The 55,091-nt window shown below is 42.1% G+C and carries 54 protein-coding genes, 1 tRNA gene, 1 rRNA gene and 3 pseudogenes (1 of these 59 only partly in view); 4 read left to right on the forward strand and 55 right to left on the reverse strand.

Annotated features, from left to right (window positions below; translation table 11 throughout):
- The 9 genes from D8793_RS06660 to D8793_RS06700 form a co-directional block, all read right to left on the reverse strand.
- Window positions 1-1,089 carry the 5' portion of a T7SS effector LXG polymorphic toxin gene (locus tag D8793_RS06660; protein WP_125371241.1) on the reverse strand. The gene continues 231 nt to the left of window position 1, outside the view, so 1,089 of the gene's 1,320 nt are visible here — the first part of the coding sequence; it begins with the start codon at window positions 1,087-1,089; its stop codon lies off the left edge, out of view.
- The gene (locus tag D8793_RS06665) at window positions 1,086-1,745 is read right to left on the reverse strand and encodes a DUF4176 domain-containing protein (protein ID WP_125371242.1); all 660 of its coding nucleotides are present in this window, start codon (window positions 1,743-1,745) and stop codon (window positions 1,086-1,088) included. The genes D8793_RS06660 and D8793_RS06665 overlap by 4 nt, the downstream gene beginning before the upstream one ends.
- A 23-nt stretch (window positions 1,746-1,768) precedes the next feature.
- Window positions 1,769-2,032: a hypothetical protein gene (locus D8793_RS06670; RefSeq protein WP_125371243.1), complete on the reverse strand. Its 264-nt coding sequence runs from the start codon at window positions 2,030-2,032 to the stop codon at window positions 1,769-1,771.
- A gap of 14 nt (window positions 2,033-2,046) precedes the next feature.
- Window positions 2,047-2,466: a DUF5082 family protein gene (locus D8793_RS06675; protein WP_125371244.1), complete on the reverse strand. Its 420-nt coding sequence runs from the start codon at window positions 2,464-2,466 to the stop codon at window positions 2,047-2,049.
- 79 nt (window positions 2,467-2,545) lie between these two features.
- A complete protein-coding gene (locus D8793_RS06680) occupies window positions 2,546-2,842 on the reverse strand; it encodes a WXG100 family type VII secretion target (protein ID WP_015604292.1) in 297 nt (98 codons plus the stop codon).
- A 260-nt stretch (window positions 2,843-3,102) separates the two neighbouring features.
- Complete coding sequence (locus tag D8793_RS06685; RefSeq protein WP_125371245.1) at window positions 3,103-3,498, reverse strand: single-stranded DNA-binding protein; 396 nt, start codon at window positions 3,496-3,498, stop codon at window positions 3,103-3,105.
- Window positions 3,499-3,578: 80 nt separating this feature from the next.
- Window positions 3,579-4,205 (reverse strand): YtpR family tRNA-binding protein, encoded by a 627-nt coding sequence (gene ytpR, locus D8793_RS06690; protein WP_125371246.1) that lies wholly within the window; start codon window positions 4,203-4,205, stop codon window positions 3,579-3,581.
- Window positions 4,206-4,235: 30 nt separating this feature from the next.
- Window positions 4,236-4,550, reverse strand: a complete 315-nt coding sequence (locus D8793_RS06695) for a thioredoxin family protein (protein WP_125371247.1) — start codon at window positions 4,548-4,550, stop codon at window positions 4,236-4,238.
- Entirely contained in the window at window positions 4,550-4,834 is a 285-nt protein-coding gene (locus tag D8793_RS06700; protein WP_125371248.1) for a DUF4651 domain-containing protein, read from the reverse strand. The genes D8793_RS06695 and D8793_RS06700 overlap by 1 nt, the downstream gene beginning before the upstream one ends.
- A 126-nt stretch (window positions 4,835-4,960) precedes the next feature.
- Here D8793_RS06700 and pepA point away from each other — a divergent pair, with 126 nt between their 5' ends.
- Window positions 4,961-6,025 carry a glutamyl aminopeptidase gene (gene pepA, locus D8793_RS06705; protein WP_125371249.1) on the forward strand — a complete coding sequence of 355 codons (1,065 nt, stop codon included), beginning with the start codon at window positions 4,961-4,963 and terminating at the stop codon, window positions 6,023-6,025.
- A gap of 119 nt (window positions 6,026-6,144) precedes the next feature.
- Window positions 6,145-7,629: a DUF1846 domain-containing protein gene (locus D8793_RS06710; protein WP_125371250.1), complete on the forward strand. Its 1,485-nt coding sequence runs from the start codon at window positions 6,145-6,147 to the stop codon at window positions 7,627-7,629.
- A gap of 54 nt (window positions 7,630-7,683) precedes the next feature.
- On the opposite strand, the gene D8793_RS06715 is transcribed toward D8793_RS06710, so the two are convergent.
- The 33 genes and pseudogenes from D8793_RS06715 to pbp1b all read right to left on the reverse strand — a co-directional run bounded on the left by D8793_RS06715 (window position 7,684) and on the right by pbp1b (window position 41,144).
- Window positions 7,684-8,118, reverse strand: a complete 435-nt coding sequence (locus tag D8793_RS06715) for a DUF2178 domain-containing protein (RefSeq protein ID WP_125371251.1) — start codon at window positions 8,116-8,118, stop codon at window positions 7,684-7,686.
- The gene (locus tag D8793_RS06720) at window positions 8,109-8,291 is read right to left on the reverse strand and encodes a hypothetical protein (protein WP_125371252.1); all 183 of its coding nucleotides are present in this window, start codon (window positions 8,289-8,291) and stop codon (window positions 8,109-8,111) included. The genes D8793_RS06715 and D8793_RS06720 overlap by 10 nt, the downstream gene beginning before the upstream one ends.
- Window positions 8,288-8,491 carry a type II toxin-antitoxin system RelB family anti-toxin gene (gene relB / locus D8793_RS06725; protein WP_002896748.1) on the reverse strand — a complete coding sequence of 68 codons (204 nt, stop codon included), beginning with the start codon at window positions 8,489-8,491 and terminating at the stop codon, window positions 8,288-8,290. Before relB ends, D8793_RS06720 begins: the two co-directional genes overlap by 4 nt.
- A 296-nt stretch (window positions 8,492-8,787) precedes the next feature.
- Window positions 8,788-9,825 (reverse strand): sensor histidine kinase, encoded by a 1,038-nt coding sequence (locus tag D8793_RS06735; RefSeq protein WP_125371253.1) that lies wholly within the window; start codon window positions 9,823-9,825, stop codon window positions 8,788-8,790.
- Window positions 9,792-10,490, reverse strand: a complete 699-nt coding sequence (locus D8793_RS06740; RefSeq protein ID WP_125371254.1) for a response regulator transcription factor — start codon at window positions 10,488-10,490, stop codon at window positions 9,792-9,794. Before D8793_RS06740 ends, D8793_RS06735 begins: the two co-directional genes overlap by 34 nt.
- 12 nt (window positions 10,491-10,502) lie before the next feature.
- Complete coding sequence (locus tag D8793_RS06745) at window positions 10,503-11,225, reverse strand: lantibiotic ABC transporter permease (protein ID WP_125371255.1); 723 nt, start codon at window positions 11,223-11,225, stop codon at window positions 10,503-10,505.
- Window positions 11,225-12,013 carry a lantibiotic ABC transporter permease gene (locus D8793_RS06750; protein ID WP_125371256.1) on the reverse strand — a complete coding sequence of 263 codons (789 nt, stop codon included), beginning with the start codon at window positions 12,011-12,013 and terminating at the stop codon, window positions 11,225-11,227. Before D8793_RS06750 ends, D8793_RS06745 begins: the two co-directional genes overlap by 1 nt.
- A gap of 1 nt (window position 12,014) precedes the next feature.
- Window positions 12,015-12,722, reverse strand: a complete 708-nt coding sequence (locus D8793_RS06755; RefSeq protein WP_125371257.1) for an ABC transporter ATP-binding protein — start codon at window positions 12,720-12,722, stop codon at window positions 12,015-12,017.
- A 134-nt stretch (window positions 12,723-12,856) separates the two neighbouring features.
- Entirely contained in the window at window positions 12,857-13,777 is a 921-nt protein-coding gene (locus D8793_RS06760; RefSeq protein WP_125371258.1) for a hypothetical protein, read from the reverse strand.
- A gap of 246 nt (window positions 13,778-14,023) precedes the next feature.
- The gene (gene folK / locus D8793_RS06765) at window positions 14,024-14,836 is read right to left on the reverse strand and encodes a 2-amino-4-hydroxy-6-hydroxymethyldihydropteridine diphosphokinase (protein ID WP_125371259.1); all 813 of its coding nucleotides are present in this window, start codon (window positions 14,834-14,836) and stop codon (window positions 14,024-14,026) included.
- Between the two features lie 84 nt (window positions 14,837-14,920).
- Complete coding sequence (gene folE / locus D8793_RS06770) at window positions 14,921-15,475, reverse strand: GTP cyclohydrolase I FolE (RefSeq protein WP_125371260.1); 555 nt, start codon at window positions 15,473-15,475, stop codon at window positions 14,921-14,923.
- Window positions 15,456-16,799 carry a bifunctional folylpolyglutamate synthase/dihydrofolate synthase gene (locus D8793_RS06775; RefSeq protein WP_125371261.1) on the reverse strand — a complete coding sequence of 448 codons (1,344 nt, stop codon included), beginning with the start codon at window positions 16,797-16,799 and terminating at the stop codon, window positions 15,456-15,458. The genes folE and D8793_RS06775 overlap by 20 nt, the downstream gene beginning before the upstream one ends.
- A gap of 2 nt (window positions 16,800-16,801) precedes the next feature.
- Window positions 16,802-17,752, reverse strand: coding sequence for a dihydropteroate synthase (gene folP / locus D8793_RS06780; protein ID WP_185761030.1), 951 nt, complete (start codon window positions 17,750-17,752; stop codon window positions 16,802-16,804).
- A gap of 964 nt (window positions 17,753-18,716) precedes the next feature.
- The gene (locus D8793_RS06790; protein ID WP_125371264.1) at window positions 18,717-19,388 is read right to left on the reverse strand and encodes a CPBP family intramembrane glutamic endopeptidase; all 672 of its coding nucleotides are present in this window, start codon (window positions 19,386-19,388) and stop codon (window positions 18,717-18,719) included.
- 543 nt (window positions 19,389-19,931) lie between these two features.
- Window positions 19,932-23,576, reverse strand: coding sequence for a DNA-directed RNA polymerase subunit beta' (gene rpoC / locus D8793_RS06800; RefSeq protein ID WP_125371265.1), 3,645 nt, complete (start codon window positions 23,574-23,576; stop codon window positions 19,932-19,934).
- A 38-nt stretch (window positions 23,577-23,614) separates the two neighbouring features.
- Window positions 23,615-27,187, reverse strand: coding sequence for a DNA-directed RNA polymerase subunit beta (gene rpoB / locus D8793_RS06805; protein ID WP_045498139.1), 3,573 nt, complete (start codon window positions 27,185-27,187; stop codon window positions 23,615-23,617).
- A gap of 576 nt (window positions 27,188-27,763) precedes the next feature.
- Window positions 27,764-28,279, reverse strand: coding sequence for a hypothetical protein (locus D8793_RS06810; RefSeq protein WP_125371266.1), 516 nt, complete (start codon window positions 28,277-28,279; stop codon window positions 27,764-27,766).
- Window positions 28,280-28,520: 241 nt separating this feature from the next.
- Window positions 28,521-29,039 (reverse strand): hypothetical protein, encoded by a 519-nt coding sequence (locus D8793_RS06815; protein ID WP_125371267.1) that lies wholly within the window; start codon window positions 29,037-29,039, stop codon window positions 28,521-28,523.
- 39 nt (window positions 29,040-29,078) lie between these two features.
- Window positions 29,079-29,699, reverse strand: coding sequence for a hypothetical protein (locus D8793_RS06820; RefSeq protein ID WP_125371268.1), 621 nt, complete (start codon window positions 29,697-29,699; stop codon window positions 29,079-29,081).
- Between the two features lie 12 nt (window positions 29,700-29,711).
- The gene (locus D8793_RS06825; protein WP_260471094.1) at window positions 29,712-30,701 is read right to left on the reverse strand and encodes a hypothetical protein; all 990 of its coding nucleotides are present in this window, start codon (window positions 30,699-30,701) and stop codon (window positions 29,712-29,714) included.
- A gap of 249 nt (window positions 30,702-30,950) precedes the next feature.
- Entirely contained in the window at window positions 30,951-31,457 is a 507-nt protein-coding gene (locus D8793_RS06830; protein ID WP_125371269.1) for a hypothetical protein, read from the reverse strand.
- Entirely contained in the window at window positions 31,454-32,422 is a 969-nt protein-coding gene (locus D8793_RS12330; protein ID WP_312023597.1) for a polymorphic toxin type 44 domain-containing protein, read from the reverse strand. The genes D8793_RS06830 and D8793_RS12330 overlap by 4 nt, the downstream gene beginning before the upstream one ends.
- Window positions 32,398-32,954 (reverse strand): annotated as a pseudogene (locus tag D8793_RS12180) (virulence protein); the annotation flags it as partial. The gene D8793_RS12330 and the pseudogene D8793_RS12180, both read right to left, overlap by 25 nt.
- A gap of 9 nt (window positions 32,955-32,963) precedes the next feature.
- Entirely contained in the window at window positions 32,964-33,491 is a 528-nt protein-coding gene (locus D8793_RS06845; RefSeq protein WP_125371271.1) for an adaptor complexes medium subunit family protein, read from the reverse strand.
- 51 nt (window positions 33,492-33,542) lie between these two features.
- On the reverse strand, window positions 33,543-34,172 hold the full coding sequence (locus D8793_RS06850) for a hypothetical protein (protein ID WP_125371272.1): 630 nt from the start codon (window positions 34,170-34,172) through the stop codon (window positions 33,543-33,545).
- 9 nt (window positions 34,173-34,181) lie between these two features.
- Window positions 34,182-34,796, reverse strand: a complete 615-nt coding sequence (locus tag D8793_RS06855; protein ID WP_260471095.1) for a hypothetical protein — start codon at window positions 34,794-34,796, stop codon at window positions 34,182-34,184.
- The gene (locus tag D8793_RS12185) at window positions 34,769-35,005 is read right to left on the reverse strand and encodes a hypothetical protein (RefSeq protein WP_260471096.1); all 237 of its coding nucleotides are present in this window, start codon (window positions 35,003-35,005) and stop codon (window positions 34,769-34,771) included. Before D8793_RS12185 ends, D8793_RS06855 begins: the two co-directional genes overlap by 28 nt.
- A 41-nt stretch (window positions 35,006-35,046) precedes the next feature.
- Window positions 35,047-35,652: a hypothetical protein gene (locus D8793_RS06860; RefSeq protein ID WP_125383820.1), complete on the reverse strand. Its 606-nt coding sequence runs from the start codon at window positions 35,650-35,652 to the stop codon at window positions 35,047-35,049.
- A 98-nt stretch (window positions 35,653-35,750) separates the two neighbouring features.
- A complete protein-coding gene (locus tag D8793_RS06865) occupies window positions 35,751-36,377 on the reverse strand; it encodes a TipC family immunity protein (RefSeq protein WP_125371274.1) in 627 nt (208 codons plus the stop codon).
- 4 nt (window positions 36,378-36,381) lie between these two features.
- Window positions 36,382-38,111: pseudogene (locus tag D8793_RS12465) on the reverse strand (ATP-binding protein).
- On the reverse strand, window positions 38,102-38,461 hold the full coding sequence (locus D8793_RS06875; protein WP_125371275.1) for a hypothetical protein: 360 nt from the start codon (window positions 38,459-38,461) through the stop codon (window positions 38,102-38,104). The pseudogene D8793_RS12465 and the gene D8793_RS06875 overlap by 10 nt, the downstream one beginning before the upstream one ends.
- The gene (locus D8793_RS06880) at window positions 38,461-38,736 is read right to left on the reverse strand and encodes a TIGR04197 family type VII secretion effector (protein WP_125371276.1); all 276 of its coding nucleotides are present in this window, start codon (window positions 38,734-38,736) and stop codon (window positions 38,461-38,463) included. Before D8793_RS06880 ends, D8793_RS06875 begins: the two co-directional genes overlap by 1 nt.
- 41 nt (window positions 38,737-38,777) lie before the next feature.
- The gene (gene pbp1b, locus D8793_RS06885) at window positions 38,778-41,144 is read right to left on the reverse strand and encodes a penicillin-binding protein PBP1B (RefSeq protein WP_376739345.1); all 2,367 of its coding nucleotides are present in this window, start codon (window positions 41,142-41,144) and stop codon (window positions 38,778-38,780) included.
- A 196-nt stretch (window positions 41,145-41,340) separates the two neighbouring features.
- Here pbp1b and tyrS point away from each other — a divergent pair, with 196 nt between their 5' ends.
- Window positions 41,341-42,597 (forward strand): tyrosine--tRNA ligase, encoded by a 1,257-nt coding sequence (gene tyrS / locus D8793_RS06890; RefSeq protein WP_005591274.1) that lies wholly within the window; start codon window positions 41,341-41,343, stop codon window positions 42,595-42,597.
- Between the two features lie 73 nt (window positions 42,598-42,670).
- Here the strand turns inward: tyrS and D8793_RS06895 are convergent, their stop codons facing one another.
- Entirely contained in the window at window positions 42,671-44,749 is a 2,079-nt protein-coding gene (locus D8793_RS06895) for a heavy metal translocating P-type ATPase (RefSeq protein ID WP_045498148.1), read from the reverse strand.
- 1 nt (window position 44,750) lies between these two features.
- Window positions 44,751-45,029: a DUF6110 family protein gene (locus D8793_RS06900; protein ID WP_000910910.1), complete on the reverse strand. Its 279-nt coding sequence runs from the start codon at window positions 45,027-45,029 to the stop codon at window positions 44,751-44,753.
- Between the two features lie 151 nt (window positions 45,030-45,180).
- Here D8793_RS06900 and D8793_RS06905 point away from each other — a divergent pair, with 151 nt between their 5' ends.
- The gene (locus tag D8793_RS06905; protein ID WP_125371278.1) at window positions 45,181-46,029 is read left to right on the forward strand and encodes a methyltransferase domain-containing protein; all 849 of its coding nucleotides are present in this window, start codon (window positions 45,181-45,183) and stop codon (window positions 46,027-46,029) included.
- Between the two features lie 69 nt (window positions 46,030-46,098).
- On the opposite strand, the gene D8793_RS06910 is transcribed toward D8793_RS06905, so the two are convergent.
- From D8793_RS06910 to rrf, 11 genes and pseudogenes are all read right to left on the reverse strand, one after another.
- Window positions 46,099-47,229, reverse strand: coding sequence for an ABC transporter ATP-binding protein (locus tag D8793_RS06910; protein WP_125371279.1), 1,131 nt, complete (start codon window positions 47,227-47,229; stop codon window positions 46,099-46,101).
- A 197-nt stretch (window positions 47,230-47,426) separates the two neighbouring features.
- Entirely contained in the window at window positions 47,427-47,990 is a 564-nt protein-coding gene (locus tag D8793_RS06915) for a DUF6287 domain-containing protein (RefSeq protein ID WP_062005686.1), read from the reverse strand.
- A 68-nt stretch (window positions 47,991-48,058) separates the two neighbouring features.
- Window positions 48,059-48,274, reverse strand: a complete 216-nt coding sequence (locus tag D8793_RS06920) for a heavy-metal-associated domain-containing protein (RefSeq protein WP_125371280.1) — start codon at window positions 48,272-48,274, stop codon at window positions 48,059-48,061.
- A gap of 4 nt (window positions 48,275-48,278) precedes the next feature.
- Window positions 48,279-50,546, reverse strand: a pseudogene (locus D8793_RS06925) (heavy metal translocating P-type ATPase).
- On the reverse strand, window positions 50,546-50,989 hold the full coding sequence (locus tag D8793_RS06930) for a CopY/TcrY family copper transport repressor (protein ID WP_125371281.1): 444 nt from the start codon (window positions 50,987-50,989) through the stop codon (window positions 50,546-50,548). Before D8793_RS06930 ends, D8793_RS06925 begins: the two are co-directional and overlap by 1 nt.
- Window positions 50,990-51,135: 146 nt before the next feature.
- Window positions 51,136-52,638 (reverse strand): zinc ABC transporter substrate-binding protein AdcA, encoded by a 1,503-nt coding sequence (locus D8793_RS06935; protein ID WP_125371282.1) that lies wholly within the window; start codon window positions 52,636-52,638, stop codon window positions 51,136-51,138.
- A 9-nt stretch (window positions 52,639-52,647) separates the two neighbouring features.
- A complete protein-coding gene (locus D8793_RS06940) occupies window positions 52,648-53,454 on the reverse strand; it encodes a metal ABC transporter permease (protein WP_125371283.1) in 807 nt (268 codons plus the stop codon).
- Complete coding sequence (locus tag D8793_RS06945) at window positions 53,447-54,157, reverse strand: metal ABC transporter ATP-binding protein (protein WP_125371284.1); 711 nt, start codon at window positions 54,155-54,157, stop codon at window positions 53,447-53,449. Before D8793_RS06945 ends, D8793_RS06940 begins: the two co-directional genes overlap by 8 nt.
- Window positions 54,154-54,597: a zinc-dependent MarR family transcriptional regulator gene (locus D8793_RS06950; protein ID WP_125371285.1), complete on the reverse strand. Its 444-nt coding sequence runs from the start codon at window positions 54,595-54,597 to the stop codon at window positions 54,154-54,156. The genes D8793_RS06945 and D8793_RS06950 overlap by 4 nt, the downstream gene beginning before the upstream one ends.
- A gap of 166 nt (window positions 54,598-54,763) precedes the next feature.
- Window positions 54,764-54,837, reverse strand: a tRNA-Asn gene (locus tag D8793_RS06955).
- A gap of 5 nt (window positions 54,838-54,842) precedes the next feature.
- Window positions 54,843-54,958 (reverse strand): 5S ribosomal RNA (gene rrf, locus D8793_RS06960).
- Window positions 54,959-55,091 lie beyond the last annotated feature (133 nt).

A 55,091-nucleotide genomic window follows, 5' to 3' on the forward strand; every position in this document is an offset into this window, starting at 1 on the left:
TTCTAAATAGGTAATACCTCCATCAAGCACTGCAAGGGTACCTCCAACAGCACCAACACTCTTTAAAAAGCCTTTGAAGCCTGTTCCTCGCACCAACTTCCCAGTACCATTAATAATTTCATCCGTATGCTTAGCACTTTTTACAATATCAAACCTGCTGACATCACCACTAACCTGTCTCCAAGTCTTATACCCTGTTCTAGTGCTCGCTACAGGCTTTCCATACCATGTTCCATTCTTAATTTTTCGATAGCTTGCTATCCCCTCTGCTATAGCCAAATTAACAGTTGAAGAATAGCTTATAACAGTCAATATTTTCTTCATCAAGTTTAATGCATTAAGAAGCGTCTCATCTTTTTTAATTTTACCCAAATCTTTATTAACAGTCTTAGAAACTAACCCTAACAGTTCCACTGGTGTCGAGTCGGTTGCTTTAGTGGAAATTTTCTCAACTGCCTTTAAGAAATCTTGGCTACTATAGAATGCCTTGGCTTCCGCATCAGTAAATGAAAGACCCGCCATAGTAGAAAGACTTTCTAAAGTTTGGGTTTGCGACTGCAATACCTTACTATACTCATCTCCTCGCTTCCAACCATTGAAGCTCGCCATATTCGTCTTGGTATCTGTTAAAATCTTCTTACCTTCTGACAAAGGAGTAGTTATTGTACTAGCATCTGGATTTGTCAGACTGATAATGTCAGAGATAGAGCTATAAATCCTTTCTGTCTCGCGATTCACAACACTAATGTTCATAGACAAACCAGAAAAACCATCCAAAAGCCCCTGCAGATATTCCGTATCAATAATCGCATCCACCGCATTCTCTGATACCGTTGATTGAAATTGCTTAATAGTCTTCTCGTACTGAGCTAAGATAACCGCTAAGGCATTTGAAAAATTTGTCAATAGTGGGACTTGGTGATTAGTGATTTTTGCATTGATTGCTCCCTTTACATCTCCTTTGAGGCTTTCTGAATGTACCAAATTCACAAAAGAGGTCTTAGCCGTCTTGAGCTGAGCATCAATCGAGGTTTTTGAATTAGACAAGGCTGTCTTTTGTTCATAAACCTCTTTCATATCGATTTTCATCTGTCTCCTCCTTCGATACTATGGGTCATAGAAAGGATATTATGCTGAAAGTAATCTCTACGATACTGCTGGTCCACATAGGTTTGATCCAAAGTATCGCTGTAACCTTCTTGAATAACCCGTGAAATCAAATAACTCGGTATAAACAAAGGGTCTACATCTAACCTTAGACCATAGGGATAGATGCTGGCTAGATAATCAATATATTCCCGATCATCTGGATCAGAAAGCAGTCTGCGTCCCATAATCATCGCCATAAAAGGGACTTTAGCTTTCTCCATCTCAGACACCAGCTCTTCTGGAAGCAACTCGCGATCTAACTCTACCAAGGTACCTAAAGGAAGAATGGGAGACAAGAGCAAATCGGTGTAGGCTAGCCAAATCCGAAAGTCTTCCATTGACAAAATGAGCTCTGAATCTAAGTAAGTTAGAGTCACTTCCTCTTTTTCCCAATCAAGCTTCATCGTCACAGATGTACCAAGCAGACTATTATAACTATAAAAAGACTCGTTCTTGAGAAGCACCAACTGAAGTCTACGGAAAGCATCACCTTGACTGACCAAGGAATGACCAACTTGCTCCAAGATAGATCCTTTATCCTCTTCTACTCCTACTCGAGCTAAAGAAGTTTGGTATAAAGTACTTATTTCATTCATTTACATAGCTCCTTTCTAACGCTTTATTTGGCATTCGCCTGATTTCGGTCATCCGTCACCTTGTTCTCAGCCGCCTGATTCATACGCGTTACATCGGTTGTCGTGAAAGTCTTGAGACTGCTAATTGCTGTATTAAATGACTTAATATCATTATTGAAGGATGTAAAAGGTGTCATTGTCGTTGCTGAAAAAGTTAACTCTGCCATATCTGAAATGCCAGAGATGCTTGTACTAACTGTAGAAGTAAGCCCTGTCCAAACTCCATAATCCGTTCCTGTATTCGCCATTATCTTCCCACCCTCTATTCTGAACTAGCTGAATTTGCCATAGACTGATAATAATTCATATTTTCATAAGCCGTTTTTACATCTATTGCTAAACGATCCGATTCAGCTTGAAGATTAGCAATTTCAGTATTTATACTATCTAAATTTGCTTCATGGCTTGCTTTATTGGTTGTAGCAGCAGTATTAGCAGAATCATACTTTTCTACGTACTTAGTTTTTCGATCCCCTTTAAACTGGGATTCATCTTCTACTTTAACTTTCTCTAAAGCATCTATAATACCTGTTTGAAAATTATTTATCTGTGTTGACAAGGATGTTTTGGCTTCCTCTAGCCTATCAATCTTTTTATCTACGGCTGCTTTTTGAGAAATTGTATTGTTGTAATTTTGAGATTCCTGATTAGCTAGTTCTTGGTAATAAGATGCATCTGACATGTTCATTCTCCTCTATTTACTTTTGACTAAAATAAAAGAGGGGTAGGAAGCAATCCTATCCCTCCATTTCAGAGCGCCCTTATCCTTTGAAACCAAAACTATTTGCATCCGCTGTATCACGTTCTGATACAGTGTTTGCATAACTAACCAATTGTTGATTAATAGAAGTCAACAACTCTTGGAACTTAACCACATCTCCGTGCAATTGTTGATATTGCTCAAGATAAGAATTAAAGGCACTACCTTGCCAGTGTGCTTGCATTTCGCCATTAGCGCTATTTACCGCTTGAATAGCTGCTTCAATTTGATCGCGAGCATTAGAATAAACCGAAGCTTGCGAGGTGAGTTCTTCTGGGGATAATGAAATTTCTGCCATAATTGGACTCCTTTTTACATTTTTTGTTCCTAATAGAACAGTGTACAAGGGTATTTTACTTCTTTTATTAATAATTGTCAAGTTTTTCCTAATCAAATTTACTTTCCGTATGTATAATGATAATGCTTCAATCTTCAAAATTAAAAACAACTAGCGTTCCTCTCAGAAGAATCGCTAGTTGCCGTATTAGCTTATTTACCTAATTCTTTATTTGTTACTTTCTCTTCTATCATGAACACTCGAGACCAGAAAAATCACTTTTAAAAAGGGAGTTCCTCCTCTTCCAGCACCAAATCTGCTAGATCTGCTCCAGTATTATTCTCACGGAGTGCTCTCTGAGCCCGGCTTTCTAAAAGCTGAAAGCCACTGCAAAGAACTTCTGTCACATAATGAGTGGTTCCATCCTTTTCATAGCGGCGACTCCGCAATTCTCCGTCCAGAGAAATCAAACTCCCCTTACTAGCGTAACTTGCCAAGGTTTCAGCCAAGCGCCCCCAGATAACAAGGTTGATAAAATCCGCTTCACGCTCTCCATTTTGACTCTTATAGCGGCGATTCACCGCCACTGTCGCACGCGCGACCGACTTGTCATTTGCTGTCTTGTGTAGCTCTGGTGTAGCCGTCAATCGGCCAATGATAATGACTTTATTATACATATTCTTTCCTCCTATCTATTTATTCGCGAGAAAAGACAAAAAAATCGTGAAAATCACGATTTCCATTTCTATACTAAGTCTTAAGACTGCCAGTGTTTAGCTGGGTCAAAGGCCGTTCCGACCGTTTCACTATCGGCCAATTCAATGATACCACGTTTTTGTGGTGCATTTGGCAACTGAAGCTCCCGTGGGCTGCACATCATACCAAAACTCTTTTCGCCACGGAGTTCTCCTGGGAAGATGAGATTGCCCTTCGGCATCATAGCACCAGGCAAAGCTACAATCGTCTTGAGACCGACACGAGCATTCGGAGCGCCAGCCACGATTTGAACCGTCTGATCAGCTGCCACCTGCACTTGACAAATATTGAGGTGGTCACTGTCAGGGTGGGCTACCATCTCAAGGATTTCCCCCACAACAAACTTAGGCTCTTGGTCGTTAACCAGCTCCGCTTGGAAGCCTTCTTTGGTCAATTCTTGATTGAGAGTCGCAACCTGCTCATCCGTCAGCTGAACTTGTCCGCGCTCTGCAATTTCAAAAAGATTTGACAGTTCAAAAATATTCCAAGCTACTGTCTGTCCATTATCTTCGCGGTAAACACGCGCAACATTTCCTTTGCGCTCAGCGCTTAGTTTAGCTCCCTGATCATCAGCAGCGATGACCATGAGAACATCTCCAACATGCTCTTTGTTGTATGTAAAAATCATTTCTTCCTCCAAAAATACTTTTAAAACTTCTTATAAACTCGCTAAAAAATCATTGATTTGACTCTTGGTCTTGCGGTCGCGATTGACATAGCGACCAATCTCTCGTCCATCTTCCACAACAACCAGACTAGGTATCCCATAAACATCCCATTTTTGGGCCACAGCCATATACTGATCCCGATCCACCTCGACAAAGGTAAAGTCAGGATTTTCAGCTTCTATCTCTGGCATAAAAGGCTTGATGAAGCGACAATCTCCACACCAATCTGCTGTGAAAAAGAAGACAGTCTTCCCCTTATGATCCACATAAGAAGCCAGCTCCTCCATACTTTGCGGCCGAATCATCACTCTTCCTCGTAGGTCAGCTGACCATTCTCATAGACGAAGGTGAAATGGCGGTCGTCTTCTAGGACAACCCCTCCAACTGTGCGGCTGTCAGTTGATTCATAAAGTTCCACATAGACCGTTGCAATCGGTCCTCGGCTGGCAAAAAATTCCCGCACGACCTGAACAATTTCTTCTCTATTACGCAGTCTTTTCTGCTCCTGCACAAGCTTGGCAGCTCCAAAGACCACGGCTCCCGCTCCCAAGAGAGCGGTTGTCGTTAAAATGATTTTTTTAGCTTTCATGTAGAATATTTTAACACAAAAGCGCAGAGGCGACAAACAATATTACAGATTTCTCAGCTTCTTTTAGTTCATCCTGTTCTTCCCTCTAAAAAAGTGATAAAATAGAATCAGAAAGAAGGTAAACTTATGTCTGATTTATTTTCAAAAATCAAGGAAGTGACTGAGCTCTCAGCAATCTCCGGTCACGAGGCACCTGTCCGCAGCTATCTGCGCGAAAAAATCACTCCTCACGTTGATGAGGTCGTTACCGACGGTCTAGGCGGCATCTTCGGGGTTCGGCATTCTCAAGCAGAAAATGCTCCCCGCGTTCTGGTTGCGGCTCACATGGACGAGGTTGGCTTCATGGTCAGCGAGATCAAGCCCGACGGGACTTTCCGTGTAGTAGAAATCGGTGGCTGGAATCCGCTAGTCGTGAGCAGCCAACGCTTCAAACTCTTTACCCGCGAAGGCCGAGAAATCCCTGTCATCTCAGGCTCTGTCCCTCCTCATCTGACACGTGGTTCTGGCGGACCAGTTATACCACAGGTTGCGGACATTGTCTTTGACGGCGGCTTTGCAGATAAGGCAGAAGCTGAAAGCTACGGCATCCGTCCAGGAGACACGATCGTGCCAGACAGTTCTGCCATTCTCACAGCTAACGGTAAAAATGTCATCTCTAAAGCCTGGGACAACCGCTACGGCGTCCTTATGGTCAGCGAATTGGCTCAAGCCTTGTCTGGTCAAGCACTAGGAAACCAACTCTATGTCGGCGCCAATGTTCAAGAAGAGGTTGGCCTGCGTGGTGCCCATGCTTCAACGACAAAATTTGCTCCTGAGGTCTTCCTGGCTGTGGACTGCTCCCCAGCGGGCGACATCTACGGCGGTCAAGGAGCCATTGGCGACGGAACGTTGATTCGCTTCTTTGATCCTGGTCATCTCATGCTGCCAGCTATGAAGGACTTCCTCTTGACAACCGCAGAAGAAGCTGGCATCAAGTATCAATACTACTGCGGCAAGGGCGGAACGGATGCTGGTGCTGCCCATCTCCAAAGCGGTGGCGTACCATCTACCACCATTGGTGTCTGCGCCCGCTACATTCATTCTCATCAAACCCTCTATGCCATGGACGATTTCCTGCAGGCCCAAGCCTTCCTGCAAGCGCTGGTCAAAAAGCTGGATCGCTCAACCGTGGACACGATTACCAACTACTAATTTCGAGAAGCAGCCCGTTCTTCATTCGGGCTGCTATCTATTTTATCTAATATAATCTCTTTTAATTTTCCAATTTGAAGAAAATTTTGTTATAATGCTTAGCAGAGGTGAAACTATACATGAAAAAAATTGCTTTTGATTCAGAAAAATACTTAAACCTGCAGCGCGACCATATCTTGGAGCGCATTAATCAATTTGAGGGCAAATTGTACATGGAATTCGGCGGTAAAATGCTGGAAGACTTCCATGCTGCCCGTGTCTTGCCAGGTTATGAGCCGGACAATAAAATTAGACTGCTCAAAGAGCTCAAGGACCAAGTGGAGATTGTCATTGCTATCAATGCCAACAATATTGAGCACTCTAAAGCACGTGGGGACTTGGGTATTTCCTATGACCAAGAAGTTCTGCGCCTAATCGATACCTTTAATGAGCTGGATATTTATGTGGGCTCAGTGGTCATTACTCAGTATTCTGGCCAGCCAGCAGCTGATCTCTTCCGCGCTCAGCTAGAAAAGAACGGAATTGACTCCTACATCCACTATCCAATCAAGGGCTATCCTACTGATATGGACCACATCATCTCACCTGAGGGAATGGGCAAGAACGACTATATTAAGACCAGTCGAAATCTGGTCGTAGTGACTGCGCCTGGTCCTGGTTCTGGTAAATTAGCTACTTGCTTGTCCAATATGTACCACGACCAAATCAATGGCATCAAATCAGGCTACGCTAAATTTGAAACCTTCCCAGTTTGGAATCTGCCCCTGCACCATCCGGTCAATCTAGCTTATGAGGCAGCGACGGCAGACCTGGACGATGTCAACATGATTGACCCTTTCCACCTGCAAACCTACGGCGAAACCACTGTCAACTACAACCGTGATATCGAAATTTTCCCAGTCCTCAAGCGTATGCTGGAGCGCATCCTAGGCAAATCACCTTATGCTTCTCCAACAGACATGGGCGTCAACATGGTCGGCTTTGCCATTGTAGATAATGATGCGGCTATCGAGGCCTCTCAGCAGGAAATCATCCGCCGCTACTACCAGACGATTCTAGACTTCAAGGCAGAGCGCGTTTCTGAATCTGCTATCAAGAAAATCCAACTCTTGATGAATGACTTGGGCATCACACCGCTGGACCGTAAGGTAACCGTCGCTGCGCGTGCCAAGGCTGAAAGCACTGGCGAACCAGCTCTAGCTCTGGAATTGCCAAATGGCGAAATCGTAACCGGTAAGACCTCTGAGCTCTTTGGCCCTACGGCTGCTGTATTGATTAATGCCATTAAGAAGTTAGCCAATATTGCTAAAGAAACCAAGCTGATTGAGCCTGAGTACGTTAAACCAATCCAAGGCCTGAAAATTAATCATTTGGGCAGCCGTAATCCGCGCCTTCACTCAAATGAAATCTTGATGGCTCTGGCAATCACAGCCATGGAAAATCAAGACGCTGCACAAGCCATGCAAGAGCTTGGAAATCTCAAGGGCAGCGAAGCTCATTCAACCGTAATGCTGACAGATGAAGACAAAAATGTCCTGCGCAAACTAGGCATCCATGTAACCATGGATCCTGTTCATCAGTATGATCGACTTTATAGAAAATAAAAACAAGCTCTGTTAAAAGCTTGTTGAGAAAGCTGGCTCTGCCAGCTTTTTTTCTTAATAACGCTTGGACAGGAGAAAACGCAAGAGATAGTAAAGGGCCAAAACCAGGATAATAGTCAAGGTCAGAAACTGATTGAGATTTAAAACGATAGGAAAAATCATAGACAGAAGGCTTAGCCCTGCTACCAGCAGCAAAAGGATATCAAAGAGCAGAGTGCGAGTCTTTTCGTCAATCATCCGATTGCGCTCATCCGTCACCTGAATGTAGAGCCTATTAAAAGCTTCCTCCCGTTTCAAGGCAAGGTTATAACGTAGAACCATCAAGGAAAGCCCCAGAAGCAGACCAACCATAATGCCTTCCTGTAAATCATCCAGAGAATGAATGTAGCTCCATCCCAACCCCAGCCAGAGGACTAGGATTAGGATGCGGCCTATGATAACCTTCCTTTGAAGTTTTTTCCGAAATTCTTGTTTAGTTATTATTTCCATGTCAGTCTCCTATTTTTCATACGCTTGGGAAATTTCAACATCGCCACAATCAAGAACATTCCCACAAAAAGCAGGATTTCCTTAGGTATAAAATTGGCTTGCAAATGGAGGTAAGACAAGCCAACAACCACCAAAATAGCCAATATCCATTTACACAAATAAGTCCATTTCATGATTCATCCTCCTCAAAGAGAAACACTTCTTCAATCCTTAAATTGAAAAAGGATGCAATTTTATGAGCCAAAAGGAGCGAAGCATTGTAGCGGCCTTTTTCCAAAGAAATAATCGTTTGTCTCGTGACCTCTAGCTTCTCAGCCAGCTCCTCCTGGCTGAGCTTTTTTCTTTTTCGCAATTCTTGAATTCGATTTTCCAAGGCTTCCCCCTTTTTATGATGTAAAACGACCTTTACTTTTTAAATAGAGTATAGTCTCCTTTACATATTTTGTCAAGAAGAAAGCGGCAAAAAAAGGGCTGGGACAAAAGTCCTAGCCTCTCAATTGTCTTTGGATCGTCGAGCAAGACGCAGTGGTTGAGTGGGCTCTATTACGCTGATTTCATCAGCTTTTACAGCCCTACTCAACTGTGCGGAGGTGGGACGACGAAATCGAATTCTAACGAATTACCGATTTCTGTCCCACTCTCTTTTATCATCTTTATTGACTTCCTTTGTTATTTGCTTTTTAAAGCCACAGTCAACTCGACACAAGCTCCTCCTTGGTCTGGATTGAGCAGGGTCAGACGACCACCGTGCAAGAGAGCGACCTGCTTAGAAAAGGCTAAGCCGATTCCATGATGGGGATTAGCTGAATTGCGGCTTTGGTCACTCTGGTAAAAGAGCTGTTCTGCTCCCAGCAACATCTCCTCTGAAAATACAGGGCCATTGTTCCAGATAGCAAAAACCAACTGGTCCTGCTGCACTGATACCGTTAGCTTGACTTCCTTTTGATTCTGGTCTGCATGTTCAAGCGCATTCAGTAAAATATTGAGCAAAGCTCGCTTGAGATAATCCAAATGAATGGACAAAATCAGACTAAGATCACAATCTTCTTGGAGAGAAAAACGATAGCTTTCCTGTTTGCTGAACAGTGCCCAGTCGTCCCGTAGATCAGCCAAAAAATCCTCCAAGGAAAGCTGACTGAACTGATTAGCATCAATCTGAAAAGTCTTAGCATAATCAATCAAAGAGCCACAATACTCTTCCATCTTGTGACTAGCCTGCAAAATCTCAGCAGCATAGTCTGCCTGTGGATAACCCAACTGTGCCAATTCCAAGAGCTCAGCATTCCCCTTAATCACAGTTAGGGGCGTCTTCAAATCGTGCGATGTCGCTGATAGCTGTAAAATCAACTCCTGATTATGCTGCTGCTCTCTTTCTAGAAGACGAGCATTTTCTTGGTGGCTGCTCCGTAAATCCCTATAGACTTCTAGCATTTCCTCAATCCGAAAAAGCTGGCTTTGATTTTCTTCTAAAAGCTTCTCGCTCTTTAGCATTTTTATTTCCCTGTCGATTTTTCGGAGCAATTTCAAAATATGATAAAAAGTAATCAGCAGCAAGCTCCCTGCCCAAAAGAACAAGATGAAAAGGGCATAATCGCTGCCTTGCGTAAATTCATAGCCTATAAGAACAAAAATCAAAACATGGAAAAAGACGATTTTTAAACTGGTTGTCCAGACTAGGCTTTTGAAATTACGGGTTCTAATTGCCATCTATAGCCTACTCCTCTCACTGTTGCGATTGCTTGCAGCCCTTCTTGTTTGCATTTTTGACGAATCTGATACACGTATTCTGAGATGGAGCGAAGCTGTGTTTCTGAGCTTTCTGGGTAGAGTAAGGTATGCAGGCGTTCAGCTGAGAAGGTCTGCTTGGGATTGCTAGCTAGTAAATGCAGCAACTTAAACTCTCGCTCTGAAAATTTCAAGACTTTACCAAAACAGGCAACTTCATAGCGCTCTGGATAAAATTGACAAGAAGCAATCTCAGAATAGCGCTCCTCCCGTCTTTCCTCCCGCCGAAGATGAGCCCTAACACGCGCCAGCAATTCTTTGGTCCCAAAAGGTTTGACAATATAGTCATCCGCTCCGCGAAAGAGCCCTTCCACCTTGTCCGCCTCCAATTCCTTAGCAGTCAAAAAGATGATTGGGCACGAAAGATGAGGACGAATGTAGGAACATAACTCAAAACCATTAACAGGCTCCATCATCACATCCAGCAGAATCAAATCATATCCGACAAAATGCGTCAGCTCCAGCTCTTCTATCCGATCAAGCGTCGTTACATCATAAGCGTCGAGCTCTAGGACGTTTTTCACCAGCTTCAAAATGCTCTGGTCGTCATCAACCACTAAAATACGATACTGTCTCATGATTTCCATTATAGCATACCTCTAGCGAACATCTCGTTTCAAGGTTAAGAATATAGCAGAACCCCAAACCAAAGCTAACCATAACAGCTGTATTCCCAGCCCTGATAGATCTATTGAATGCTGAAGCCTTTCATACTCAAAAAGATTGAGCGTAGCCAGATCAGGCAAATACTTTGCTTCCTTGATGAAAGTTGCCAATAAACGGCTGAGACCAATCAAGAGAGGAAAGAGCACCGACACCGGCACAACCCAAGATTGAAATAGCAAAGCGAGGCCGGCAGTTAAAAAAGCCAGAAAAAGATTGCTGAGAAGACCAAAAGAGCTGTAATAGAGGAATTCCCCCAGTAAGGACCAGCTAAAGTCTAGGTCAAATCGAGCCAGCATAACAAAGAAACAGCTACTTATAATGACACTATAGAGAACCAAGAGCAGCAAGAACAGAAAAAGGATTTTCCCAGACAACCAAGCCTTTCTATTTGATACAGTTAGAAAATTCGTTCGCATCCCAGACTTGACAAACTCTTGGGCAAAATAGAGCGAAGTAAAGATGACGATGACAGGCTGCGCCAGATAGAGGGCATGCAAAGCCTCGCTCAGAGCCTTTGTCTGTCCAACTGCTGTTTGACTGTAGTCAAGATTCATCAGAAAAAATGGAACGATTACCAGAGCCACCAAGGCTGCACCAAGAGCGAGATAGTAAGAACGGAACTTAATCCATTCGCTTCTAAGTAGAGCTTTTATCATCAGTATCGCCCTCCTAAATCCGTCTTCAAAAAGCGCAGAGAGGTCATACCGCCGATGACTAGTAACCATGCACCAAGTATCAACAGCCCTTGCAAGGGATTGTTGGCATATTGGGAAGTTGGCGTTGCAGCAAACAACTCTCCTGCTGGCTGTGGCAGATAAGCTCCCCAACTCGTGTGAGCTGCCAGGTAGTTTCCCAGATTATAGATCTGGGGTACGAGAAAAAGCAGAGGAACCAGCATGGTCCGAGCCAATAAACCTAACAAAAATGAAAGGATTCCCAATAGGGTTAGAGATAAGGTTTTCCACAAAATCAAACTCCAAGCTGCCTGATTGAGCAGAATCGGATCAAGCCCTTCCTTTCCTAAAGCCAGGTGCATGACCATATAACTAAAGTAAATTGATAAAAAGCTACTGGCAAGAGAAAAGCAAGCAAAGGTCATGAGTTTCCCCACAAGCAACTTCAGGCGGTTATTACAGGTCAAAAGACTGGTTCTCAAGCTATGAGACTGAAATTCCATAGCTCCCAAAATTCCAGCTAAGATGACCAAAACCATGCCTGCCATAGAAGCCCCATTGAGGCCTAGATATTCCAGCGGGTCAATGGCTTCTGCGAGACCGGGAACCGTCTCAGGTGTGGCATCCAAGCCGACAGATAAATACTGTCGGCCCTCCAGCCAGGATACGGCAGGCACCAATAGCAGCATGAAGGCCATACTCACTCTGAAAGCCTTGGTTGAGCGAATTTTCAACCATTCTGAATGCAATAAAGACATCGTTTCTTTCATCTTAAACCTCCTCTGTCAAATCAAAGAAGAGATCTTCTAGACTGTCTGAATCTTGCAACACCTCTTCCAATTGTCCCTGCTCAATAATGCGCCCATGATGAATCAAGACTACATCATCTGTCACCATTTGCACCTCTGATAGGATATGGGAAGATAGAAGTACCGTTTTTCCTAAGTCAGCCTGCTGACGGATGAACTTTCTAAACCACTTGATCCCACTTGGATCCAGTCCATTGGTCGGCTCATCTAATATAAGAAACTGAGGATCACCCAGCAAAGCTGCTGCCAGACCCAGCCGCTGACCTTCCCCCAGAGACAGGCTTGATAAGAGGTCCTTCCTCTTATGAACGATTCCAGTCATCTCTAAAACCTCATCGATCCGAGACTTGGGAATAGCATTACTCGCCGCAATAATCCGCAGGTGGTCATAGACCTTTCGATTTGGCAGACCGCCAATGCCATCAAAGGCTGCGCCTACCGTTCTGAGCGGATAGGTCATTGACTGATAGGTTTGCCCATCAAAAGTTGCAGTCCCTGCTGTCGCCCGATCAAGCCCCAAGAGAATCCTCAAGGTCGAACTTTTACCAGCACCATTCGGGCCTAGAAAAGCTGTAATCCGCCCGCTTCTAGCTGTAAAAGAAATATCTTTTAAAATCTGCTTACTGCCATGTTTTTTGCAGACTCCTTCTATTTTCACTACATGTTCCATACTGAACTCCTTTTGTTTTTTCTTTAGTATACAGGGGCAAGTTCAGAGAAAGTTCAGACAATAAAAAAACTTGCCTTGCGACAAGTTTCTTTTCTATAATTCCAGTTTTCTCAACATGAATTTCTTTTCTTGACTTACTCACTTAGTTCACCTCTTTTACCATTATAGTAATTTTTTAATTCATCATAGGAGTGAATCTCATGTTCTTGACCATCTACAGAATAGTCAGCTTTGATTTTTACTCCAGACAAAGTTTCCTCTCCCTTAGGCGCAAACCAATGAAGGAGTGTATCGAAGATCTCGGCATTCCCCATTCGATCATAACGCATGGATAACTTTTCATCTCCCTTAATTATCCCCTTCTCTATATTAGGGAATATACTGAATAGGTTGATGTTAGAATCAGGCTTTACATTACCAGAGTTAGTAATACTTCTATAATCAGTTGCATAGTAATAACCTATGTCAGAAATACGATCACTTAAATTTGTCATGGAAAGTGAAATAAGATCTAATTCTTTTGTGCTAGGAATTTTATCTGAATCAGTCGGACTATAATAGTCTTCCTTTCCTAGATTATAGTAAAGTTTTTCCGCTTCGGAGATAGGTTTTCCAGCTTCTAACACCTCAATATAAATAGTATCTTTATAGGCTGGTCCTCCAAATGTAGGAAGCCCAATACGTATAACATCATTTTTTTTATTCTTTTTTCGAACCTTTTCTAACACATTGACCGTAGAGCTTTTTTGAGTATCTAAATCATAGTAAGAAAAACTAATAAATTCTATATTTGTGCTCTTAGAATCTTTCAATTTTCTTTCCTTGTAGCTTCTGCCAAAAAGATACCGTCCTCCAACTAAAACTGTATCAGCACCAGAAAGAATGTATTTCTTTTCATCCCCTAGCACTTTAATTTTATTTATATCCAATTCATTTACTGATTTAATAATTTTGGGTTCAGATTCTTTTTCTGAAGAGCTCTGATGAAAATAAACGACTCCAAGAACTATAAAAGAAATTGTTACAATCATCCCAATCCAATATCTATATCTCATCGTCTCATCCCCTTATATCAAAACGTTGTATTAGATCCTACTAAATTTGAAAAGTACTTAGAATCCGTCGTTTGCCAATCTACATAAGAGAAACTTCCTGTCTTAGATAAACTCTGCAATCCGTCATATACAACCTGAAAACTAATTTCTTTCTTATTTTTATCACTTTTTTATCACTAATAATATGATTATAATTAACTTGAAATAATTCCTTTACATTAAAAAGTCTTACAACGAGTTCTTAGTTTATTTTTCGATCGCATCCCAGAGCTGGCGGATACTTTTTTTCTGCACGGGATCGACAAAGTGTGGGGCGATTTCCATCAGAGATTGCAAGACAAAAGCTCTTTCAGCCACATAAGGATGAGGAACAATCAAGTTTGGACTGTATACCTCCTCCTGTCCTATGTAAAGGATATCTAGATCAATCACACGCGGTCCCCATTTGATCTCCCGCACGCGCCCTAAATCCGCTTCGATAGCCAAGAGCGTCTGCATTAATTCCTCAGGATTGAGCCAGGTTTCAACTTCAACAACTTGATTGAGAAACGGATCCTGCTCAACGCCACCCCAAGGCTCTGTCTCGATACGGCTTGATGCTTGCAAAACTCTTATATTTTGTTCTGCCATTTTTTCCAAAGCCGCATCCAAATTGGCAGCTGGGTTGCCTTGATTGCTCCCCAGAGCGATAAAGGCTTTCCGCTTTTGACGCACTAGCTTGACTGAGCAGGTCTCTAAAGGCAGCGGCACCGGTGCCCAAGGCTTCTTGACTTCCAAGCTGACCTTCTGCACTAAAGGATGAGTCAGAAAAATCCGATCAATCAACTTGTAAGCCAGCGTCTCAATCAAGTCCTCCTTGCTTTCCTGACACCAGTGTGTCAAATCCTGAGCTAATTCTCCATAGTGGATAGAAGCTGTCAGGTCGCCTGTTTTGGCAGCCCGTGTCATATCATAGTCCAAAATCAAATCCAGCACAAAACGCTGGCCCAATTCCTTCTCCGCTCCAAACAGACCGTGATAGGCATACACTTCCAAATCCTTAATGCGCAGCTGATCCATTCTCTTATCCTTTCTGATTCAAGTTTCTGCATTTCATCCTTAATAAAACTATCTAGTTCTTGACATGCTCCATCACTGATAAAATCAATGTCCCATCAGTTTGTAAGCTTCATTTTTTAGGTCCTTATCCGTCGCTAAAACGCCACGCGCTGCTGTAGTAACCGTTGCAGTGCCAGGCTTTCTGACTCCTCGCATATTCATACACATATGCTCAGCTTCCACCCAGACCAGGGCCCCTTGAGCACCCAGATAGTCCATCAAGGCTTCAGCAATCTCTACGGTCAATCGCTCTTGAATCTGCGGTTTCTTGGCATAGACCTCTACCGTCCGGGCCAGCTTGGACAGGCCTGCTACCCGACCATTAGGCACATAGGCGATATGAACCTTCCCGTAAAATGGCAGAAAGTGGTGCTCACACATAGAATGAAAGAAAATATCCTTCTCCACTACCATATTATTGTCAATGATTTCAAAAGACTTGGCCAGATGCTCCTCAGCAGTCTCACCCAGCCCAGCAAAGATTTCCTGGTACATTTTAGCAATGCGCTGTGGCGTCTCCTGCAAGCCTTCGCGGCTTCCGTCTTCGCCAATCGCCTCAATAATCTGGGCAACAGCTACTTCAATTTTCTTCGTGTCCATATTCACTCCTAGATTCTTTTTCTTTGTCAATGATATAGGCCCTGACCTGAGCCAGGAAATAAAGGGAGCCCGTAATCAGCAAGAGCTCATCGGTCCCATGCTCAGCTTTCAAATAAGCCTCTAAAAATCCCTGCCAATCAGCATAGTCCAAGCCCTGCTCACAGGCCAGCGCCTCCATATTTTCTTTGGAAAAGCTCCGTGGATCTGCAAAATTGGTCAAAATTAGCTGACTCTTAGGCAACTGCTTGAGCTGACCCACCATTTCCTCCAGAGACTTGGTCTGGATACAGCTAAAAAGGATTTTCTTATCCAAGTCTGGATAATGTTGGCTCAAGGTCCTCGTCAACCTCTCCATAGCATGTGGATTGTGGGCGCCATCAAGCAAAATACGAGGCTGGTGCGAAATCTGCTCCATCCGCCCAGGCCAGCTTGTCGCCAATAAAGCTGCGCCAACTTGCTCTTTTGTTAACAGCGGTAGCTGTTTGCTCTGACAATAGAGGTCACAGAGCTCAATCGCCAAACCAGCGTTGTCTACCTGATGCTGCCCCAACAGAGGCGTCAGGTAAGGCTCCGCCTCCCGATAGGCATTGGAAAAGCTAAAATGTTCTCCTGAGTCAGTCCCGCCCAAGCTCTGAACTTGATAAGACTGCCCATAAACATAGTGAGGCGCTTGCTTTTGATGAGCCTTGTGTTCAATGACCGCCAGAGCTTCTGGCTCAATCCGTCCAGTCACCAAGGGCACATTTGGCTTGACAATCCCAGCCTTCTGCTCGGCAATCGCTGCCAGAGAATGCCCCAGCAGAGCCACATGATCTAAGCCAATAGTCGTAATAGCTGTCAGATCAGGTCGGCAGACATTGGTACTGTCCAAGAGGCCGCCCATGCCAACCTCCATAATGGCCACATCGACCCGCTCCTGAGCCAAATAATCATAGGCTAACGCCGTCATGATTTCAAACTCAGTCACTCCCTGCAAAACCTCATCGTTCGCTTGCTCCTCAAAAAGAGCTCGATAAGTCTCTAGAAGGCGCGACAAATCTTGATTGGGAATAGACCGACCATTGATGGCGATTTGTTCATTGTAGCTGATCAAATAGGGGGAAGTAAAGGTTCCTACACGCAGGCCTCGCATTTCCAAGAGTTGACGCAGGTGGGCAATGGTTGAGCCCTTCCCGTTGGTCCCCCCTATATGAATCACTGACAGCTGCAAATGAGGATTTCCCCGCAGCGCCAGCATCCGCTCCATCCGCTCCAAGCCAAAATTAGGACTATCCGTCCGATAGGCTTCCAGCCAGCTTAAATCTGGCAATTCTTCTTTTGTCATAGTCACTTATACTGCCGTAAATTTAGATCTTCCATTTTCTGAGCCAGTCGAATAGCATCGCCAATCTCGGCTGCCATCCGGTGGGCTCCCACATCATGCACTCGGACAGCCTCAACACCCTGACTAGCTGCAATGCTGGTCAAATGAGCTGAAGCTAGGTCTCTGTTTTGAAAACCTGTTTCCGTCTCTGGGTCAGTTTCAAAACCATTTTCTTCTAATATATTGACCAAAAATCGCTTGCGAGAGACTCCCAGAAAAATAGGAAAGCCTGCCTGATGAATGCTGTCCAGTTCCTGTAAGAGCAAGAGATTTTCCCGTTTGGTCAAGCCAAAACCAATCCCTGGATCCAGCATGATTTGCTCACGGTCCAGGCCAGCTTTCTCAGCTCTTGCCAGTGTCTTTTCAAAAAATGCCCACATGAGTGCCTCAATATCTAGCCGTTCAAAATCCGCTAATTCTGACTCGGTAAAAGCTGGCTCAAAGCCGAAAGTCGGAAAGATTTTCGAACTGGCATGTTGGGGTCGAGCCATGACTGGATTGAACATGGCGATAACTGGCGCTCCAGCCTTGGCAGCCACAGCTGCCATTCTCTCATCACCCAAGAGTCCTGTGATGTCATTGATGATATTAGCTCCAGCGGCCAAAGCTGCTTCTGCAACTGGTGCCTTCCAAGTATCTACAGAAATGAGGATATCAGTCTCTCGGCGAAGAGCCTCAATGACCGGTACCACACGACCTATCTCCGCTTCAATGTCCACAAAATGGCTGCCTGGACGAGTCGACTCGCCACCGATGTCTAGCAAATGAGCTCCTTGAGCTATCATCTTATGTGCCTGCTCCAAAGCCTTTTCCACCGTATCATATTTGCCCCCATCCGAAAAGGAATCTGGGGTAACATTAAGGATCCCACAAAGGGCTGTCTTGCCCTCTGGAGCAAGTTGTCTTAAATTCATCGTATTTCCTTTCCCCTTGCTACTACTGCCTTTCAACAAAAAAGGCACACCCATCTAGTGTACCGCAAAGCCAACAGCAGATGCAGCATCCAGTCCTATGAACTGCACTCGACTTCACAAGAAGACCTCATCTGCCCCTTGTTTCATTTACCATTTTACCACAATTCCGCTATTTAAGAAAACACTTTTTACAAACAGAAAGGCAAAAGGAGAATCAGAAGTAAATTCCGAAGAAGATGAGCCAGTAAGGACAATTCCAGAGATCCAACCCAAGCTTTTAAGAGCCGGACAAAAGCCATACCTAAACTTAGGTAAATTAGAAAACAAGATGATTCTCCGGGATTTCTCAGGAAAGCAAAGAGAGTGATTCCCAAGGCAATACACCAACTCTTTCTGTATTTCATCTGCCTGTTTTGCTTAGCCTGTGATGACATACCAAATAAATCCATGCCAAGCAATAGCAAGGAGGAGGCGGAAAAGCTGTTTGAGATAAGCTGCTGCAAAGGCGTTAGCTCAGAACTCGACTGCCCACAGAGGAAAACAAGACTCGCTGCGTTGCTTGCAATCATCAAAAAATAAAGGTAGCGCAAGTGTGGAAACCGCTTGGAAGCCCGTAGCTCTATCTNAAAATCCCGCCACTCACGAGAAAAATAAGAGGCATACCCTAAAAGAATGAACAAAAACAGAGAGATAAAAAGCAAGTTAGGCCTCGATAAAGCGAAACGATTGGTCATCGGATGAACCAAAAGCAGCAAGACCGATTGCATTAACATAGCTACTAATAAGATTTGGATAGATTTTTGAAATGTGAGCCTCATTTTTTACTCCTTAAAGCTAAGATACAATTCTCATTATAGAACAAAAGATTCGCTTTGCTAGCTCCATGTCCTCAAAAGTCACTTTTTATCCCTGAAATGTCAAAAAAGAGGTCAATCTGACCTCTTTATCCATGAATGATATCTAGTTAACTTTGTGAAATAATCATCACCAAAATAGCAATGGCATTCCGTAACATATGGGCTAAAATTCCCATTTCCAAACGCTTAGTCTGGTGAACCACCAAAGCTAGAACGCCCCCCATACCAGCATAAAGGACAAAACTACCGATGTTGGTCGGACCGTGGAAAAAACCAAAAAGGATAGAACCAACTATCAGACCAATCAACTCATGCTTTGGAAACAGCTTTTGGGGAATCAAACCACGGAAAATAATCTCTTCCAAAATTGGCGCTGAAAAAACAGCTCCCACAATAAGCAAAACAACGGGCGTACTCTGAAACAAGTTTTGCAAAGCAGTTTGATTGGCTGTCGTTCCTGAAAGTTGGCCCTCTAGAACCATAATAATCGCAGCAAAAATACTAACTCCGAAAGTTATCAGATAGGATAATACTAGCCAGATTACCGATTTTAAGTTAAAAAAACTAAAATCAAGGGTCAGTAAGCCTTCTTTTTTAGCCATTCGCAGGGCATAAAAAATGATCAGCAAATAAATCATCAGGACAAGCAAGGTGTATCCCATTGAAAAACTTTGATCTCGACCTTTGTAAAACTGGATCAGTACAAAAGGAACTTGAGTCTGTACGGCTAAAAACAAAGCCAGTAAACTATATTCCACTTTTTGCAAAAAAATTTTCATTTCTTCCTCCTTTTACTTAGTATATCGAATTTTTCCCTTCCTGTACAGCTAAGAGCCATATAAAATCAAAAAATGTGCCATCATGCTTACTAGGAAGCTCCTTCCCTAAGCTTTTGATTCAATCTGGCAGCAAAATAGAGCGCTAAAATTTCAATTTTTATTATATCTTCACCAATTCAGTGCACCTAGCAAAAAGAGGAGTTTGGGACAAAAAGATTTCAATTTTTAAAAATCTTAATTATTAAGCCCTTCAAATATATAATTAAATGCGAAAAGCGAACAAAGCAGAATTCTGATTACCAGAAAACTAGTTTTGTTCGCTTTTTATATTTGAGGTCGGACTTTTGTCCCAGACTCCTATCAATTGTCTTTGTATTGTCGAGCAAGACGCAGTGGTTGAGTGGGCTCTACTACGCTGATCTCATCAGCTTTTACAGCCCTACTCAACTGTGCGGAGGTGGGACGACGAAATCGAATTCTAACGAATTACCGATTTCTGTCCCACTCTCGATAGACTTTTATATTGTAAACTCAAGCAAGTTTTTATGATTCTACGCTTGTTTCAACTTCTTCAGTCTCTGCTGTTTCCACAACTTCGTCAATGATTTCAACTTCATTGATTGCTTGTGGTTCCAAGTTACGGTATCGAGCCATACCAGTACCAGCTGGGATAATCTTACCGATGATAACATTTTCCTTGAGTCCGAGCAGATGGTCTTTCTTACCACGGATAGCAGCATCTGTCAGGACACGAGTTGTTTCCTGGAAGGAAGCTGCAGACAGGAAGCTGTTTGTCTCAAGGGAAGCTTTGGTAATTCCCATGAGGACTGGACGAGCTGTCGCAGGCACACCGCCTGAGATAACCACATCACGGTTAGCATCTGTAAAGTCAGTGATATCCATGAGAGTTCCCATGAGGAGATCTGTATCACCTGGATCCATAACGCGCACCTTACGAATCATTTGACGAACCATTACCTCGATGTGTTTATCGCCGATTTCTACCCCTTGGCTACGGTAAACTTTTTGTACCTCAGCAAGCAGATAGGTTTCAACAGACAAGACATCGCGGACAGCCAGCAAGTGCTTAGGTTGGATAGAACCTTCAGTCAAGGCAGCACCGCGAGAAACTTGGTCGCCCACTTCCACCTTCATACGGGCTGTAAATGGCACCACATATTCACCTTCGCCAGTTGCACCTTTAACAAAGACTTTTTTAGTACGAGTAGACGCATCTTCTTCGATAGCAGTAACTTCACCCTTGACTTCTGTGATGACCGCTTCCCCTTTCGGATTGCGGGCTTCAAAGATTTCTTGGACACGAGGAAGACCTTGCGTGATATCGGTATTAGAGGCAACCCCACCCGTGTGGAAGGTACGCATTGTAAGCTGTGTACCAGGTTCCCCGATAGATTGGGCAGCGATGGTTCCGACTGCTTCACCAACTTCAACCGCATCGCCAGTCGCCAAGTTGATACCGTAACAATGACGGCAGACACCGTGGCGGGTGTTACATGTAAATACGGAACGGATAGTAACTTCTTCCACACCCGCATTGACAATCTCACGCGCCTTGTCTTCGGTGATCAATTCATTTGGGCCGATGATAACTGCGCCAGTTTCTGGATGTTTAACCGTCTTCTTAGTGTAACGACCATTGAGACGCTCTTCAAGAGACTCGATCATTTCCTTGCCTTCTGTGATAGAAGTGATGAGAAGTCCACGATCTGTACCACAGTCATCCTCACGGATAATCACATCTTGGGCAACGTCAACCAGACGACGAGTCAAGTAACCTGAGTCGGCTGTCTTGAGGGCCGTATCGGTCATACCTTTACGGGCACCGTGAGTAGAGAAGAACATTTCCAATACAGACAAACCTTCGCGGAAGTTTGAAAGGATTGGCAATTCCATGATACGTCCGTTCGGAGCAGCCATCAGACCACGCATACCGGCAAGCTGTGAGAAGTTCGAGATGTTACCACGGGCTCCAGAGTCCATCATCATAACGATTGGGTTCTTCGGATCTTGGTTGGCAACCAAGCGTTTTTCCAATTTTTCACGGGCAGCACGCCATTCAGCAGTAACTGCATTGTAGCGCTCGTCATCAGTAATCATACCGCGACGGAATTGCTTGGTAATTTGTTCTACACGCTTGTGAGACTCTTCAATGATCTCTGCCTTGTCTTCCACGACTGGAATGTCAGCAATACCCACTGTCAAACCAGCCAGCGTAGAATGGTGGTAACCTAGGTCTTTCAAGCGGTCGAGCAGGGCAGATGTTTCTGTAGTGCGGAAGCGTTTGAAGATTTCAGCGATGATATTTCCTAGATTTTTCTTCTTGAACGGAATATTCAACTCTAGGGCTTCAATGGCAGACTTGATGTCTTTACCAGGCTCCAAGAAGTATTTAGCTGGAACGCCTTCTGTCAAATTAGCATTCGTTGGCTCTTGCAGGTAAGGCAGCTCTTCTGGCATGATATCGTTGAAGAGAATCTTACCTACTGTGGTCATGAGGATCTTGTGTTTTTGATCTTCTGTCCAAGGTTTGTTGAGGCTATCTGTCGCGATACCTACACGAGTGTGCAAGTGGACATAGCCATTACGCAAGGCCATCACGGCTTCATCACGGTCTTTAAAGACCATACCTTCGCCTTCGCGACCTGCTTCTTCCATGGTCAGGTAGTAGTTACCCAAGACCATATCCTGAGATGGTGTTACAACCGGTTTTCCGTCTTTCGGATTCAAGATGTGCTCAGCAGCCAGCATGAGGATACGAGCTTCAGCCTGTGCTTCTTCAGACAATGGAACGTGAATGGCCATTTGGTCACCGTCAAAGTCGGCATTGTAGGCTTCACAGACCAGTGGGTGCAAGCGAAGAGCTTTACCGTCGATTAGAACTGGCTCAAAGGCTTGGATACCCAAACGGTGAAGGGTCGGTGCGCGGTTAAGGAGCACTGGGTGTTCTTTGATAACATCTTCCAAGACGTCCCAGATACGCTCATCGCCACGCTCTACCATGCGCTTAGCAGCTTTCACATTCTGTGCATAATCACGGGCAACAATTTCCCGCATGACAAACGGCTTGAAGAGCTCGATTGCCATCTCGCGTGGCACACCACATTGATACATTTTCAATGTCGGACCAACGGCGATAACGGAACGTCCTGAGAAGTCAACCCGTTTACCCAGCAAGTTTTGACGGAAGCGACCTTGTTTACCTTTGAGCATGTGGCTCAAAGACTTGAGTGGACGGCTACCTGGTCCTGTGATCGGACGACCACGGCGACCGTTGTCAATCAAAGCATCCACCGCTTCTTGCAGCATCCGCTTCTCATTTTGAACGATGATACCTGGTGCATTCAACTCAAGCAAACGAGACAAACGGTTGTTCCGGTTGATAACACGGCGGTAAAGGTCATTCAAGTCAGATGAGGCAAAGCGCCCACCATCCAGCTGCAACATTGGACGCAGATCTGGCGGAATGACTGGCAGAATGTTCAGAATCATCCATTCTGGCTTATTGCCAGAACGGTAGAAGGCATCCAAGACGTCCAAACGACGAATAGCCTTGATTCGTTTTTGACCAGAGGCTGTTTTCAATTCTTCCTTGAGAGCCGCAATTTCTGTTTCCAGATCCACTTGTTTCAACAAGTCTTGGATCGCTTCTGCTCCCATTTTAGCAACGAATGAACCAACACCATATTCACGGAGGCGCTCACGGTACTCGCGCTCTGTCATGATAGACTTGTGCTCCAGCGGTGTATCCTTAGGATCAATCACCACATAAGCCGCAAAATAAATGACTTCTTCCAGAGCGCGCGGGCTCATATCCAGAGTCAAGCCCATCCGGCTTGGGATTCCCTTGAAATACCAGATATGAGAAACGGGTGCTTTGAGCTCAATGTGACCCATACGCTCACGGCGAACCTTGGTCCGTGTTACTTCGACACCACAGCGGTCACAAATAATTCCTTTATAACGAATCCGTTTGTATTTACCGCAGGCACACTCCCAATCCTTGGTTGGCCCGAAGATCACCTCGTCAAAGAGGCCTTCACGTTCTGGCTTCAAGGTCCGGTAATTGATTGTCTCAGGCTTCTTCACTTCCCCGTAAGACCATGAACGGACCTTACTTGGAGAAGCTAGGGTGATTTGCATACTTTTAAATCGATTTACATCAACCACTATTTCTTACCTTTCTTATTTATCTAATCAGCGACGAATTATTTTTCTTCATTTCCTTCAGCATCAAAAGCTGCTTTAGCTTCTTGAGCCTGTTTTTGACGTGCTTTTTCCAGATCGTCCACATGGATCACATCTTCATCCATGTCTTCATCCAAGTCACGAAGTTCTACTTCTTGGTCATCTTCGTCAAGGACACGCATGTCAAGACCAAGAGATTGCAATTCTTTCACAAGAACTCGGAAGGATTCTGGCACACCTGGTTTTGGAATTGGTTTCCCTTTGGTAATCGCTTCATAAGCTTTCAAACGTCCGTTGATATCGTCAGACTTGTAAGTCAAGATTTCTTGAAGTACGTTTGACGCGCCGTAAGCCTCTAGGGCCCAAACTTCCATTTCCCCGAAACGTTGTCCACCAAACTGAGCTTTACCTCCGAGTGGCTGTTGGGTAACGGTTGAGTATGGACCAACTGAACGGGCGTGGAGCTTATCGTCAACCATGTGGTGAAGCTTGATCATGTACATGACACCGACAGAAACGCGGTTATCAAATGGCTCACCAGTACGTCCATCATAAAGAATTGTCTTAGCATCGCTATCCATACCAGCTTCACGAACTGTAGACCAGAGATCTTCTGAGCTTGCTCCGTCAAAGACTGGTGTCGCAATGTGGATGCCCAAGTTACGAGCTGCCATACCAAGGTGGAGTTCCATAACCTGACCGATATTCATACGTGATGGCACCCCAAGTGGATTCAACATGATATCGACTGGAGTTCCGTCTGGCAAGTATGGCATATCTTCCACAGGAACGATACGAGAGACAACCCCTTTGTTTCCGTGACGTCCGGCCATCTTATCTCCGACCTTGATCTTACGTTTTTGAGCGATGTAGACGCGAACCAGCATGTTAACACCTGATTGCAACTCATCACCGTTTGCACGAGTAAAGATCTTGACATCACGAACAACACCATCGGCACCGTGTGGTACACGAAGCGAGGTATCACGTACTTCACGAGACTTATCACCAAAGATAGCGTGCAAGAGGCGTTCTTCAGCTGAAAGATCTTTTTCACCCTTAGGGGTTACTTTACCTACAAGGATATCGCCTTCTTTAACTTCCGCACCGATACGGATAATCCCCATTTCGTCAAGGTCTTTAAGAGCATCTTCACCAACGTTTGGAATTTCACGAGTGATTTCTTCAGGCCCAAGCTTTGTATCACGTGTTTCTGATTCGTATTCTTCGAGGTGGACAGATGTATAGACATCGTCTTTGACCAGACGCTCACTCATGATAACCGCATCCTCGAAGTTGTAACCTTCCCATGTCATGTAGGCAACGATTGGGTTTTGTCCAAGCGCCATTTCTCCATTTTCCATAGAAGGTCCGTCTGCGATAAAGTCGCCTTTTTCAACGACATCGCCAACTTTTACAAGAGTGCGTTGGTTGTAGGCAGTTCCTGAGTTTGAACGACGGAATTTTTGGATGTGGTAAACATCCAATGAACCATCTTCACGACGAACTTCTACCTTATCCGCATCCGCATAGGTAACCTTACCATCATACTGAGCAATAACCGCCGCACCAGAATCGTGGGCTGCTTGGTATTCCATACCAGTACCGACATAAGGCGCTTTTGGATCGATCAAAGGCACAGCCTGACGTTGCATGTTGGCACCCATGAGGGCACGGTTGGAGTCGTCATTTTCCAAGAAAGGAATACATGCTGTCGCTACGGCAACTACCTGCTTAGGTGATACGTCCATGTAGTCTACTTGGTCTGAAGGGAATTCTTGGTTATTACCTTGGTGGCGTCCCATAACGATAGGCTCTGCAAAGCCACCTTTTTCATTCAGCTTAGAGTTGGCCTGCGCTACGATAAATTCATCTTCCTCATCAGCTGTCAGCCAAACAATTTCGTTGGTTACCACGCCAGCTTCACGATCTACCTTACGGTAAGGCGTTTGAATAAAGCCATATTTGTTAAGGTGTCCGTAAGAAGACAAGTTATTGATCAAACCGATGTTTGGTCCTTCAGGTGTTTCAATCGGACACATACGACCATAGTGAGTATAGTGCACGTCCCGCACTTCATAGCCAGCACGGTCACGTGTCAAACCGCCAGGTCCCAAGGCAGACAGGCGACGCTTGTGAGAGAGCTCAGACAGCGGATTGTGTTGGTCCATGAACTGTGACAACTGTGAAGAACCAAAGAATTCTTTAATGGCTGCAGTCACAGGACGGATGTTAATGATTTGCTGTGGAGTTAGTACTTCATTGTCTTGAACACTCATCCGTTCGCGAACATTACGCTCCATCCGAGAAAGTCCAAGACGGACTTGGTTAGCCAAAAGCTCACCAACAGCACGAATACGACGGTTCCCCAAGTGGTCAATATCATCCACCCGACCAATGCCTTCTGCCAAGTTAAGGAAATAGCTCATTTCAGCCAAGATATCAGCTGGTGTTACAGTACGAACCTTGTCAGATGGGTTCGCGTTACCAATAATGGTCACAACACGATCTGGATCGCTTGGTGCAACGACCTTGAACTTCTGCAATTCTACAGGCTCTGTCAAGACAGCTGAGTCGTTTGGAATATAAGTGATCTTGTTCAAACCATTGTCCAGTTGCTCTGCAATGCTGTCAATCACACTGCGAGTCATAACCGTACCAGCTTCGACAAGAATTTCACCTGTTTCAGCATCTACCAGATGTTCTGCCAATGTTTGATTGAGTAGGCGGTTCTTGATGTTGAGTTTCTTGTTAATCTTGTAACGACCAACAGCAGCCAAGTCATAGCGATGTGGATCAAAGAAACGAGCCACAAGCAAGCTACGTGAGCTTTCAGCCGTCTTAGGCTCACCTGGACGAAGACGCTCGTAGATTTCTTTCAGAGCTTCATCCGTACGAGAGTCCATTGGGTTCTTGTGAATATCTTTTTCGATGGTGTTGCGCACCAAGTCGCTGTCACCAAAGATGTCCAAGATCTCATCATCACCTGAGAAACCAAGCGCACGCACCAAAGTAGTAAATGGAATTTTACGCGTCCGGTCAATACGAGTATAGGCGATATCTTTTGAGTCTGTTTCTAGCTCCAACCAAGCTCCGCGGTTAGGAATAACAGTTGAACCGTAGCCAACTTTACCGTTTTTATCAACTTTATCGTTGAAGTAAACCCCTGGCGAACGCACCAACTGAGACACGATAATCCGCTCACCACCGTTGATGATGAAGGTTCCCATTTCAGTCATGATTGGGAAGTCACCAAAGAAGACTTCCTGTGTCTTGATTTCACCAGTTTCCTTGTTAATCAGGCGGAAAGTCACAAAGATTGGCGCTGAATAGCTAGCATCGTGGATACGAGCTTCTTCCAGCGTATATTTAGGCTCACGGATTTCATAGCCGACAAATTCCAGTTCCATGGTGTCGGTAAAGTTTGAAATAGGAAGCACATCCTCGAAGACTTCTTTCAAACCATGATCCAAGAAATCTTTAAACGAGTCTGTTTGAATTTCAATCAAGTTTGGTAAATCAAGAACTTCTTTAATTCTTGAAAAACTACGACGGGTCCGATGTTTCCCGTATTGAACGTCATGTCCTGCCAAGTTTCTAACTCCTTTTTTATAAAGTACAGAGGGAGGGAATCGGAGAAAATGAGATTTTCTGATTATTGAAATACTAACCATTTGCCTCTCATATCCTACTCTTCTTCACTCTTACCAAGGGGAGACCCCTTCTACGCCATTGACTCTCGTCAAAACAGCTACAATCAGTCCTTTTTGCTAAGTTTTTAGAATCTTTAAGTTTGCGTTACAAATCCTAGAATTCTGAAAAATAGACACAAAAAGAGCAGCTAAATCTGACTTATAAAAAGTTTGATTTAACTGCTGCAAGCCTTAATCGGACAATATTTCAATTAAAGCACACGACAAATTATTGATACTATTATACCATATTTATGTAAAAATTCAAGTAGTTTTATCTAATTTCCAGGACGCTTTCATCTTTAATCTTGAAATAGAAGCATGTTTATTTTAAGTCGCTCTCATCCACTTCCTCGTCGTCATGAACATGTTAACCCTGGATTTTGATGTATCCTTCATGTTTCCTATCCAATTCTTCCCAGAGTGGCTCATCAATAGCCTTCCGAATCTTTATTTATGATTCTTTTATTATATTTCCTATTTAGAAGCTAGCTGCTGTTTCATTTTTTCAAAGAACTGATTCAATTCTGTTTGAACCTGATGTAGTAACTCTTTTTCTTGAGTCTCATCTATTTCAATTTTTTTCCTAGTACCGTCTTTCTCTATAGAATCATAACTCGAATCAATTAAATTCAATTTTTTATCTAAGAAAAACGCTACATCTGTTTCTTTACCATCAATTGTAGTAGAAAAATGAACCAAAAGCTCACTGTCTTCCAAACTAGTCGGTGGGCGTACATCCAAGTTTAATTTCCCAGGTATTTTAAGTTCATTTATTCCCCATCGCCGAATCACCGGGTCATCCGGAATTCCATAGCCTGCATCTCGGATAATATCCTCGTTATTACCTGCGAGAATACTTGCCAGTAGTTCAATTTTATTGACAGAGGAAAAATCTGGTTCAGGTTTATCATCTGGCCAAAAGAGCAACCAAATGGCAAAAGCAGTTATTATCAAAAGTAGGATGCTTATTATTTTTTTACGTACCGACATTTTTATCTTCTCCTCGCTTCAAATAATCATAAAAATCTTCTTTTGATTTTTTATGCTCATCCGTATCTGGTTTCCATAAGAAATCCCATCTTTTCCCGTGCTTGATAAATTGTCCACCTGCTGTATATAGGCTACTTACAAGAGTTCTCCAAAGGCTAGAGTAGCCATTTAATAGTCACGCTCTTTAGGCAGTCGGTCTGTAACTTGATTGCTAATTCTAAGTTGTTGCCAATGTTCTACCTTACCTATCCACCACTTGAGCCTCAAATTTGGCCGGTTTATTGTCTACATTGGTGATGGTGATGGAGTAAGGTTTGTTGTTTGTCACATCAAAAACTTTTTCTCCTTTATAACTAACAACAATCCCATCTTCTGCTAAATATATATCTTTTTGATTATTAGGAAGCTCATTCTTATCTCCAGTACTGCCTATTTTAATAATTTTCTTTTCTCTTACTCCAAATAATATATCTCCAAACTTTTCGGACCAAACATTTGTACCTGATAATTTTATACTTCTATTATCTTTTTTATCTAAAATCAATTCCGAATTATATTCAAGCTGATCCGTATTTGGAGACACTCTTAATTCAACGCTTTGACCTGGTTGCAGAGTATATTTTCCATAATTTAAAACCGCATAAACATACCCTGCTGCAAACAAACCATAGAACAATCCAATGGCAATTCTTGACCGCCTGCTTTTAAAATAAAGCGAAAGTAAAAATAGAGAAGCAATAAAAATTACTGAAGTTATCATTTTTTATTTCCCTTATAGCCCCCATATCATATTAGGACTCTATCCATTCTGCAATATTTCATCTTCTTTCCGTTTTCTCCGCTGACCCGACCACCTGATACATAGCAACAATACTATCAGACGAAGAAGCAAATAGACCAAACGAAGGATTTTCATCTTTCCAAGAGCTGATAAGAAGTTTTTCCTTGCATGTCCCACTTCTTGACCTAACTGTTCAACCGTTTTGCCTGTTTCCTCTTTAATAACGGCTGCATTCTTTGAAATCAAATAATAATTTTGCTCTAAACTAGTAGTATAGGCTCTGGATATTGGTTCATCTAAGAAAAAATATACTCTATCAGCATACTTATCTTCAGACAGAGCATAGTATATTTCAACTTCACTATCCCATTTTCTAGGAAAACCAGTTATTCTAACATTTTCATAATCTAGATGCATAATTCCATTTAATACGTCACTAGTCCATTCTTCCGCATAGTGATAAAGAGTTGCCTTCTTATCTACCATTGGCCAAACCATAACATACCGACTATGCATGAATTCCTTGGTCAAGGCCGAGTTGCTAGCTAAACTAGTCGCACCAATCTCATATAAAGACCAAACAAGCACAATGAGCATCAAGAAAGCTTGAGTAGGTTTGTTTTTAAAATAGTTTTTCATTTTTTTAACATTTTACTCTCCGATAGAGGGATTGGGTTTGTCTAAATCCTTTTGGAAATGTTGGATAGCATTCATGAAATTTTCGAAGGTTGATGATTGTTCACTAGAATGAGAAGAAACGTATAATTTATAAGTTTCTTCTAATTTCTTCATTCCTTTCGTGTAATCTCCTTCTCCAATATTTTGAACAAATTCATAAGTTCTATAGCCAGATGTTCTCTCAACGCTGTCGTAGTATGAGTTTGTAACATCAACCAGGCTATCCCCATCCTTAATTTTGTGATAAACATTAACAGCATCTAAATCTGAACGATAGTCATCGTTACCAAGACTCGGCGGAAGTCCCATAGTACCTGCTACATCACCTTGCCATCCCGCTAAATCGTCTTCATTTTCAATAAAATGATTACCTGTATAATGTGCAGAAATAGTTGCAGCCATATGGGAATAGTCTATGGTTCCTCCAAATTGAGACAGTAACTCTCTAACTCTTGCTTTCTGCTTCTCGTCTAATTTATTATAATTTCCTTGACCATATGCTTTCTCAGAAGCTAAATTCAGTTTCCCTTTTATCTCATCATTTGTATCTCCCTCTTCAATCTTTTCCAATCCCGTAAAATTATGCTGATTCTGAATAGCTTTCTGAATCGTATCAATTTCATCATCTTTTAAGCCATATTTTTTCAAAACAGATTTCATTCTATAATTAATACCAACATTTATACCGTTTACCCCATTCGGGCTATATAATCCACCGACCACTTGCCAAGCTCCATAAGATTTATCACCATAAGAGTAAGATGCAACTATTTTAAAGAATTCTATATTTGCTTTCTTGGATCCATATTCCTTTTCTAGCTTTTGATATAAATTTAGTAATATCTCTGATTCAGTTCGACTAAATCCATACTGTTGTCTAATAGTTTGAATAAATTTCTCTTTTTTAGTTACTGGTATGTATGTCTCAATCTTCTGTCCCTTCATTTTAATAGCCCAGCTCATATCCACACCGTTCGCATAGTAGTTACCATCGCTATCGACGAGGTATGGGAAATTTACACAAATAGATTCCTAGTAATCACTAAAAAAGGAAACTCTGGAAATGAATAGTCTTCACGAAGTATAGAACTAAAAGAAAAAAGAGGTGTGTAAAATTGGTAACTTAAGTTTTACAAAGAAAAGAAGACAAGAATAAAGCTATCAAAGTGAAAAAATAATCATTTTTTCTTCATTTTACTTTTCTAGTTTCCTCTATTCACCTGTCACCTGCGCTTCAAATCTAATGTCTCTGTCTGAAACATTCGTTATTTTTATTTGTTTTGAGTTTGGAATCTCAAATTCCCAAGATTCTTTAGATTGAAGAACTACACCTTTTTCTGATAGATATATACTATTATTTGTATCGTTTTCTTTTATTTTTGTTGGGATATTACTTGACGATGAGTAGATTTCGCTAATTTCTTGCTTCAAAACATCATAGTTAGTCCCTAAAAGGTTTCCTTCTCCCTTCTGCCACCATGAGGTTTTCCCAGATAATTCTAATTTCCCATCAGAAATCTTATATAGATATAATTTGGGGGAGAATTCTTTTTGTTTTGATGTCGGAACTTTTAAAACTATAGAATCACCTGGTTTCAATGTATAATTCGTATTTTTGAAGTACAAATAAATACAACATATAAATATGATTGTTACAACAGCCACCACTCCTGAACATCCTAGATTCCATTTATTAAGTTGTTTTCTCTTGTTGATCACTTATTATTCTCCTTGTATGAATCTATACCATCTTGGATTGCAGAAGCATCTCCTTCATTATCACCAAAATTCCCATTTGATTTATTTTTGAAAAATTTAACAACATCTTTATCTGAGGCCAATTGAGCTAAACCTGCATAATTTTTGATCTGCTCATCTTCCATTCCTAAATATCCTTTTGCTACATATCCAAACAGATAGTTCCCTAAATAATCATCTCTTAAGTTACCTTCCCACTTACGTGACCAAAGTGAAAATTCAAGTTCATCATTATAATTTCTACTCTTTAAGTCTAAAGGTTTTCCAGTATTTACCAAATTTACAAAATCAGTAAGGTCAATACCAACCTGTGTCAAATCTGCTGAATTTATCATTATATCATCTCCAGGACTTTTCCATACTTTTCTACCTTCGTTAATTAGATAGTTTCTTTGTTTCATGTCTCCTTCATGAATAGATAAAATATCATCAGCTAGATTATTAGATACTTCCTTTATATCTATCCCTGATTTTTTTAATTCTCCATTAAGATTATACTCAATAGTATCTTTTATCTTGCTATCAACATCCTTCCAATCTTTATCTTTTGTTAACTCCTTTCTCTTCCTCCAGTATTCTTCAAAAGCTTCTCTATTATTATAAAACAGATAATCCTCATAAGCTTTAACGATCAGATCTGCTTTTTCGGTAGAAATTTTATCACTCTTTTTGATTTTCTCAACCTTTTCCTGTAGTTTCTCTAGATTAGCTCTATTAGCAGCTTCTGTCGCCAGCTTGTTGGTGACACTTTCTGGTAACTGAACTTTTGGATAACGTCGAGCATAAGATTCTAGGGTTTCAAATTCCTTATCGCTCAGCTCTTTGCCCTTTTCCAACTTGTCTAAAATACTTTGATACTCTTTATGCAAGTCTTTGGTTTTCTTAGAAGAATCATATTTTATGCTCTCAATCTTCTGCTCTTTCATCTTCTTGACCCAACTCATGTCCACACCGTCCGCATAGTAGTTGCCATCACTATCGACAATGATTTCACTTAGTTGTGTGGCTCCTTGAATAGCTAGACGAAGAACTTCTAGACTATCGCTGAAATACTGGGAAACTTGTGATACAAAAAATTCTAGTTTTTCAATCTTGTCATCCAAATCCTGAATACCTGACTCGATTTGAGATTTGGTATTGTAGAGGATGGTCTTCTCAGAGAAAGCTTTCCCCCAATTAAGTGTAAAGAGTTCTTTGATTTAGCCAGTTCTCCCTCGCTTGAATCTGAGCTTCTACGATAGCTAACTGCTCTTCCCTCAATTTTTTCAGTTCCTTGAGCTGGTCCAGGTCCAAATCACCATATCCTGAGACCTGAGCATCTGCATTTTTGTAGGAGGTCAACTCTAGTTGGATATCATCTATCGCTGCTTGGAGCTTTTTGATGCTGGGGATGATAATCTCTGTAAAGAGACCTTTACCAGCTGTGTAGGCTGCTCCTGTCAGCTCACCTGAGTCTAATATAACAAACTATCCATACAAAGTCTGATACATATTTTCCATGAAAGCATCAATCTCTTTTTGAACAATGTTTAATATGCGCTCTTCTTCGGCTTGGGGGATAGTCACTCCCTCATTTATTTTTTGATTACTAATGTCAGAATAGTAACTACGTTTTATGGTTAGCTGATTATCTAAAATATAGTGGACATCTATTTTTTCCTCTTTTACTGTTGTTTCAAATAAAACAGTGACTTCATTCCTTCCAGGATTTGAGATTTTCAAATCGATGTCTCCTTTTATCTCTATGGAGTCAATTCCTCCATCCAATCGAATAGCTCCGTCAGAAGGAATAGTATAACCTGCCTTGCGGATGTCAGACGCATATTTTTCTGATGATGTCAAACGATGAAGAACTTCAATTCTTTCATTTTTTTCAAAAGCTTCTTTTAAAGCACTAGATTGTTGGAAATGATTGTAAGTAAAATATAAAGGAATCGCTAATAGGAACAAGGACAATACAATCAACCACTTAAACTGTTTTACTTTATCTGACATTCGCCTTTCCTCTATCAACACTCTCTTTCAAATAGGTGGGATTATAAATTCTCACTCATCTTCATCATCATCATAAACTGGTTCACCATAGATTTTTATGTATTCTTCATTCCTGCGGTCGTCTTCTTCCCAAACCGGGTCTCTTACATCGTCCATAAACGGAATTTCTTCCAAACTCAGCTCATTAGCCTCTTCATAACTCATCGAAAGGATATCCTCATGCCGTTTTTTAAATTCCTCCACACTTAACCAGCTCTCTTTATCATCTTCGCTAATCTGACCATCAATAGCAGTCGCAATTTCAATGGCCATAATATACATAGCTCGTTTATCAACAGTGAGAAGGTCAAAGTGGGTAGAAGCTAAACGTAGACAGTCTCCTTTTTCTCGATAGTCTGTTGCTGGATTGTCTTCAAAATCTAATTCAAGATTTTCATATACATGACTCCCAAATTTATTGATAATCCCTTCTTTCAACTGAACATTATTCCATCTATTATCATGCATCCACTTATTCAATTTCAAGTGAATAGTTGGGTCTGTTTTAAATGGACGAGTATTCCCAAAATAAGAAATATCTACTGTCTTCCCATCTTTAGTATCAAACCACATTCTCTTCGCTAGTTCTAAATAATCAAACGGAATTTCTTTGGTGTAATCACCTTTAATATATAATTTCATATTTTACTCCTACGTTCTCAAGAATTCAGCAGCTCTCAAGATAAATCTAACTAATTGATTTTTCTCATAATTTGACAATTTTTTCAATTTGGATATTGAATCAAGCCAATTTCTAGCGCTTTGAGCATCCGTTATTTGGGTATAAGGAATATCCTCATTCAATGTATATCCAGCTTTCCCACTTCCAGATTGAACCTGAATTTTACCACTGTTTGGTTCTGCATCCACACGAATATTCCCTTTTCTACTTCCAATCTTTCCTTCAACAGTCCCAAAAGTCTTACTCGTCGGTTTATTTGCCTGCCAGCTATCGTAGTTGCTAGAATAATCAACTTGAATTTCGCCATTTTGTAAGGCTGTCTTTGTGATAGCTGATAAGCTAGTTACTGCTCCACTAGCTATCAGTACATTCCCATATGGTACCCCTGATACAGATGCTGCCGTACCAACTACAAGACTTGCTCCCATGGTTGATGGACTAGCCATGATACTCAATGTTTCGAGAGCACCACTTGCAAAATAAACTCCCAATCCAGAGAATATTTGAGCTACTCCACTCCAAAATTCGGCTGAATTTGCTTCAAAGTCTTGTGCTTTTAGTTCATCAAACTTTTTGTTAACCAAATGAGTATAGTCAGCATCGTATTTCCCATTTTTGAAACGACATAGCCTTGTTCCAAGGGATGAATGTCAATGATATTCCCTGTTTCATCAAACTTAAGAGTGTGATTGTAGTCGTCAATTATTTTGTCCCATTCGGACTTGTCGTGACCTTTCAAGCGCTTCTTTAACTCGGCACGATAGTAGGCATCGCCATCGTCCGATAGCATCATATCCCTAGAAGCTTTATTGAAGTTCAGAACCCCTGCGAATTTCAATCCCTCCTTAAAAGAGAGTATATTTTCCAACCCAAAAGAAAGCAGACCAAGGCTATCGAATAGTACAAAATTTTCTGAAGCAAATGATTTAAAACTATCTTTCTCATCTGATTCACAACTGTATATAACTGATTCATCGCATTGTCCGAGCGTTGTTCCCAAACAATTACTGAAGTTCCCGTCCTACTTTCGATAATCGTATTATTATCGGCTACCAATTTCCAGTATTCTCCAGCATAACTAAGTTGCTTTTCCTCATGAATCCAACTAATTTCAACACGCTTGTTTCCCTGTAATCTATTGTTATAACTGAATAATACCTCACCATCCTTAGATGAAATCTTACTTTCAATTTGATTATCGTTATCAATAACATAAATAATTCCTATGTTTTGACCGTTCTCTTTCGATTTTTCTAAGTGAATATGTCTATCAATATCATTCCAATACGTTTCATATTTATCTTGAATCAATTCAATCACACTGCTTTTAACTTCCATATTAGAAAATGAATAATATTGATAGATTGGCTTAACGATGAACAATACAATGTAAAAAAGAAAAAATAGGAAAAAAAGGATATACTTACTTTTATTTCTCATTTACTTCTCCAAAGTGACTTCTTTTTTTACAAAATGTTCTTAAGAACTCTGTCATGGCAACCTGCCTTTATAAAACTATTGCCTCGCCGTTCCGTTTGTTATTCGGTTCTCCATATATCCTTAACTGTCACTTCTCCCCAATTATCTAGGCTAAAACGACTGGCATATATGGAAGTCCAGTCTGCCAAGACTTTGTGACGGAGTATTTCATCTGCTTCCCTGCGAATCTCATCGGCAGTCTTTCCATGCTCCGCTAGAAAGGCTTCTACTTGAGACTGATGATAATATCTCACGCTTTTCTCATCGTGATACCACATAAATCGTTCTAATTGCTGATTGTTTACATCGTACAGGTAATCTACATTTATGGTTGTCTCTGTATCTGGCAGTCTCATACGCATCTCTATCCCAACTTTCGTCATCTCCTGAAATCCAAAATAAAAATAATAACCTAGAGATTGAATAGTATTTGGTAAATCTACACTTTTATAATCAATAGAATGAATAGAAATTTCTTGAGAATCGTTGTCCACAAATTTTAAACTTTTTAACTTATAAAAAGCTCGTCCTTTCCAGAGAAATGTATAATTGTGATAATCACTTTCTTCGTAGTATATTTCATCAAAAATATTATGAACTCTCTGATATTTATAGTACTGAAAACCAGAGAAAGATAATAATAGAACTATTAGCAACGAAAAAATTACAAATTTTCTCTTCTTCATCTAATCACCTCATCTCTGTCAACTCTTGATTCCCTGTTTCAATATTTCGAATGAAATTATAAGTACTTGGGTAATTTTTTTGTAGGTAGGCCATACACTGTTCTTCATTAGGTAATTCAAAATGCGATTGCATTCCCGATTCTTCCACATATTTCATATTATCTGGTAGTAATTTTGTAAAAATTTTTTGTTTAATTTCTTCTACCGATTTATACTCTACAAATTTTTCTGCACGAGTGTATTCGCCTCGTTTCATTTCTGAGTAATACTCGTTTGAAGCTTCAATATATGATATTTTTTTACGTTTCATTTTTTGTGTGATATTTACCGCATCTAAGTCTGCTTTATAATCGTCATTTCCAAAACTAATATCATCACTATCAGTAAGCGTCGCATCACCTAACCAACCTGCAAAATCATTAACATTCTCGTGTCCTAATTTTGTTAAATCACTTCCTCTGAGTCTATTATTTAAGTTCGATGCTGTAGTAATAGAGAAATGAGCAAAATCTCCTTTTCCAGAAAAGGAGGAGTATTTTTCATTCCATTTTTCCTTGAACATCTCGTCGGTCAATTGAACACCATAAACTTTTTCATAGGATAATTTATACGATTCCAAATCATCAGACTTAATTTTATCATAATTTGGATATATTCCTGAGGCAATTTGACTTTGTAATCGAATATTATAACGTAATTTGGTTATTTGATTATCAGTTAATCCCAAATGTTTCAACAATATTTTTCCATCAAGTGGAAGACCTGTTATATCCGAAGGTGTGCCGGCAACATCCATCCAACTGACATCACTAATATATCCTTTAGCCTTATCTTCCATTGATTTACCATCCTCAAAGCCTTCTGAATATATAAAACTCCCTAGTGTCACTAGCAAAAGTTGTTCCCGTTCCGTTTGAGATAGATACGGGAATTTTTCATCAATCAATGTGGATATTTCAGTAATCAATCCACTCATCTCTTTATCAAAGCCATACTGTTCAACTAGAAGATTTATAAATTTATCCGATTTATTCTCTTCTTTATAATCCAATGACTCAATCTTCACATCCTTCATCTTCTGTACCCAGCTCATGTCCACACCGTCCGCATAGTAGTTACCATCGCTATCGACAATGACTTTACTTAGTTGCGTAGCTCCTTGAATAGCTAGACGAAGAACTTCTAGACTGTCACTGAAATATTGGGAGACTTGAGCGACAAAGACTCCAGCTTTTCAATCTTCTCTTCCAATTCTTTAATTTGTGATTCAATTTGCGACTCTGCACTAGAAAGAATCACCAGAGATTCCATGTGAGAAACGATATTAAATGTAGCAATAGACTTCACCCGCTCTAAGAATGATTCCTTAGCTTCAATAGCCTTTTTGATAGAGGCTAGCTGTTTCTCTCTCAATTCTTTTGTCTTCTTCAGCTGATCCAGATCGAGGTTGCCATACTCTGATACCTGAGCATCGGCAATCCTATATGAATTTAACTCCGTTTGAATGTCATCCACTGCAGCCTGTAGCTTCTTAATGGCAGGAATGATAATTTCTGAAAAAAGACCCTTACCTGCTGTATAGGCTGCTCCCATGAGTTCTCCAGAGTCTAGGGCAGCTATTAGGTGGTCACACCCCTGAGACAATCGGTCTGTCACCTCATTGGCCACTTGAATATTATTAGCCATAGCCTCCATCAGCTGTGAGGACTCCGATGCACTGTACTTTACTCCCATGGTAAAGAGTTCCTTTCTTTCGTCAATCTTTCTCGATTTTCATCTAATTTTTGCCGAACTTTCCTTGTTTGTTTGGAAACATTGTCCAACTCTTGCTCTACGTAGCTGTCAATTGTTTGTTGCAAGGCTTGATTTTCTTCCCATATTTTACGATTGGTATGGCTTGTCTCTGATACGGGATCTATCAAGTTTTCTATTTGGGCATTTATCGTCCAGATATCTGCACGAAAATCCATTACCTTCTCTTCGTAACGTTTTTTGATAACTGAAAGATCTTCTTCTTGATTCTCAAGCTGGATGATTTGCTTATATAATTGTTCACGTTTTTCTTGATTTTTATCTTTTATCATCAGTTGCTCCAACGTTGTGCCTGCTCTATATCGCGTTTCTCAATTTTGGCAGCAATTTCTGGAAATTTATTAGCCTGAGTTAAGACGGCCGAACTGAAGTCACTGACAGCCTGCAACATTTGATTGCAGGCTTGACGACCAGCTTCCATTCCAGCAATATCACTTGTATAGCCAAATTCAACTTGATTGTTCCTGAAGACTGAAGTATCCACTCCTACTAATTCACTAATTGCGGAACTTGCTGCGATAGTATCTGAAGAAATCTTCCCTGACATCTAGTATTCCCTACCTTTCGTTCTAATTGTTAGGCAATTTCTCATTGGCTATTACGATTGGTGTTTCCAGTTGTACCACCCAAGATAGCTCCCCAAGCTCTCTGATAATCCGCATCTGATGCGCCGATACCAAACCGATAGCTCGTCGTTGGAGCGCCATTCTTAGCCCAATAACTAGGAACGGTCGGACCGTTTAGATTGATGGAACGGCCATTGATTGTGACGGTTCCTGGTCTTTCTCCAGTAGACTTGAGAACATCAGACTTGATAACGCTCGAATCAAGATTGAACTTCTCTCCGATTCCCCAGGCATTTGGATCCGCCTCATAAATGGCATTGGCTAGATAAGCCATATAGGCCGCATTATTATTATAGCCTGTTAGGGCAGCCATAGAAGTATTGTCGTCATGACCAATCCAGCCTCCAAGGGTCATCCGAGGAGTAGAAAGCATGAGCCACATATCACCATTGCTGTTAGTTGTACCTGTCTTACCAATCCAATCTGCGCCGGCCAAGGTACCATTGACTTGACTAATCCTTGATTTAAAGGTCGTAGTTGCACCAGAGTTGAGCACACCTCGCATCAAGCTTTGCATAATCGTTGCAGTAGCAGGCGAGTAAACCTGAACTGGTTTTGCCTTATGCTCATAAACCACCTTGCCGTCAGGAGCCGTGATCTTATCAATCATATACTTTTCTTGATAAGAACCGTTATTAGCCAAGGTCTGGAAACCGTTGGTGTGCTGGGCAACCGAAACCTCGATCCCCCCACCCATTGGTAGACTTTCAATATCGTAGTTGTCAATATGGTAGCCCATTTTTTCCATATAGCCTCGGACATTGACACCCTTCTCACGAAGTGCACGATAGGTCCAATAAGCTGGAATATTCCAAGAAGTATTGAGGGCTTCCTGCAGGTCCATCATGCCTGTCCCGCGACTGTCCACGTGCATAATTGGCTCACCGCTAGAGAAGTTCGTTGGGTAATTGGAAAGGACACTCGCGCTTCCCATCAGCCCTTGGTCAATGGCAATCCCATAAGCTAAAATCGGCTTGATAGTCGAACCAGGAGATCTTTCCGTATCAAAAGCATGGTTGTTTTGATTAGAACTATAGTCTCTACCACCGACAAAACCAATAATGGCTCCTGTTTTATTGTCCTGAAGGACATTTCCAACCTCGACCATTCCTGTCCCATCATCCAAGAGACCACCGTAGTTGGCAACAGCATTCTGCATCGCCTGATGAATGGAATGATTGATGGTTGTTGTGACCGTATAACCACCCTCGCTCAGCTCTTTTCGAGCCAACTCTTGATAGGCTTCAACCGTTGCATTATTTTTTAATTCTTGCTGGGATACATTGTCCCGCTGAATCAAATACTGGTACATGGCCGTCTGTGCTTCTGAAAAGGCTGTATGGTAGAGATAACTGTGCGAGCTCTTTTGAAGGCCCTCAGTCTGTTTAAAATCTTGCGTCAGATCATAGTCTTTGTACTGCTGATAGTCTGCCTCACTCAGTCGACCTGTACGGTACATATTATATAAAACATTCCGAGCCCGCTCTAGACCTAAAGCCATATCATCTGGACTCTTCATGCTACCATCAGAGGCATAGGGTGAATAGACAATCGGGCTCTGAGGCAATCCTGCAATAAACGCAGACTGCGGAATGCTCAAATCCTTGGCTGATACACCAAAAATCCCTTGAGCTGCTTCTTCCACTCCAGCAATATTTTGTCCTTTATTATTCCGACCAAAAGGTGCCACATTCAAATAAGCAGTCAGAATGTCATCCTTAGACATATAGCGTTCCAAAGTCAAGGCATCAACAATCTCTACTGCCTTCCGCTTGAAAGTCGGAGCATCTCCCACGACCTGCTGCTTGATCAACTGCTGAGTTAAAGTCGAGCCACCGCTGGATGAACCAACTCCAACTACAGAACCCAAGGTTGCCCGCAGAACCGCCTTGGGCACAACACCATTGTGAGTTTCAAAGTTCTCATCTTCCGTAGCAATGATAGCATTTTTGACATTATCCGAAATCGCATCGCTGGCAACTGGGATACGCAACAAATCATTATCGATTTCAGAAATCAACTCTCCGTTAGCATAGGTCAGCTTAGAAATCCCAGAAATCTTATTGACCTGACTTACCAGCTCCTCCTGCTTCGGCACGGAGACATCACTAAAAAGGCTGGCGGCATAGCCCAATCCGAGTCCAGCCCCCAATACTATTCCAAAAAAGATAAATACAAAAGCGACATTTAAGAGTAGTTTTACTGTCCGAAAAATAACGGAAACAATATCAAGTACCGACCATGTCTCTCCTTTTGGCTTAGACGTCTTAGCAGGTGAGGGTCCCCCCTTACCAAACTGTTTTAACTTTTTTATAAATGGTTTCAACATAGATTCTCCTTATCGACTATTATAGCAAACATCAGCAGATTATATCAAGAAAGAGCTAATTCTAGCGCATTTACAGGAATTATTTTCTGGCTACTCATTGCTATTTGTCGGGTTTGTGATACAATAGAGGGATAAAACAAAAAAATACTTGAGCAAGGGCAAAATCCTTTGCTATCTTAGAAAAGGAGAGACAACTATGCACATTTTTGATGAGCTGCAAGAGCGTGGTTTGATTTTTCAAACGACTGATGAAGAAGCTTTGCGTAAAGCCTTAGAAGAAGGGCAGGTCTCTTATTATACTGGCTATGATCCAACAGCAGACAGTCTGCACTTAGGTCACTTGGTAGCTATTTTGACCAGCCGCCGCTTACAGTTAGCTGGTCACAAACCTTACGCCCTCGTCGGTGGTGCAACAGGTTTGATTGGTGACCCATCCTTTAAAGATGCGGAGCGTAGCCTGCAAACCAAGGAAACCGTTGATGGCTGGGTTCAGTCTATCCAAGGCCAACTGTCACGCTTTCTTGACTTTGAAAATGGCGAAAACAAAGCTGTCATGGTCAACAACTACGACTGGTTTGGCAGCATCAGCTTCATTGACTTCCTCCGTGATGTTGGTAAATACTTCACTGTCAACTACATGATGAGCAAAGAATCCGTGAAAAAACGGATTGAAACAGGGATTTCTTATACAGAGTTTGCTTACCAAATCATGCAAGGTTACGACTTCTTTGTCCTTAACAAAGAACATAACGTAACGCTGCAAATCGGTGGTTCTGACCAGTGGGGAAATATGACTGCCGGTACAGAATTGCTTCGTCGTAAAGCTGACAAGACTGGCCACGTTATCACTGTTCCACTTATCACTGATGCAACTGGTAAGAAATTTGGTAAGTCAGAAGGCAACGCAGTCTGGCTCAATCCTGAAAAGACTTCTCCATACGAAATGTACCAATTCTGGATGAATGTCATGGATGCTGACGCTATTCGCTTCTTGAAGATCTTTACTTTCTTGTCACTCGATGAGATTGAAGACATTCGCAAACAGTTTGAAGCAGCTCCACACGAACGCTTGGCTCAAAAAATCCTCGCTCGTGAAGTTGTAACTCTTGTCCATGGCGAAGAAGCCTACAAAGAAGCCCTTAACATTACCGAGCAACTCTTTGCTGGAAATATCAAAAACCTTTCTGTCAAAGAACTCAAACAAGGACTTCGTGGCGTGCCAAATTATCAGGTACAAGCCGACGAAAACCTTAACATCGTGGAAATCCTCGTGTCATCTGGTGTGGTCAACTCAAAACGCCAAGCCCGAGAAGATGTACAAAATGGAGCCATCTATGTCAATGGCGACCGCATCCAAGACCTGGACTATGTTTTGGGTGATGCAGACAAGTTAGAGAACGAACTCACCGTTATCCGCCGTGGTAAGAAGAAATACTTCGTCCTTACATACTAAAACATTCAAAACTTATCCACACAAACAAAAGGAGTTACTCTTCCCTGAGATAACTCCTTTTGCTTATGGTTGATTAAAATCTTCTTACATATCTATTCTTAACAGAAAGACTACGAAGTACAATTCGCAAAGTTGTGAGGTTATGTAAGATAGAAAGATTGGAAGGACTAAGCCAGTTAAATAAACCAAAGCCAATCAAACTACTGTTTACGACGATAGTTTCTTGGATATTCTTCTGAATCAGTTTTTGCAAAGACGATGAAAGAGAGTCTAATTCTTCAAAAAAATCCAAGCGATTATCTAATAATAATATATCGCTCATTTGCTTAGAAATATCTGCACTTTCATTCATCACAACACCAATATCCGCAAGGGTTAGAGCTGCCGAGTCATTCAGGCCGTCTCCGACCATTAAGACAGCATGACCAGATTGCTGTAACTCCTGCACCAATTCAAATTTTCCATCAGGTTTCAAATCTGTATAAACTTGATCAAACGGCAAATCTTTTACAAGTTCTTCCGTTCTAACCAAGGTATCACCTGTTGCTAAAATCAGTTTCTTTCCTTGAGCTTTGAGCTTTTCTAAGGCAACTTTTGCTTCTTTTCTCAAAGGAGTATGGATACAGAACATCCCAATAAGATCATTGCGATAGCCCAAGAACAGTAGATTGTAGTGATTCTTATATTCTTCGATCAGGGCATTTTGTTCAGGACTAATATTGATTTGCTCGTCTTGCATCAGGACAAAATTTCCGATGACAACCGATTCACCATCAATATGGGACTTAATTCCCTTGCTTGCAATATATTGGAGTTTCCCATGCATTTCCTCATGTTCAATTCCCTCTATCTCAGCTTGCTTGACAATGGCATTAGCGATAGGATGATAGATGTGCTCCTCAAGACAGGCACTGATTCTGAGAATATCTTCCTCACTATAGTCTCCAAAAGGTAACACCTTTTCAACTATAGGATAGCTAGTTGTGATTGTCCCCGTCTTATCAAATAAGAAGGTATCGACTTCCAGATATTTCTCCAGAACATCCCCATCCTTAATCACCATTTCACGATTCAAACCCTCCTTGATAGCCGTTAAATAAGCTACAGGAGTAGAGATTTTCAAAGCGCAGGAGAAATCGACCAATAAGAAAGAAATAGCCTTAGAAAAAGAACCTGTTAATAGGTAAGTCAGACCAGCACCCAAGAAATTATATTTGACGACCTTATCCGCCATCTTGATGAAATAGCGTTGTTTCGTTTTCTTGTTTTCTTCAGATTTCTTCATCAACTCAATTAGCTGTAAAATACGGCTGTTCATCTGATTATCGGTTACACGAATGCGTAACTCTCCAGTTTCTAATACTGTATTTGCACAAACCAAATCAGACTCTCTTTTTTCAACTGGAAAACTCTCTCCTGTCAAGGAGCTTTCGTTGACCATACCTAAACCTGAAACTACTTGTCCATCAAACAGAATTTCATTTCCTTGAGATAGGACCAAGACATCTCCTATTTGAACATCGGAACTCTTGATACTAACAACCGTATCCCCCTGTACTAGAAATACATCGCTCTCTTTTGCAAGAAGGCTTTGTTCTAAATCTGTTGCAGTTTTTTTCAAGGACCACTGATCTAAATGATTCCCCAAATCAAGCATAAACATGATATTGCTAGCCGTCTTAGATTGGTTCATAAACAAGGACAATAAAATCGCCGAACAGTCCAGGACCTCCATCGTTAGTTCCTTGCGCGCTAGTGTTTGATAAGCTTCTCTAATATAGCCAAAAGCCTGATAACAAGTCCATATATAGCGAATAGGATACGGCACAAAACTACGAAAAAGTATACGCTTAATCGCTGCACCTGAAACAATAGAATAAGCACTCTCTTCTCTACGAATGGGAAGAGTCATCAACTCAGAAACTTTCCCTTTATCAATTCTTTTTAAAAAGGCTTCTGCATTGTCTAATACAGAGAAGCCTTCTTTTATACGTAGAGTAAAGTGCTGTTGATCCATGTAAAACTGGATGGACTCAATCCCCTTTTCATCTCTCGCCAAGGAACGAAGATAGTCTTGAATATCCAAGGTGAGTGAAAAAGAAGATGATAGTCGGATATGTTGGTATCCTCTATGTAGCACTTTAAAAGACATATTATTCCCCTATAAGGCTATCTAATTGCTCTTCTTTTTTCTCTTGCTCGTACAAATATTTGGCATCTTGCAAGACATCGTCTCCATGTTGTTTCACAACAGAAACAGATGCATCTAGCCCGTCTTTCAACTTGTAAGCCTTAGCCAAAGCTTTAGAATAACCTTTTTTAGCTTCCTTACTTGCTAAGATTTTCAAGCCAAGGGTACCAAATGCGACACCACCCAAAAATAGTGAAGATTTTTTCGCAACTTTTGCAACGGTTAATACTTCTTTTAACATACTTATTTCCTCCTTATCATTATTATATAGAAATTTAGATATAAAAGCAATTTCATTTTATAAATTGGAGAATTAGTTTTATTTCTACTGAATCTCCCATCTACTTACTCCTAAAGTTGCTTTCACTTGTCTCTTTTGATACACTTAAACTATGAATACAAACCTCAAACCCAAACTCCAGCGTTTTGCCACAGCGACCGCTTTTGCCTGTCCCATCTGCAAGGAAGAGCTGCAGCTGATGGATAGCAGCCTTAAATGCCAACATCGGCATTCTTATGACTTGGCTAAGTTTGGCTATGTAAATCTAGCACCTCAAATCAAGCAGCCCAAAGACTACGATAAGGCCAGTTTTCAAAATCGGCAGTTGATCTTAGAAGCAGGATTCTACCAAGCTATCTTAGAGGCTGTCTCAAACTTGCTTGCAAGCTCAGAATCTGCTAAAACAGTCTTAGATATTGGATGCGGTGAGGGCTTCTACTCTCGTAAACTCCAAGAAACCCATCCCCAAAAAACCTTCTATGCTTTCGATATTTCAAAAGATTCCATTCAGTTGGCGGCCAAGAGCGACAGCTCTTTCGCAGTCAATTGGTTCGTCGGTGATTTGGCCAAGCTACCGCTACAAGATGCCAGCATGGACATCATTTTAGACATCTTTTCTCCAGCCAATTATCAGGAATTTCGGCGAGTCATTTCTGACAATGCCCTCCTCATCAAGGTCATCCCCACCGAGCGCCATCTTCAAGAAATTCGCCAAAAAGCCGCTAGACAGCTCAGCAACAAGGATTACTCTAACCAAGAAGTCATCCAGCATTTCCGAGAGCACTTCGATATAATCTCTGAAATCAATGTTGAGTCTAGCCACTCCTTGACTGCCGAAAGTAGAGCCGCTCTTTTAGCGATGACACCACTCCTCTTTCACGTTGAGCAAGACCAGATCGACTGGACTGACCTCACCCAAGTAACTATTGCCGCTACCATTCTTATCGGAAAAGCAAAATAAAGAAAAGATAGTCCGCAGACCAAATGCATTCCGTTTGGCTTGCTGACTATCTTTTTTATAACTCATATTTTAATAAACTGTTTTCTCTGTTTCGAAATCAAAGAAATGCGCCTTGTTCAAGTCGAAACCAAGGTCAATTCCAGCACCTGTTTCTGAATAGTCACGAGCATCTACACGCGCGATAAACTCACTGTCGCCAACTTGACAGTAAAGGTGAGACTCAGAACCCAAAAGCTCAGAAACAGAAATGGTCGCATGAACCACAGAGTCTGGGAAGGTCTCTAAGAAGGCAGGCTCTGTATTAATGTCTTCTGGACGAATACCAAAGATCAACTTCTTGCCGTCATAACCCTTCTCACGCAGAACCTTCAGTGTTCCTTCTGGCACGGTCAAACGCAAGCCAGAAGCAACGATTTCATTCCCCTCAAGCGTCACAGTGATAAAGTTCATGGCTGGGCTGCCAATGAAGCCCGCCACAAACTTGTTGACTGGATTTCTGTAAACTTCCTGTGGACTACCGATTTGTTCTACTCGACCAATGGTCCCAGTTCCAGCAGGATTCTTGGTTGCTGACATGATAACAATGCGGTCTGCAAGCGTCATCGCTTCTGTTTGGTCGTGGGTAACATAAATGGTTGTTGCTCCGATACGGCGATGGATTTTGGCAATCTCAGCACGCATGGACACCCGCAACTTCGCATCCAAGTTTGACAAAGGCTCGTCCATTAGGAAAACCTTTGCATCACGCACGATAGCGCGACCCATGGCAACACGCTGACGTTGACCACCTGACAAGTCCGCTGGCTTGCGATCCAATAATTCTTTCAAACCAAGGATTTCAGCTGCTTCTTGCACCCGTTTGTCGATATCTTCCTTGCTGTACTTGCGCAATTTCAATCCGAACGCCATGTTGTCATAAACTGTCATGTGTGGATAGAGGGCATAGTTCTGGAAGACCATGGCGATATCGCGGTCTTTCGGCGCCACGTCATTGACCACTTTACCATCAATCGACGCTGTTCCTTCTGTGATATCCTCAAGACCCGCAATCATACGTAGCGTTGTGGATTTCCCACATCCTGACGGACCAACGAAAACGATAAATTCCTTGTCCTTAATGTCCAAATTAAAGTCTTCAACAGAATAGTGCTCACTATTTGGATACTTCTTATAAATATTTTTCAGATTTAACTCAACCATAAGTTCCCCTTTACTTTATGTGAAAATAGTTGCCTTTGAAATCCCTAAAAATTTCAAAGCGCTTTCATAAAAATATTATATCCTTTTTTAATTATTATTTCAAGCATTTATTCAAACGTTTGCACAATTTTTTATCATATTTCAACTAACTACTCTTTTAAAACAAAAATAGGATAGAAAATTTCTATCCTACACGACTAGTTAGTAACACGATAATAAAATTGACCTTGTTCATCAAAGCTATTCATCCCAACTCCCGTCCACAGACGATCTTGGCTGGCATCTGAGCTATCTTGGAAATTTTCTTTATTCGCAAGCTTGACACCTTTTGGAATGAATTCTAGCAAGAAACCTCCGGTCTCACCACCGTACACACCGCCAGAAGCCGTTCCATAATCCGTTAACGATGCTCCATACAGCTCATAGCTATCAGAAACTAACCCTTTATCATTGAACACCAGCTGGTGACCAGCAGCATTCTGCCAGGTTCCTTTCACACTGGAGTAGTCTCCATTGGCCAAGGCCGAAATATCCATTGATTTTTTCTCCTCTTGCGTCTTTTCTGAACTAGCTTCTGCTGAGCTTTGACTGCTTGCAGCAGAAGAAGACGATTCTGCAACACTCTGGCTAGAAGCTACTTGAGAAGATTCCTGAGTAGTACTCGAACTTGTCTGAGTAGAATTAACTGCCTTACTAGAGCAGGCTGCCAAAGTCGATAGAGCTAAGCAACATAACAAAGGATAGACTATTTTCTGCTTCATGGCTTTCTCCTTATCTATTAAATGATTACTAATATTATAGACTTTTTCAGCCTATTTTACAAGTTGACTCAGTTATCCTGCACCCCTAAGACTTTATAGATGGTTTTACTCAAAGCTGCCTGATAATCCTCTGCACTCAAGGATCTATCCGCAATAACTTCTGCCGTCTGCTTGTCCAGATCTACTGTCACATCTAACACTCCCTCCATAGATAGGAAGTGTTGGGTGACGTGTTTGACACAGTTTTGACAAGATAAATTTTCTAATTGAACTGTTTGTTTCATAGGTTTATTCCTCCGTATATTCCTTCATTTTAAAATTTAAAGCGTCCTAGACGCAGAGCATTGGCCACAACTGACACTGAGCTTAAGCTCATGGCCAGACCAGCCAACATAGGATTGAGCAAGGGGCCGCCAAAAAGATGCAGCAGACCCATAGCAATCGGGATGCCTAGTGTATTGTAGGCAAAAGCCCAGAAAAGATTTTCCTTAATATTGCAGATAGTCGCCTGGCTGAGCTTGATAGCCTTGACTACATCCTGCAAATCACTATGCATGAGCACTACATCTGCTGACTCAATAGCCACATCGGCGCCAGAGCCGATGGCAATTCCTACATCTGCCTGGACCAGAGCCGGCGCATCATTGATACCGTCTCCTACCATAGCCAGTTTTTTCCCAGCTTCCTGTAAGTTCTTGATAGCAGCGGCCTTCCCATCTGGCAATACACCTGCGATGACTTTTTGGATTCCAGCTTTCTGGGCAATAGCTGTCGCTGTTTCTTCACGATCTCCTGTCAGCATGATGACTTCCAGCCCCATAGACTGGAGCTCCTGCACTGCCTTCAGGCTGCTAGACTTCATCTCATCTGCTACCGCTAAAATACCAGCTAGCTGTCCATCTACTGCGACAAACATGGCTGTCTTCCCTTCTTGGGAAAGCTCCAACAACTGTTCTTGAAAGACACTGCTGTCAATGTTCTTGTCTTTCATCAATGACTCATTTCCCACCAGAAGCTGTTTGCCCTCAACCTGAGCTGACAAACCTCGTCCAACCATAGCCTCAAAATGACTGACAGGCAGTAAGTCAAGCCCCTCCTCTTCAGCTGCTTCTAAGATAGCCTGAGCCAAAGGATGCTCAGAATGCTGCTCAGCACTGGCTATTAGCTGCAATAAGTCAGAGCGATTAAAATCACTCAAAGGTAACAAATCCGTCAGACTGGGCTTACCAACCGTAATCGTCCCAGTCTTATCAAGAACAATAGTATCCAGCTGATAAGCTGCTTCCAAAGCTTGCCCAGACTTAATCAGAATCCCATTTTCAGCTCCTTTACCAGTCCCGACCATGATGGCTGTCGGAGTAGCTAACCCCAGCGCACAAGGGCAGGCAATGACCAGAACTGCGATAAAGATTGACAGAGAAAAGCTAAGACTCTCACCAGCCAGAAAATACCAGCCAAGCGCGGACAAAGTAGCCAAGCTCAGCACGATTGGGACAAAATAGAGCGAAATCTTATCGGCCAAAGCCGCTATCGGAGCCTTAGACCCTTGCGCTTCCTCCACTAATCTAACAATCTGAGCTAAGGTCGTATCCGAACCAACCCTAGTTGCTTGATAGTCAATACTACCATTTTGATTGATTGTTGCACTGGTAATGGTATCGCCGACTTTTTTTCAATCGGGACACTTTCTCCAGTCATCATGGACTCATCCACAAAGGTCTGTCCCTCCGTCACAAGGCCATCTACTGGCATACGTTCCCCTGGCTTGATACGGATAATGTCTCCAACTCGGATATCCTCTGTATCAATGGTCACAGCCTCGCCATAGCGAATCACTGTCGCCTGACTAGGCACTAGCTCAAGCAGAGACTGAATCGCCTGAGACGTTCTCCCCTTAGCTGAACTTTCCAGATATTTACCCAGAAGAACCAAGGCAATAATCACTGCAACAGACTCAAAATAAAGCTGATGAACAAAGGCATGATGACCAAGAAAAACCTGACTGACCGAGTAGATGCTGTAGAGAAACGCTGCGCTGGTTCCCACCGCAATCAAACTATCCATATTGGGATGTCGCTTGATAAGATTGCGAAATCCCCTCTGATAGAAGCCGCGACCAATCCACACAGCAGGCAGAGTCAAAAGCAGTTGTGACAGAACGAAGACCAAGGGATGCGCCATATGGTCCAAGAAGCTAGGCAGAGGAAGACCGACCATACTGCCCATTGAGATATAAAGCAAAGGCAGAGCCGTAATCAAAAGAATCAGTAACTCTTGTTTCTTTTTTTGCAATTCCTGCGCTTTCATGGCAGCCTCTTCATTTACGTCAGACGGCTTGTTTTTCCCTTTTTCTTCTGCCTGATAACCAGCCTCGGCTACAGCATCCAGCACTTGCTGGCTGTCAAATCCCGCCTTAGGCAGCAAACTGAGACGTTCTGTCGCCAGATTGACACTGACATCCTCGACCGTTTCTAAGTCCTTGACCGCCATCTCCACCGTCATAGCACAGGCAGCACAGGTCATGCCTGAGAGCTTGTATTCTTTCTTCTCGCTCATCAATGTGTCTCCTTTCCGTGCCCGCAACGACACTGACCTTGAGGGCAGTGGCATTTGATTTCTAGCGGAGCCGAAGCTCTTTTCTTATCAATGACTTGGCTGAGCCGTTCCAAGTCCCTTTGACTAAACTGACTTCTCTCAATCATCGAAATCAAAAGATCTCCGTGTTTAGTATTACAGATATTGTCAAAAAGAGCCTGCCAAGTACTTTCCAGATGGTCCGCTTCTAAAATCCGAGCATTGTAGTAAAATTTACCTTCTATTTTTTCCATGGCAATAAATTCTTTGGTCTTCAGACGATTCAAAAGAGTCTTGATTGTTGCCGGTTTCCAAGAAAAATCGGCTTCCAACCGCGCTATAATCTCTGTACTGCGACTGTGTGGATACGCCCATAGCACACGCATCACTTGCCATTCTGCTTGGCTCATATTTTGCTGTTCCATTGTTTAACACTCCCTTAACATTTACATTTGTAATTCAATTCTTTATTAGTTTACAATTGTAATCGTAATTTGTCAAGTGTTTTTATCGTCATTTCCTGATATACAAAAAAGAAGGCGGGAAAATCCCGTCTTCTTGCTTTATTCTATTAGTGTGCCAACATCTCTTGGGCGATTTCTTGACCGGTCAACTTACTTGGATAGTAGGTTGGCCAGTTTTCTAGCTCATCAAAGAGTGCTTCCTGGCTTTCGCCGCCATAGAAGATATGGAAGTGAGCTGCCTTGGTCGGTGCAATGTTGTGGTCGCTAAACTGAACATACTTGTACTGGCCAGCATCCGCATCTGTCGCTTCAAACATAAAGCGTACTCCACGATTTCCCTTAGAGTAAGTCAGAGTATGCTTACCAACGTATTTATACGTATATTTCTTGGATTTTCCATCTACCACAAATTCCATGGTCTTGTCTGTGATATTGATATTGGAAACATCCGTCTTGTAGCCCTTGTCATAGTAGTCCTTGTATTCAGCTGCCGTCATTTTTCCGGTCAGCTTAGCCTTGTAGTCAAAGACTTGATCCAAGGTGCCGTCTTTCAGATAAGGGTAAACAGACTGCCACTCACCAGCATAGTCAGACAAGGTTCGATCCTTGACGGCACTGTCTTCAAAGTAGCCATTTTGAACAGTCTTAGTATCTTCTTCTTTCTCAGCTGCAATCTCTGCTCCCTCTTGGTCAGTCGTTTTCTTGAGAGCCTTTAGATTAGCCTGCATGATCGAAATATAGTCCGCCCCATCCTTGGTCTGCTTTTCTGTCAAGCTTTCCAGCGGATTCAATACATCAAGCTCTACTCCTGTTTCCTTAGCCAGAGTAGAAGCCAGAGCCTGAGAAGCATTTTCTTCAAAGTAGATATACTTGATTTTATTTTTCTTGATGTACTCGGTCAATTCAGCCAAGCGTGAAGCGGATGGTTCACTGTCTGGTGAAAGTCCAGAAATTGGCACCTGCTTCAAGCCATAGTCCAATGCCAGATAGTTAAAGGCAGCGTGCTGAGTGACGAAGCTCTTTTGCTTAGCGTTGGCCAAACCAGCTTCATATTCTTTGTCCAAGGCTTCCAGCTTCTTGATATAAGCCGCTGCATTTTTCTCAAAGGCAGCTTTCTTGTCAGGATAGGCCTTGCTCAGACTATCTCGGATATGTTCCACCATTTTAATAGCTCGCTTCGGAGACAGCCAAACATGGGGGTCATATTCATGATGATGCCCCTCTTCCCCATGGTCGTGGTCTTCTTCCTCTTCACCACCAGGCAGCAAAAGCATATTTCCAGTCGCCTTGATAACCTTTTCTTCCTTATTTTTCAAAGTTTTTAGCGTATCTGGAACCCAAGTCTCCATATTTTCATTTTCATATACAAAGGCATCTGCATCCTGAATCTTCGCAACCGCTTTGGCTGAAGGCTCATAATCATGCGGCTCTGTACCAGCCCCGATTAGAAGTTCAACATTGGCTTCATCTCCAGCCACCTGCTTGGTAAACTCATAAACAGGATAAAAAGTCGTGACAATATTGAGCTTGCCATCTGCATTTTTTTGATTGGAACAAGCTACGAAGAAAATACTCAGTAAACCTGCTAATAGTAAGCTAATTTTTTTCATTTTCTGCTCCTATTTTATAAATTTTTTGACCAGATTGACCAGCAAGAACAAACTGACGAAGATAATCGTAATGCTAGCGCTAGCTGGCGTCTCTGCATAGTAAGAAATATAAAGTCCGGCAATCATACCAAAGAAGCCGATGGCATTTGCCAGCAAAATGACCGACTTGAAATTTTTCCCAATCCGCAGGGCAATACTGGCCGGCAAGACCATAATGGTCGAAACCAGCAAGGCTCCCGCAGCTGGAATCATGAGAGCAATCGCAACACCCGTCACGATATTGAAGAGAATAGACATGGTCCGCACCGGCAACCCATCCACAAAGGCCGTATCCTCATCAAAGGTCAAGATATACATGGGGCGAATGAAGAGGAAGGTCAAGACAAGCACCACAGCAGCAATGACAAAGAGAGAAATCACCTGCTCCCTACTGATAGTCACAATGGATCCAAATAGATACTGGTCCAGACTCATCGAGCTAGAACTCTTGCCTTTACTCATAACAATCAAGGAAATAGCTAAGCCAGTTGACATGAGAATAGCCGTACCGATTTCCATGAAATTCTTATAGATAGTCCGCAGATACTCTAAGAAGACTGCTGCGATTATAACCACCACTACTGTTGTGAAGGTCGGTGACAAACCTAGAACCAGGCCAAAGGCCACACCTGCCAGAGAAACGTGACTCAGCGTGTCACTCATGAGACTCTGGCGCCGTAAAATAAGAAAAGTGCCTAAAATCGGCGAAAAGAGGCTCATGGCAATAACTGCTAAAAAGGCTCGCTGCATAAAATCATAGGAAAATAGATTAAGCATGACTCACCTCCTGTCCGCTATCACTTTCATGCACATTGAAGCAGCGCCAAGGTGAGTCCTGATTCCGAACTAAATGAATGTTGCGGTCAGCATATTTGCGAACTTCCTCTGGATCGTGCGTAATCATCAAGACCGCTTTCCCGTGCTGATGAGCACTATGGTGCATGAGCTTGTAAAATTCATCCTTGCTGCCTGCATCCATCCCAGTTGTCGGCTCATCTAGGACAAAAATATCCGGATCCGAAGCAAACATACGAGCAATCACAGCCCGCTGCTTTTGACCACCAGAGAGAGAACCAATCCTCTTGTCCCGATGTTCCCACATTCCAACCGACTCCAAACTAGCCTTGATATGCTCCTCATCGTGTTCATTCAAACGACGAAACCAACCCTTACGCGGATAGCGGCCAGATTTAACAAACTCATACACCGTACTAGGAAAACCTGCATTAAAACTAGCAATCTGCTGAGGAAGATAAGCAATTCTCAATTTCTTACCCTTCTCATTAGTCTTGGAAATCTTGACCTCGCCATGCTGAGGCTGCAGAATCCCCAGACTAGCCTTGACAAGTGTCGTCTTAGCAGCCCCATTCTCCCCTGTCAAGGTTACAAACTCGCCACTATCCAAAAAGTAATGAATATGCTCCAACACAGGTTCCTTGTCATAGTAAAAGGACAGATTTTCCACTGTGATATATCTCATTTCCCAATTTCTCCAATCAAACCATCCAAAAATCTCACAATCACTTCTTGCTCATCAGAAGAAAATTGCTCTGCCAATCTCTGGTAAGTCTCCAAAGTATGAACATGATGATGTTGATGCTCTTCCGCAATCGGTCGTGCCAAATCAGTCAATCGATAAAAAGTCACACGAGCATCCTTCTTATCCTTGAATGTTTCCAACATCTTTTGCTCCACCAAAGCCTTAACAGCTTTAGTTACAGCAGCCTGGCTAACATTCAGTCTTTTAGCTAGATCAGAATTCGTCAAAGACTCCTGAGACAAGAGCATTAAAATATGTTCCTGCGTGTTCGTTAGCCGCACATCGCTCGTACAAGAGCCGACCAAGATTTCATGTTGATTCTCAGCTGTTAATATAACCTCATTCAAAAAATGATTAATTTTTTCTGCTAAATGCCCCATTCTTCGCTTCCTTTCTTAACCGGTTGAAACTTTACCGGTTAATTATACCACAAAAAAGAAAAGAGTCAAGCTCCAACTATAGTAACACTCTGATTCTAAAACAATGCAAAAGCACCGATAGAGAAAGAAAAAAGAGCTAACTGCTCTTTTCTCATATGCTCATTTACTCCGCCAGTAGGACTCGAACCTACGACATCATGATTAACAGTCATGCGCTACTACCAACTGAGCTATGGCGGATAATAGCTAAGCGACTACCATATCTCACAGGGGGCAACCCCCAACTACTTCCGGCGTTCTAGGGCTTAACTTCTGTGTTCGGCATGGGTACAGGTGTATCTCCTAGGCTATCGTCACTTAACTTGCTGAATTAACTTGCAATATCTTATTGCCTTGTCAACTCAAAATTGAATAACTACTCAAACCTCACAATACTTGCCAAAAGCTGCGCTCAATGAAAATTGGATAAGTCCTCGAGCTATTAGTATTAGTCC

The sequence above is a fragment of the Streptococcus cristatus genome, from assembly GCF_003943465.1.
GTDB classification, from domain to species: Bacteria; Bacillota; Bacilli; order Lactobacillales; family Streptococcaceae; genus Streptococcus; species Streptococcus cristatus_C.

Coding starts and splice junctions, on each gene's coding strand:
- D8793_RS06720 (WP_125371252.1), bottom strand. CDS start 8,291: ATGAAATGGACTTATTTGTGTAAATGGATATTGGCTATTTTGGTGGTT.
- D8793_RS06865 (WP_125371274.1), bottom strand. CDS start 36,377: ATGAAGAAGAGAAAATTTGTAATTTTTTCGTTGCTAATAGTTCTATTA.
- D8793_RS06740 (WP_125371254.1), bottom strand. CDS start 10,490: ATGGAAATCATGAGACAGTATCGTATTTTAGTGGTTGATGACGACCAG.
- D8793_RS06820 (WP_125371268.1), bottom strand. CDS start 29,699: ATGAAAAACTATTTTAAAAACAAACCTACTCAAGCTTTCTTGATGCTC.
- D8793_RS06675 (WP_125371244.1), bottom strand. CDS start 2,466: ATGTCAGATGCATCTTATTACCAAGAACTAGCTAATCAGGAATCTCAA.
- D8793_RS06810 (WP_125371266.1), bottom strand. CDS start 28,279: ATGTCGGTACGTAAAAAAATAATAAGCATCCTACTTTTGATAATAACT.
- folP (WP_185761030.1), bottom strand. CDS start 17,752: ATGAATTTAAGACAACTTGCTCCAGAGGGCAAGACAGCCCTTTGTGGG.
- D8793_RS12185 (WP_260471096.1), bottom strand. CDS start 35,005: ATGATGCTATCGGACGATGGCGATGCCTACTATCGTGCCGAGTTAAAG.
- D8793_RS06760 (WP_125371258.1), bottom strand. CDS start 13,777: ATGAGATATAGATATTGGATTGGGATGATTGTAACAATTTCTTTTATA.
- pepA (WP_125371249.1), top strand. CDS start 4,961: ATGTCTGATTTATTTTCAAAAATCAAGGAAGTGACTGAGCTCTCAGCA.
- D8793_RS06950 (WP_125371285.1), bottom strand. CDS start 54,597: ATGGGGCATTTAGCAGAAAAAATTAATCATTTTTTGAATGAGGTTATA.
- D8793_RS06910 (WP_125371279.1), bottom strand. CDS start 47,229: ATGGTTGAGTTAAATCTGAAAAATATTTATAAGAAGTATCCAAATAGT.
- D8793_RS06875 (WP_125371275.1), bottom strand. CDS start 38,461: ATGATAAAAGATAAAAATCAAGAAAAACGTGAACAATTATATAAGCAA.
- D8793_RS06695 (WP_125371247.1), bottom strand. CDS start 4,550: ATGATTCGGCCGCAAAGTATGGAGGAGCTGGCTTCTTATGTGGATCAT.
- D8793_RS06665 (WP_125371242.1), bottom strand. CDS start 1,745: ATGAATGAAATAAGTACTTTATACCAAACTTCTTTAGCTCGAGTAGGA.
- D8793_RS06735 (WP_125371253.1), bottom strand. CDS start 9,825: ATGGCAATTAGAACCCGTAATTTCAAAAGCCTAGTCTGGACAACCAGT.
- pbp1b (WP_376739345.1), bottom strand. CDS start 41,144: ATGTTGAAACCATTTATAAAAAAGTTAAAACAGTTTGGTAAGGGGGGA.
- D8793_RS06915 (WP_062005686.1), bottom strand. CDS start 47,990: ATGAAGCAGAAAATAGTCTATCCTTTGTTATGTTGCTTAGCTCTATCG.
- D8793_RS06905 (WP_125371278.1), top strand. CDS start 45,181: ATGAATACAAACCTCAAACCCAAACTCCAGCGTTTTGCCACAGCGACC.
- D8793_RS06680 (WP_015604292.1), bottom strand. CDS start 2,842: ATGGCAGAAATTTCATTATCCCCAGAAGAACTCACCTCGCAAGCTTCG.
- D8793_RS06920 (WP_125371280.1), bottom strand. CDS start 48,274: ATGAAACAAACAGTTCAATTAGAAAATTTATCTTGTCAAAACTGTGTC.
- D8793_RS06790 (WP_125371264.1), bottom strand. CDS start 19,388: ATGAAAATTTTTTTGCAAAAAGTGGAATATAGTTTACTGGCTTTGTTT.
- D8793_RS06745 (WP_125371255.1), bottom strand. CDS start 11,225: ATGATAAAAGCTCTACTTAGAAGCGAATGGATTAAGTTCCGTTCTTAC.
- D8793_RS06775 (WP_125371261.1), bottom strand. CDS start 16,799: ATGACAAAAGAAGAATTGCCAGATTTAAGCTGGCTGGAAGCCTATCGG.
- D8793_RS06700 (WP_125371248.1), bottom strand. CDS start 4,834: ATGAAAGCTAAAAAAATCATTTTAACGACAACCGCTCTCTTGGGAGCG.
- D8793_RS06845 (WP_125371271.1), bottom strand. CDS start 33,491: ATGTCAGATAAAGTAAAACAGTTTAAGTGGTTGATTGTATTGTCCTTG.
- D8793_RS06750 (WP_125371256.1), bottom strand. CDS start 12,013: ATGAAAGAAACGATGTCTTTATTGCATTCAGAATGGTTGAAAATTCGC.
- ytpR (WP_125371246.1), bottom strand. CDS start 4,205: ATGATTTTTACATACAACAAAGAGCATGTTGGAGATGTTCTCATGGTC.
- D8793_RS06815 (WP_125371267.1), bottom strand. CDS start 29,039: ATGATAACTTCAGTAATTTTTATTGCTTCTCTATTTTTACTTTCGCTT.
- D8793_RS06930 (WP_125371281.1), bottom strand. CDS start 50,989: ATGGAACAGCAAAATATGAGCCAAGCAGAATGGCAAGTGATGCGTGTG.
- D8793_RS06755 (WP_125371257.1), bottom strand. CDS start 12,722: ATGGAACATGTAGTGAAAATAGAAGGAGTCTGCAAAAAACATGGCAGT.
- D8793_RS06940 (WP_125371283.1), bottom strand. CDS start 53,454: ATGCTTAATCTATTTTCCTATGATTTTATGCAGCGAGCCTTTTTAGCA.
- folE (WP_125371260.1), bottom strand. CDS start 15,475: ATGGACACGAAGAAAATTGAAGTAGCTGTTGCCCAGATTATTGAGGCG.
- D8793_RS06860 (WP_125383820.1), bottom strand. CDS start 35,652: ATGAGAAATAAAAGTAAGTATATCCTTTTTTTCCTATTTTTTCTTTTT.
- D8793_RS12330 (WP_312023597.1), bottom strand. CDS start 32,422: ATGAAAGAGCAGAAGATTGAGAGCATAAAATATGATTCTTCTAAGAAA.
- D8793_RS06715 (WP_125371251.1), bottom strand. CDS start 8,118: ATGGAAATAATAACTAAACAAGAATTTCGGAAAAAACTTCAAAGGAAG.
- D8793_RS06945 (WP_125371284.1), bottom strand. CDS start 54,157: ATGAGATATATCACAGTGGAAAATCTGTCCTTTTACTATGACAAGGAA.
- D8793_RS06670 (WP_125371243.1), bottom strand. CDS start 2,032: ATGGCGAATACAGGAACGGATTATGGAGTTTGGACAGGGCTTACTTCT.
- D8793_RS06880 (WP_125371276.1), bottom strand. CDS start 38,736: ATGTCAGGGAAGATTTCTTCAGATACTATCGCAGCAAGTTCCGCAATT.
- D8793_RS06935 (WP_125371282.1), bottom strand. CDS start 52,638: ATGAAAAAAATTAGCTTACTATTAGCAGGTTTACTGAGTATTTTCTTC.
- D8793_RS06825 (WP_260471094.1), bottom strand. CDS start 30,701: ATGAGCTGGGCTATTAAAATGAAGGGACAGAAGATTGAGACATACATA.
- D8793_RS06900 (WP_000910910.1), bottom strand. CDS start 45,029: ATGTTAAAAGAAGTATTAACCGTTGCAAAAGTTGCGAAAAAATCTTCA.
- D8793_RS06850 (WP_125371272.1), bottom strand. CDS start 34,172: ATGAAATTATATATTAAAGGTGATTACACCAAAGAAATTCCGTTTGAT.
- tyrS (WP_005591274.1), top strand. CDS start 41,341: ATGCACATTTTTGATGAGCTGCAAGAGCGTGGTTTGATTTTTCAAACG.
- D8793_RS06710 (WP_125371250.1), top strand. CDS start 6,145: ATGAAAAAAATTGCTTTTGATTCAGAAAAATACTTAAACCTGCAGCGC.
- D8793_RS06895 (WP_045498148.1), bottom strand. CDS start 44,749: ATGTCTTTTAAAGTGCTACATAGAGGATACCAACATATCCGACTATCA.
- folK (WP_125371259.1), bottom strand. CDS start 14,836: ATGGATCAGCTGCGCATTAAGGATTTGGAAGTGTATGCCTATCACGGT.
- D8793_RS06685 (WP_125371245.1), bottom strand. CDS start 3,498: ATGTATAATAAAGTCATTATCATTGGCCGATTGACGGCTACACCAGAG.